The sequence below is a fragment of the Caldalkalibacillus mannanilyticus JCM 10596 genome (assembly GCF_000615945.1).
In the GTDB taxonomy this organism is placed as follows: Bacteria; Bacillota; Bacilli; order Caldalkalibacillales; family JCM-10596; genus Bacillus_AT; species Bacillus_AT mannanilyticus.
Genome location: NZ_BAMO01000026.1, coordinates 1 through 57,671 on the forward strand (window position 1 = coordinate 1; position 57,671 = coordinate 57,671).

General features: G+C 38.8%; 55 protein-coding genes, 6 pseudogenes and 1 other annotated feature (1 of these 62 running past the window's edge). Of the genes and pseudogenes, 20 read left to right on the forward strand and 41 right to left on the reverse strand.

Features of this window, described 5'->3' with window-relative positions:
- A partial coding sequence (locus tag JCM10596_RS29230; protein WP_199900142.1) for a peptidoglycan-binding protein occupies positions 1–611 on the reverse strand: 611 nt, incomplete at its 3' end.
- Between the two features lie 347 nt (positions 612–958).
- Complete coding sequence (prsW, locus tag JCM10596_RS14180) at positions 959–1,630, reverse strand: glutamic-type intramembrane protease PrsW (RefSeq protein WP_025027697.1); 672 nt, start codon at positions 1,628–1,630, stop codon at positions 959–961.
- An 80-nt stretch (positions 1,631–1,710) separates the two neighbouring features.
- Between prsW and JCM10596_RS25655 the strand changes: the two are divergent.
- Positions 1,711–2,684, forward strand: a pseudogene (locus JCM10596_RS25655) (asparaginase).
- Positions 2,685–2,842: 158 nt separating this feature from the next.
- Here JCM10596_RS25655 and JCM10596_RS14190 read toward each other — a convergent pair.
- Both JCM10596_RS14190 and JCM10596_RS14195 read right to left on the reverse strand, forming a co-directional pair.
- Positions 2,843–4,117 (reverse strand): Glu/Leu/Phe/Val family dehydrogenase, encoded by a 1,275-nt coding sequence (locus JCM10596_RS14190; protein WP_025027698.1) that lies wholly within the window; start codon positions 4,115–4,117, stop codon positions 2,843–2,845.
- A gap of 218 nt (positions 4,118–4,335) precedes the next feature.
- Entirely contained in the window at positions 4,336–4,938 is a 603-nt protein-coding gene (locus JCM10596_RS14195; protein WP_025027699.1) for a genetic competence negative regulator, read from the reverse strand.
- 241 nt (positions 4,939–5,179) lie between these two features.
- On the opposite strand from JCM10596_RS14195, the gene JCM10596_RS14200 reads away from it, so the two are divergent.
- Genes JCM10596_RS14200 through JCM10596_RS25660 form a run of 5 tightly spaced genes read left to right on the forward strand, consistent with a single transcriptional unit; the run spans position 5,180 to position 11,098 of the window.
- Complete coding sequence (locus JCM10596_RS14200; protein ID WP_025027700.1) at positions 5,180–5,599, forward strand: efflux RND transporter periplasmic adaptor subunit; 420 nt, start codon at positions 5,180–5,182, stop codon at positions 5,597–5,599.
- 47 nt (positions 5,600–5,646) lie between these two features.
- Positions 5,647–6,366 (forward strand): efflux RND transporter periplasmic adaptor subunit, encoded by a 720-nt coding sequence (locus JCM10596_RS14205; protein WP_025027701.1) that lies wholly within the window; start codon positions 5,647–5,649, stop codon positions 6,364–6,366.
- Positions 6,367–6,377: 11 nt separating this feature from the next.
- Complete coding sequence (locus JCM10596_RS14210) at positions 6,378–9,446, forward strand: efflux RND transporter permease subunit (protein WP_025027702.1); 3,069 nt, start codon at positions 6,378–6,380, stop codon at positions 9,444–9,446.
- Positions 9,421–10,191 (forward strand): GDSL-type esterase/lipase family protein, encoded by a 771-nt coding sequence (locus JCM10596_RS14215; RefSeq protein ID WP_025027703.1) that lies wholly within the window; start codon positions 9,421–9,423, stop codon positions 10,189–10,191. Before JCM10596_RS14210 ends, JCM10596_RS14215 begins: the two co-directional genes overlap by 26 nt.
- A gap of 37 nt (positions 10,192–10,228) precedes the next feature.
- Complete coding sequence (locus JCM10596_RS25660; RefSeq protein WP_025027704.1) at positions 10,229–11,098, forward strand: polysaccharide deacetylase family protein; 870 nt, start codon at positions 10,229–10,231, stop codon at positions 11,096–11,098.
- A 60-nt stretch (positions 11,099–11,158) separates the two neighbouring features.
- On the opposite strand, the gene JCM10596_RS14225 is transcribed toward JCM10596_RS25660, so the two are convergent.
- Positions 11,159–11,971, reverse strand: a complete 813-nt coding sequence (locus tag JCM10596_RS14225) for a metallophosphoesterase (protein WP_034681388.1) — start codon at positions 11,969–11,971, stop codon at positions 11,159–11,161.
- 481 nt (positions 11,972–12,452) lie between these two features.
- Positions 12,453–12,965: an NUDIX domain-containing protein gene (locus tag JCM10596_RS14235; protein ID WP_025027707.1), complete on the reverse strand. Its 513-nt coding sequence runs from the start codon at positions 12,963–12,965 to the stop codon at positions 12,453–12,455.
- 148 nt (positions 12,966–13,113) lie between these two features.
- Here JCM10596_RS14235 and JCM10596_RS14240 point away from each other — a divergent pair, with 148 nt between their 5' ends.
- On the forward strand, positions 13,114–13,581 hold the full coding sequence (locus tag JCM10596_RS14240) for a DUF441 domain-containing protein (protein WP_025027708.1): 468 nt from the start codon (positions 13,114–13,116) through the stop codon (positions 13,579–13,581).
- Positions 13,582–13,688: 107 nt separating this feature from the next.
- On the opposite strand, the gene JCM10596_RS14245 is transcribed toward JCM10596_RS14240, so the two are convergent.
- Positions 13,689–13,970, reverse strand: a complete 282-nt coding sequence (locus tag JCM10596_RS14245) for a DUF2325 domain-containing protein (RefSeq protein ID WP_025027709.1) — start codon at positions 13,968–13,970, stop codon at positions 13,689–13,691.
- 126 nt (positions 13,971–14,096) lie between these two features.
- Positions 14,097–15,020 carry a DMT family transporter gene (locus JCM10596_RS14250; RefSeq protein ID WP_025027710.1) on the reverse strand — a complete coding sequence of 308 codons (924 nt, stop codon included), beginning with the start codon at positions 15,018–15,020 and terminating at the stop codon, positions 14,097–14,099.
- Positions 15,021–15,181: 161 nt separating this feature from the next.
- Here JCM10596_RS14250 and pdxR point away from each other — a divergent pair, with 161 nt between their 5' ends.
- On the forward strand, positions 15,182–16,630 hold the full coding sequence (pdxR, locus tag JCM10596_RS14255; RefSeq protein ID WP_025027711.1) for a MocR-like pyridoxine biosynthesis transcription factor PdxR: 1,449 nt from the start codon (positions 15,182–15,184) through the stop codon (positions 16,628–16,630).
- Here pdxR and JCM10596_RS14260 read toward each other — a convergent pair.
- The 9 genes from JCM10596_RS14260 to JCM10596_RS14300 form a co-directional block, all read right to left on the reverse strand.
- A complete protein-coding gene (locus JCM10596_RS14260; RefSeq protein ID WP_025027712.1) occupies positions 16,627–16,833 on the reverse strand; it encodes a DUF1657 domain-containing protein in 207 nt (68 codons plus the stop codon). The genes pdxR and JCM10596_RS14260 overlap by 4 nt on opposite strands.
- 5 nt (positions 16,834–16,838) lie before the next feature.
- Positions 16,839–17,375, reverse strand: a complete 537-nt coding sequence (locus JCM10596_RS14265; protein WP_025027713.1) for a TVP38/TMEM64 family protein — start codon at positions 17,373–17,375, stop codon at positions 16,839–16,841.
- A complete protein-coding gene (locus JCM10596_RS14270; RefSeq protein ID WP_025027714.1) occupies positions 17,372–18,337 on the reverse strand; it encodes a CBASS cGAMP-activated phospholipase in 966 nt (321 codons plus the stop codon). Before JCM10596_RS14270 ends, JCM10596_RS14265 begins: the two co-directional genes overlap by 4 nt.
- A gap of 15 nt (positions 18,338–18,352) precedes the next feature.
- Positions 18,353–18,901 carry a class I SAM-dependent methyltransferase gene (locus tag JCM10596_RS25665; RefSeq protein WP_034681390.1) on the reverse strand — a complete coding sequence of 183 codons (549 nt, stop codon included), beginning with the start codon at positions 18,899–18,901 and terminating at the stop codon, positions 18,353–18,355.
- Positions 18,902–19,018: 117 nt separating this feature from the next.
- On the reverse strand, positions 19,019–19,906 hold the full coding sequence (locus JCM10596_RS14280; protein ID WP_025027715.1) for an acyl-ACP desaturase: 888 nt from the start codon (positions 19,904–19,906) through the stop codon (positions 19,019–19,021).
- A 98-nt stretch (positions 19,907–20,004) separates the two neighbouring features.
- The gene (locus tag JCM10596_RS28025; protein ID WP_025027716.1) at positions 20,005–20,703 is read right to left on the reverse strand and encodes a LysM peptidoglycan-binding domain-containing protein; all 699 of its coding nucleotides are present in this window, start codon (positions 20,701–20,703) and stop codon (positions 20,005–20,007) included.
- A gap of 24 nt (positions 20,704–20,727) precedes the next feature.
- Positions 20,728–21,300 carry a CPBP family intramembrane glutamic endopeptidase gene (locus tag JCM10596_RS14290; protein ID WP_025027717.1) on the reverse strand — a complete coding sequence of 191 codons (573 nt, stop codon included), beginning with the start codon at positions 21,298–21,300 and terminating at the stop codon, positions 20,728–20,730.
- Positions 21,300–22,916, reverse strand: a complete 1,617-nt coding sequence (locus JCM10596_RS14295; RefSeq protein WP_025027718.1) for a RecQ family ATP-dependent DNA helicase — start codon at positions 22,914–22,916, stop codon at positions 21,300–21,302. Before JCM10596_RS14295 ends, JCM10596_RS14290 begins: the two co-directional genes overlap by 1 nt.
- Positions 22,894–23,970: a YpbB family protein gene (locus JCM10596_RS14300; protein ID WP_025027719.1), complete on the reverse strand. Its 1,077-nt coding sequence runs from the start codon at positions 23,968–23,970 to the stop codon at positions 22,894–22,896. The genes JCM10596_RS14295 and JCM10596_RS14300 overlap by 23 nt, the downstream gene beginning before the upstream one ends.
- A 119-nt stretch (positions 23,971–24,089) precedes the next feature.
- Between JCM10596_RS14300 and JCM10596_RS14305 the strand changes: the two genes are divergently transcribed.
- Both JCM10596_RS14305 and serA read left to right on the forward strand, forming a co-directional pair.
- The gene (locus JCM10596_RS14305; RefSeq protein WP_025027720.1) at positions 24,090–25,004 is read left to right on the forward strand and encodes a hypothetical protein; all 915 of its coding nucleotides are present in this window, start codon (positions 24,090–24,092) and stop codon (positions 25,002–25,004) included.
- A gap of 191 nt (positions 25,005–25,195) precedes the next feature.
- Positions 25,196–25,439: a binding site (T-box leader), on the forward strand.
- 126 nt (positions 25,440–25,565) lie between these two features.
- Positions 25,566–27,155, forward strand: a complete 1,590-nt coding sequence (gene serA / locus JCM10596_RS14310) for a phosphoglycerate dehydrogenase (RefSeq protein ID WP_025027721.1) — start codon at positions 25,566–25,568, stop codon at positions 27,153–27,155.
- 132 nt (positions 27,156–27,287) lie between these two features.
- Here serA and JCM10596_RS14315 read toward each other — a convergent pair whose 3' ends face one another.
- A complete protein-coding gene (locus JCM10596_RS14315; RefSeq protein ID WP_025027722.1) occupies positions 27,288–28,106 on the reverse strand; it encodes a histidinol-phosphatase HisJ family protein in 819 nt (272 codons plus the stop codon).
- A gap of 132 nt (positions 28,107–28,238) precedes the next feature.
- Here JCM10596_RS14315 and JCM10596_RS14320 point away from each other — a divergent pair, with 132 nt between their 5' ends.
- Complete coding sequence (locus JCM10596_RS14320; protein ID WP_025027723.1) at positions 28,239–28,760, forward strand: L,D-transpeptidase; 522 nt, start codon at positions 28,239–28,241, stop codon at positions 28,758–28,760.
- A 56-nt stretch (positions 28,761–28,816) separates the two neighbouring features.
- Here JCM10596_RS14320 and JCM10596_RS14325 read toward each other — a convergent pair whose 3' ends face one another.
- The 6 genes and pseudogenes from JCM10596_RS14325 to JCM10596_RS14350 form a co-directional block, all read right to left on the reverse strand.
- Positions 28,817–29,785, reverse strand: coding sequence for a superoxide dismutase (locus tag JCM10596_RS14325; protein ID WP_025027724.1), 969 nt, complete (start codon positions 29,783–29,785; stop codon positions 28,817–28,819).
- A gap of 74 nt (positions 29,786–29,859) precedes the next feature.
- The gene (locus tag JCM10596_RS14330) at positions 29,860–30,951 is read right to left on the reverse strand and encodes an ABC transporter permease (RefSeq protein WP_025027725.1); all 1,092 of its coding nucleotides are present in this window, start codon (positions 30,949–30,951) and stop codon (positions 29,860–29,862) included.
- Between the two features lie 50 nt (positions 30,952–31,001).
- Positions 31,002–31,679: pseudogene (locus tag JCM10596_RS14335) on the reverse strand (ABC transporter ATP-binding protein); the annotation flags it as partial.
- A gap of 200 nt (positions 31,680–31,879) precedes the next feature.
- Complete coding sequence (locus JCM10596_RS25675) at positions 31,880–32,584, reverse strand: spore coat protein (protein WP_025027727.1); 705 nt, start codon at positions 32,582–32,584, stop codon at positions 31,880–31,882.
- 120 nt (positions 32,585–32,704) lie between these two features.
- Positions 32,705–33,864, reverse strand: a pseudogene (gene sat, locus JCM10596_RS25680) (sulfate adenylyltransferase).
- A gap of 22 nt (positions 33,865–33,886) precedes the next feature.
- Positions 33,887–34,588, reverse strand: coding sequence for a phosphoadenylyl-sulfate reductase (locus JCM10596_RS14350; RefSeq protein WP_025027728.1), 702 nt, complete (start codon positions 34,586–34,588; stop codon positions 33,887–33,889).
- A gap of 244 nt (positions 34,589–34,832) precedes the next feature.
- Here JCM10596_RS14350 and JCM10596_RS31415 point away from each other — a divergent pair.
- Positions 34,833–35,538: pseudogene (locus JCM10596_RS31415) on the forward strand (MFS transporter); the annotation flags it as partial.
- The gene (locus JCM10596_RS31420; RefSeq protein ID WP_369345646.1) at positions 35,533–36,045 is read left to right on the forward strand and encodes an MFS transporter; all 513 of its coding nucleotides are present in this window, start codon (positions 35,533–35,535) and stop codon (positions 36,043–36,045) included. The pseudogene JCM10596_RS31415 and the gene JCM10596_RS31420, both read left to right, overlap by 6 nt.
- Before the next feature lie 101 nt (positions 36,046–36,146).
- Here JCM10596_RS31420 and JCM10596_RS14360 read toward each other — a convergent pair whose 3' ends face one another.
- Entirely contained in the window at positions 36,147–36,446 is a 300-nt protein-coding gene (locus JCM10596_RS14360; protein ID WP_025027729.1) for a hypothetical protein, read from the reverse strand.
- Positions 36,447–36,638: 192 nt separating this feature from the next.
- On the opposite strand from JCM10596_RS14360, the gene comA reads away from it, so the two are divergent.
- From comA to JCM10596_RS28030, 3 genes are all read left to right on the forward strand, one after another.
- Positions 36,639–37,436, forward strand: coding sequence for a phosphosulfolactate synthase (gene comA / locus JCM10596_RS14365; RefSeq protein WP_025027730.1), 798 nt, complete (start codon positions 36,639–36,641; stop codon positions 37,434–37,436).
- Positions 37,437–37,495: 59 nt separating this feature from the next.
- Complete coding sequence (locus JCM10596_RS14370; protein WP_199900144.1) at positions 37,496–37,960, forward strand: DUF441 domain-containing protein; 465 nt, start codon at positions 37,496–37,498, stop codon at positions 37,958–37,960.
- A 79-nt stretch (positions 37,961–38,039) separates the two neighbouring features.
- Positions 38,040–38,507 carry a hypothetical protein gene (locus JCM10596_RS28030; RefSeq protein WP_025027732.1) on the forward strand — a complete coding sequence of 156 codons (468 nt, stop codon included), beginning with the start codon at positions 38,040–38,042 and terminating at the stop codon, positions 38,505–38,507.
- An 8-nt stretch (positions 38,508–38,515) separates the two neighbouring features.
- Here the strand turns inward: JCM10596_RS28030 and JCM10596_RS14380 are convergent, their stop codons facing one another.
- The 5 genes from JCM10596_RS14380 to JCM10596_RS14400 all read right to left on the reverse strand — a co-directional run bounded on the left by JCM10596_RS14380 (position 38,516) and on the right by JCM10596_RS14400 (position 43,229).
- Entirely contained in the window at positions 38,516–40,393 is a 1,878-nt protein-coding gene (locus JCM10596_RS14380) for a flagellar assembly protein A (RefSeq protein WP_025027733.1), read from the reverse strand.
- Positions 40,394–40,537: 144 nt separating this feature from the next.
- Positions 40,538–40,900 (reverse strand): hypothetical protein, encoded by a 363-nt coding sequence (locus tag JCM10596_RS14385; RefSeq protein ID WP_034681413.1) that lies wholly within the window; start codon positions 40,898–40,900, stop codon positions 40,538–40,540.
- A gap of 169 nt (positions 40,901–41,069) precedes the next feature.
- Complete coding sequence (locus JCM10596_RS14390) at positions 41,070–42,059, reverse strand: ketoacyl-ACP synthase III (protein ID WP_025027735.1); 990 nt, start codon at positions 42,057–42,059, stop codon at positions 41,070–41,072.
- Positions 42,060–42,184: 125 nt separating this feature from the next.
- The gene (locus JCM10596_RS14395; protein ID WP_025027736.1) at positions 42,185–42,493 is read right to left on the reverse strand and encodes an AzlD domain-containing protein; all 309 of its coding nucleotides are present in this window, start codon (positions 42,491–42,493) and stop codon (positions 42,185–42,187) included.
- Positions 42,486–43,229: an AzlC family ABC transporter permease gene (locus JCM10596_RS14400; protein WP_051541329.1), complete on the reverse strand. Its 744-nt coding sequence runs from the start codon at positions 43,227–43,229 to the stop codon at positions 42,486–42,488. The genes JCM10596_RS14395 and JCM10596_RS14400 overlap by 8 nt, the downstream gene beginning before the upstream one ends.
- A gap of 123 nt (positions 43,230–43,352) precedes the next feature.
- Between JCM10596_RS14400 and JCM10596_RS14405 the strand changes: the two genes are divergently transcribed.
- On the forward strand, positions 43,353–43,907 hold the full coding sequence (locus JCM10596_RS14405) for a helix-turn-helix domain-containing protein (RefSeq protein ID WP_025027738.1): 555 nt from the start codon (positions 43,353–43,355) through the stop codon (positions 43,905–43,907).
- 38 nt (positions 43,908–43,945) lie between these two features.
- On the opposite strand, the gene JCM10596_RS14410 is transcribed toward JCM10596_RS14405, so the two are convergent.
- The 4 genes and pseudogenes from JCM10596_RS14410 to JCM10596_RS14425 all read right to left on the reverse strand — a co-directional run bounded on the left by JCM10596_RS14410 (position 43,946) and on the right by JCM10596_RS14425 (position 46,828).
- On the reverse strand, positions 43,946–44,665 hold the full coding sequence (locus tag JCM10596_RS14410; protein WP_025027739.1) for a YwiC-like family protein: 720 nt from the start codon (positions 44,663–44,665) through the stop codon (positions 43,946–43,948).
- 37 nt (positions 44,666–44,702) lie between these two features.
- Positions 44,703–45,838 (reverse strand): annotated as a pseudogene (locus JCM10596_RS25695) (TIGR04053 family radical SAM/SPASM domain-containing protein).
- A gap of 80 nt (positions 45,839–45,918) precedes the next feature.
- Positions 45,919–46,242, reverse strand: coding sequence for a prenylated flavin chaperone LpdD (gene lpdD, locus JCM10596_RS14420; RefSeq protein ID WP_025027740.1), 324 nt, complete (start codon positions 46,240–46,242; stop codon positions 45,919–45,921).
- An 88-nt stretch (positions 46,243–46,330) separates the two neighbouring features.
- Positions 46,331–46,828: a CBO0543 family protein gene (locus tag JCM10596_RS14425; protein WP_025027741.1), complete on the reverse strand. Its 498-nt coding sequence runs from the start codon at positions 46,826–46,828 to the stop codon at positions 46,331–46,333.
- A gap of 155 nt (positions 46,829–46,983) precedes the next feature.
- Here JCM10596_RS14425 and JCM10596_RS14430 point away from each other — a divergent pair, with 155 nt between their 5' ends.
- Positions 46,984–47,532 (forward strand): CBO0543 family protein, encoded by a 549-nt coding sequence (locus JCM10596_RS14430; protein WP_025027742.1) that lies wholly within the window; start codon positions 46,984–46,986, stop codon positions 47,530–47,532.
- 315 nt (positions 47,533–47,847) lie between these two features.
- Positions 47,848–48,875: pseudogene (gene rsgA, locus JCM10596_RS25700) on the forward strand (ribosome small subunit-dependent GTPase A).
- Positions 48,876–48,905: 30 nt separating this feature from the next.
- Here rsgA and JCM10596_RS25705 read toward each other — a convergent pair.
- Complete coding sequence (locus tag JCM10596_RS25705) at positions 48,906–49,460, reverse strand: CBO0543 family protein (RefSeq protein ID WP_025027743.1); 555 nt, start codon at positions 49,458–49,460, stop codon at positions 48,906–48,908.
- A 69-nt stretch (positions 49,461–49,529) separates the two neighbouring features.
- Positions 49,530–49,967: a hypothetical protein gene (locus tag JCM10596_RS14445; protein WP_025027744.1), complete on the reverse strand. Its 438-nt coding sequence runs from the start codon at positions 49,965–49,967 to the stop codon at positions 49,530–49,532.
- 174 nt (positions 49,968–50,141) lie between these two features.
- Here JCM10596_RS14445 and JCM10596_RS14450 point away from each other — a divergent pair, with 174 nt between their 5' ends.
- The gene (locus JCM10596_RS14450; RefSeq protein ID WP_369345645.1) at positions 50,142–50,690 is read left to right on the forward strand and encodes a hemerythrin domain-containing protein; all 549 of its coding nucleotides are present in this window, start codon (positions 50,142–50,144) and stop codon (positions 50,688–50,690) included.
- Positions 50,691–50,885: 195 nt separating this feature from the next.
- Here JCM10596_RS14450 and JCM10596_RS14455 read toward each other — a convergent pair whose 3' ends face one another.
- The 5 genes from JCM10596_RS14455 to JCM10596_RS14475 form a co-directional block, all read right to left on the reverse strand.
- Positions 50,886–52,439, reverse strand: a complete 1,554-nt coding sequence (locus tag JCM10596_RS14455) for a right-handed parallel beta-helix repeat-containing protein (protein WP_025027746.1) — start codon at positions 52,437–52,439, stop codon at positions 50,886–50,888.
- A 149-nt stretch (positions 52,440–52,588) separates the two neighbouring features.
- Positions 52,589–54,208 carry a hypothetical protein gene (locus JCM10596_RS14460; protein WP_025027747.1) on the reverse strand — a complete coding sequence of 540 codons (1,620 nt, stop codon included), beginning with the start codon at positions 54,206–54,208 and terminating at the stop codon, positions 52,589–52,591.
- 67 nt (positions 54,209–54,275) lie between these two features.
- Positions 54,276–55,868 (reverse strand): hypothetical protein, encoded by a 1,593-nt coding sequence (locus JCM10596_RS14465; RefSeq protein ID WP_025027748.1) that lies wholly within the window; start codon positions 55,866–55,868, stop codon positions 54,276–54,278.
- Positions 55,869–55,881: 13 nt separating this feature from the next.
- Complete coding sequence (locus tag JCM10596_RS14470; RefSeq protein ID WP_025027749.1) at positions 55,882–56,967, reverse strand: hypothetical protein; 1,086 nt, start codon at positions 56,965–56,967, stop codon at positions 55,882–55,884.
- A gap of 60 nt (positions 56,968–57,027) precedes the next feature.
- A protein-coding gene (locus tag JCM10596_RS14475) for a peptidoglycan recognition protein family protein (RefSeq protein WP_025027750.1) crosses the window boundary here: on the reverse strand, positions 57,028–57,671 show its 3' portion. The gene runs 16 nt beyond the window's last position; the window shows 644 of its 660 coding nt (coding positions 17–660); the start codon falls outside the window, past its right edge; its stop codon occupies positions 57,028–57,030.

Genomic DNA, 57,671 nt, shown 5'->3' on the forward strand with positions numbered 1-57,671 from the left:
CCCGCTCCTTCAGGTGTTCCTGCTGGTGGGCTTCCTGCCCCACCTGGTTCAGGTGTTCCTGGCGGCGGCGTTCCTGCTCCTCCTGCTCCAGGTGTGCCCTGTTGTTTCGCATATCCTTGAAAACCAGTGCCTGGGGCTTGACCTTGAGGCTGCTGATCTTTTTTAGGTGATTGACGATTGCCAGAATCACGTTGACCCGGAGGTGGCCAGTCTGGTTGAGGACCTCTGCCGGTCTTACCATACGTATCAAATTTTTTGCCTTGCTCTATCTTTCCATAAACATAAGCCTTGTCGTATTCGGTTGTTTTTTCTAATTTCCTTTTCATTTCAGTACCAACTAGGCCATCTATACCAAGTCCATAATCATTCTGGTAATTGCGTACTGCCCAGTAAGTACCCCAACCAAAAACTCCATCAATTTTCCCTTTGTAATATCCAACATATTGCAATCTGGATTGGAGCTCTATCACATCGTCTCCTGTAGCCCCTCTCTGTATCACTTGAGGGCTAAAAGCCTCTGTTTGTATAGGAAAAATGGAAAACAATATAGTGATAACTATGAAGGTGATAGTACACTTTTTTAATCTGTCACTCTGTAGGATGTTAAACATGTAGAAATACCTCCTTTTCATTTTCCCTCGTAGTGGTATTTTTCTACCATCATTTATGATTTATACAAAAAAGGGAAAAGAATCTATAAAAGATTCTTTTCCCAGCTATTCGTGAAATTCATATTCACATTAGTTCTTCCGTTCTTACAGAAAAGTTATTTTCATTGTCACACAAACATCTTTTAAATCCAGTGTTAAGCTCCCCTTTGGGATCTTTCTTCCCACGTAAGGTAAACCTTTCTCCACAATCGTTACACACAATAAATACTTTTAAACGCTCTGACTTCATAACGCCTCCCATAATCAATGTTCTTCAATGATCATAGTATTACCACTCCAGCTTATTTTTAGAAGGGCGAATATGTGGATGAGGCATGCTGATCATGAGCCGCTTTTCTTACTTTATTTAATCCATACCACCATAAAGTCAGCATGAAAGGAATCATCAGCCATAACCAACGGCCACTCCCTATCACTAACAGATAGTTATATATGCCATGCAAAAAAATAGGAATGAACAGTGAATAGAGCAACCACTTCTTCTTCATTCTTTGCTCTGCGAACATGGCTTTTCCTATATAATATCCCATAATCACACCAAATAATGCATGACTTGAAACGGGGAGTAAGGCACGCATCAGAGCTTCCTGAACTCCATAAAACCATAGATACATCATGTTTTCAAGTGTGGCAAACCCAAGACTAACAGCTGTACTATAGATGATTCCATCATACCTTTCTTCCATTTCCACGTTAGGAATAGCAATAAAAAACAGGACAAACCATTTTAGAAACTCCTCAAGCATAGCAGCAATAAAAAATGATTGGGCAATGGGAGTTAGTTCTAATCCTTCTTTTAGTGTATATTGTAAAACCATCGTCGGAAACACAAGGAGGACACCGAATAAAAACACCCTTATAACCATCATAATGGGACCGTGATCATATTTCTTTTTTAAATAAAAAAAACTGAGTAAGGCGATACCCGGAGCGATTGCAGCCATAATGATATTAATCATTACCTTCCTCTTTTCTCCTCTTTTAGTTTCATGGTAACATGGTACTACCGTTTTGAAAATTAAAAATTTCGGAGGAACAAATGAAAAAAAAGATACTTGTTATTCATACAGGGGGTACTATTGCGATGAGCGAAGACGAGCAGACTGGCTCTGTCAAGCCTTCATCAACAAATCCTCTAAATGACGTCATACATATTTTAGAACCTCATGCAGATATTACTGTGGACAATTATGCCAATATCCCCTCTCCCCATATGACACCTCATATTATGTTTGAACTTGCCAAAAAAGTAGAAAGTCGATTAGCTGAACCTGCTTTAGATGGAGTTGTGCTGACTCATGGAACAGACACCCTTGAAGAAACTGCCTATGTGCTTGATCTGTTGATTCAGTCTGAAAAACCTATTATTATTACTGGAGCCATGAGAAGCAGTAATGAGATTGGCGCAGATGGCCCGCTAAATCTGCTACAATCCGTTAGAGTGGCTACAACCGAAGAAGCAAAAGGAAAAGGGGTCTTAGTTGTCTTTAACGATGAAATCCACACAGCCAAAAATGTGACAAAAACACATACAAGTAATATTAGCACCTTTCAATCACCACAATACGGCCCAATCGGGATGACAACAAAAAAAAGAGTCAGCTTTCACCACACTCCAATCGTACGAGATCATTATTGTGTAACAAAACTTGAGAAGAAAGTGATGCTGCTTAAAGCTTATGCAGGAATGGATAACGAATGGGTTGAATCTCTCGTCACCTATGGGTAGATGGACTTATTATCGAAGCATTTGGACAGGGAAACCTTCCTCCAAGTATTTTACCTGCTTTGACTAAATTAACTGAAAAAAAGGTTCCCATCGTTCTCGTTTCTCGCTGCTTTAATGGAATTGTAGAGAGTAATTATGATTATGCGGGAGGCGGAAAGCACTTAAAAAATATGGGCGTTCTTTTTTCCAATGGTCTAAACGGTCAAAAAGCACGTTTAAAACTTATGGTAGCCTTAGAAGTGACGTCTGACTTAGAAAAGCTTCAAGAGATTTTTGATCGCTAAAGTCTGACAGCAAAAATAAAGTAGCGTGATAAGAATGATTATCCTAGGAATATCGAACAAATCAGTCTTCATCACGCTTAATGTTTAGGTATATAGAATAGACTTCTAGCAGACGGAGTTCTTACTCCACCTGATGGTTAGAAGGATGTGTTTTTCCTCTAGACCCATCCTCTGAATCTTGATGCTTCGGCAGCTTTTCGTACCCCAACCATGTAGGCTGCTAGACGCATATCAATCTTCCTTGATTTAGCGGTTTGGTATACATTCTCAAACGATTTAACCAAAATATCTTCCAGCTTTCTTTCTACTTCCTCTTCTGACCAGTAGTAGCCCTGATTATTTTGAACCCACTCAAAGTATGAAACGGTGACTCCACCGGCACTTGCTAATACATCTGGAACAATGAGTACTCCTCTTTCTGTCAGAATCTTCGTTGCTTCATTGGTCGTTGGACCATTAGCTGCCTCAACGATGATATCTGCCTTAATTTGGTGAGCATTCTTTGCCGTTATTTGATTTTCTATAGCAGCAGGAACTAAGATATCACATTCAGATTCTAAGAGCTCCGCATTGGTAATTGTGTTTTTGAACAGCTTCGTTACTGTTCCAAAGGAATCACGACGATCTAATAGGTACTCGATATCAAGTCCATTAGGATCATAGAGTGCCGCATAAGCGTCCGAAATCCCGATAACATTGGCGCCAGCATCATGCATGAATTTAGCGAGGAAGCTCCCTGCATTTCCGAAGCCCTGAATAATGACACGCGCCCCTTTTAACTCAATGCCCTTCTTCTTTGCCGCTTCCCGTATGCAAATGGTTACTCCTTTTGCTGTTGCTGTTTCTCTTCCATGTGAGCCACCTAACACCAGAGGTTTTCCTGTAATAAAACCTGGAGAATCAAACTCTTTAATTCGACTATACTCATCCATCATCCAAGCCATGATCTGTGAATTTGTGAATACATCAGGTGCTGGAATATCCTTCGAAGGTCCCACAATTTGACTCACAGCACGAACATATCCCCTACTAAGACGCTCTAATTCACGAAAAGACATTTCACGTGGATCACAAATAATCCCGCCTTTTCCTCCTCCATAAGGCAAGTCAACAATTCCAGATTTTAAGCTCATCCATATTGATAACGCTTTCACTTCGTCCTCAGTTACATCAGGATGAAAACGAATCCCTCCCTTAGTGGGACCTACTGCATCATTATGTTGTGCTCTAAATCCAGTAAATATTTTGACAGACTCATCATCCATTCGTACCGGAATACGTACTGTCAGCATTCTTAGCGGTTCTTTCATTAGTTCATAAACTGACTCTGGATAACCCAGCTTATCTAAAGCCTCCCTGATAACAGCTTGCGTTGATTGGAGGACGTTTAGATTCTCCATTGTCTGATTTGACTCTTCATGTTTTTCTCCCATAACATTAACCACCTTTAATCTGATGTCCTTCATTCAGTGTTAGTATACACCCACCTGAAGGACACATGCAAAGATTTTTGTATTCAAATTACCTACAAGTTTTTGATAAAGTAGACTTTCTTCAGATGGAGTTTTTACTCCACCTGATGGTTTAAGCTTGATAAACAAAAAAAACTCTCTTTAACAAAGAGAGTTACCCTGCATTCCATATCATAATTCTATAATTTGAAGTGTTGACAAAGCACTTGAATCGCGTTATTTTCAATAATTTTATGACCATATTCGTCTAAAATGTACTTACTCAACATAGAAGGCTCAGCAAATTCAGATAATAACGCAATGGTTAATTCGTATTCGCTATCATCTAATATCAGATCCTCGAAAAGCAGAAAATAACGATCATTATATTGATATAGTTTGCCCTCCTCTTGCAGGAAGGAATTTAATTTATGGGCTAATTGAATGACATCTTCAAGTTCCTTAAAACAAAAAAGTACATCATCACTTTCATCAAGTGTCACTTCTAGTTCGTAGAAATCATCATGCTCCTCATGATCATCCTCAGAAGAGTCAAATGAACCTTTCCCTCTAGTGACTATGACGACCATTCCTTGTGCGGGTAAATTAAATACTTCAACGGCTACTGGACCTGACACTTCAAAATCTAATTCTTGGTATGCCTGATCCATCATATCGTTAAATAATTCATGTACTTTGGGAATGTCTTGCCACATATCCTCTTTGCTGATCCCCCGCTCAACCAAATCATCAAATGTAAGAAAGATCCTAATCTTGTCTGGATTAAGGCGTTCAAGTCTCATGAATGACCCTCCCTCGCCACTCAACTGGTACTTTACTATATGTTTGAACCAGTTGTTTGGTTAAAATAATCTATTCTATTATTATTACTTTATCATATTTGAAGTTATATGAAAATAAAAATGCATTTTGGTAATACTATCAATTATTTACATGAGCTTATCTTTGGCTTAATAAATTTTACATGGTACATTTAATATATTGATTTACAACTAAAACTTTTAAATTTTTGGGGTGATCGCCGTGAGAACTTATTCGAAATTCTTCTTCCTTTTCCTTGCTGTTGTTATGATAAGTGGTTGTACAACTAAACCCCTAGAGTCCCAAGATACTGAAGATAGGGTTCCTGTAAGGATCGAAGAAGCTATTCGTGGAACCTTTTCTCAACACGTAGAATTGGCTGGGCGGACGAAAAGCAGAATCGACTTCCCGATCATCGCTCCTTCTCCATTAATGGTAAAAGAAATCTATGTTCAAATTGGAGATGAGGTAAAAGAGGGGGCATCCCTTCTTCTGTTTGATGATGAAGAAGCTCAACAGCAATTAACAGAAGCCAGAAAGCAATTAGCCACTTTAGAAAAGAACGTTAAGGATCTCCAAGCTCTGCAACAACAAGCTTTGGAGCAAACAGAGCCATACAGCAAGAATCGGAGGAATCCGTAAGAAGGGCTCAAGCCTTAATAGAAGGCTCCCAAACTGGAGCTGTTACCATGCTTGATTTGCTGCAAGCAAGCACCCAATTACTTGTGAGGCAGAATCAAATGCAAAACCTGCCAGATATGAGTGCTCTTCAACCTGCTCAATTGGAATTACAGGTAGAACAGGCAAGAACTCAAATTCGTATGGCAGAGGAATCGATTCAAAGGCTAACCATCAAAGCTCCATTTGATGGCGTTATCACTCTCAGGAATATTGAAGCAAAAGGAGTCGCTGTCCCAAATTATCCTATATTGCAAATCTCTAATTTAGATCAAATTGTCATTGAACTACAGGTTGGCAGTACACAAATAGGACAGCTCCAGCAAGGACAAAAAGCTTCTGTTCTCATTGAAGGAGCCAATGAAGCCCTTGAAGCCTCCTTAGATTATTTATCTCCAGGAATTGGACCGCAAAGTCCCCTATATCAAGCACAAATCATCCTTGATAACCAAGAAAGAAGGCTCTTTCCTGGACAGTTAGCTACTGTTCAACTGGAAACCCTTGTTATGGAAGAGGCATTATTAATTCCTGTACAAGCTGTTTTTTTTGAGGATGAAAAATCCTTTGTCTATTTGGTTCAGGAGCAAAAAGCAGTAAAAAAAGAAGTTCAATTAGGGGAAAGAAATCAAAGCCATTATGTCGTATTAAGTGGACTTGATGAGCAGGATCCTGTGATTACCATGGGCCGTGAAAGATTAACTGAAGGACGTCTAGTCTACATTCAAAAGTGAGTTGATGAGTTATGAACCTAGCTAAATTATCCGTTTATCGTCCTGTAGCCATGTCAATGGTCATCTTTTTTATTCTAGTCATTGGTCTGGTTTCTCTTAATGGCCTAACTGTCGATTTATTTCCTGAGCTTGAATTTCCTATTGCGGCGATCACTGCCAGCTATCCAGGGATAGGACCTGAAGAAATTGAAGCTTTGATCGTTGGCCCCTTGGAAAATATCGTGGGAACCATTCCTAATGTTGAAAGTATTAACTCGACCTCGCGGCTTGGGGGAGCTTTGCTCATTGTCCAATTTGACTGGGGAACAGATATGAATTTTGCCACGTTACAAATCAGGGAACGTATCGATATGATTCGTGAAAGCCTCCCTAACGATGTTCCATTACCCATGGTGCTTAAATTTGATCCGCGAATGCTTCCTATCATTCAGTTGGCCATTTCAAGCCCCTCTTACGATATTGTAGAAACAAAAAGATTGGCTGAAAATAGGATCAAGCCTCGATTAGAGCCCTTGAATGGAATCGCAGCAGTCAATGTCGAAGGCGGCAGAGAAACAGAAATTCAACTTACCTTTGATCCTCGTTTGCTAAGAGAACATCAGCTTTCACTTCAAACGATTCAGCAGATCTTAGCGGGTGAAAACATTAATCTTCCTGGTGGACTCATCCATGACAACCAGTTAGACGTTCCCCTGCGAATCATAGGTCAATTTCAAAGCATTCAAGATATTGAGCAGATACAAGTTCCAACGGGCAAGGGAGAAATTATTCCACTATCCACTTTAGCCAAAATTGAAGAAACGTTCAAAGCAACAACCATGGTCAGCTTTTTAAATGGGGAGGATAGTGTTGGAATCACCATCCAGAAACAAACTGATGCCAATACCGTCAATGTCGCAAATCAAGTAAATAAAGTCATTGAAGAATTGAGAGCGGAATTACCTGCCGATGTGTCGATTGAACCCATATTCGATCAATCGTTATATATTAAGCAATCGATTCGGACCGTATCCATCAATATGCTTATTGGTAGCCTTTTAGCCGGAATTATTCTGTTTCTCTTTTTGCAGAATTTCCGTTCAACTCTTATTGTTGCCTTTGCGATCCCCATCTCTATTGTGACAACCTTTATTTTTATGTATTTTACCAATCAAACCCTTAACCTGCTTACGCTTGGGGGATTAGCACTAGGGGTTGGAATGATGGTAGATAATTCAATTGTCATCATTGAGAACATTTATCGCTATCGACAACAAGGAGCTTCGTTAAAAGAAGCGGCAGTCAAAGGAACGAGTGAGGTTGGACCCGCTGTTTTTGCCTCAACGATTACAACCGTCATTGTTTTTCTACCCATTCTCTTCGTCGAAGGATTGGCAGCACAATTATTTACTCCACTTGCTCTAAGTGTGACCTATGCTTTACTTGCTTCTCTATTCACATCATTAATTATCGTTCCCTTGCTCTCTTCAAAATTAATTTACATTGAAGAAGAGGAGAAAAGCTCTACTTTTCAAAAAGCCTATGAAGGAGTTCAAAATAAATATAAACAACTACTCGCTTGGGCTTTAAAAAACCCTAAAAAAGTAATTACAACCGTCGTACTCCTTTTTTTAACGAGCCTATCAGGAATCTTATTTATTGGTCGTGAATTCTTACCTGAACAAGATCAGAGTATTGTTTATCTTGATGTTCGCTTGCCTGTTGGAAGCTCATTGGATCATACGATAGAGCTCTCTCAAGAAGTAGACCAGCGGCTTAATCAAGTGCCTGAAATCAAAAATATCTATGTTAATGTTGGTGGAGCCGGGCAATTTCAGTTATCGGCTGGTTCACTAACCAACAGAGCGAATTATAATTTACAGCTCGTTCCTCTAGGTGAGCGAAATCGGTCAGACAAAGAAGTAGCTGAAGAAATTAGACACTTGCTCAATGACCTGCCAGATGTAAGAGTCAATGTTTCAACTGGTGATTCAGGCTTTGGCGGAAGTGCGATCCACTTGAGCGTACGAGGTCCTGATGTGAAAGTATTAGAATCTCTGGCACATGAAGTCACCTCGATCATTCAAAATGTTGAAGGAGTTCGTGAGCCAACAAGTGACTTCACGACAGGACAACGAGAAATTCAAGCCAAAATCAATCGAATGAAAGCAGCACAATATGGAATTTCTAGTATTCAGGTAGCCAGCATCATTAGAGAATCTCTAGAAGGAATGGTGGCATCCCGCCTGAGTCAAGGAGGAAATGAAATAGATATTAGACTTCTCTATACACCATCCGCTCAGGCACAGATGGATTATCTAAAATCTCTAGAAATCGCCTCTCCTTTAGGCATGAATGTTCCCTTAGAGGTGTTAGTTGATTTCACTGAGGAAATCAGTCCCCATTCGATTAAAAGAGTGAATCGAATAAGAGAAGTAGCTGTCAATGCACAGCTTTTGAATCGTGATCTTGGCTCTACAATCGATGAAATACGTGAAATTCTAGCGGCAGAGCTTCCACTTCCAAGTGGCTACAGTATTCATTTTGGAGGACAAAATGAACAAATGAATGATGCATTGATGAAGCTAACGGGAGCTGTACTACTAGCAATAGTATTGGTTTATATGGTCATGGCTGCTCAATTTGAATCCTATTTCTTTCCTTTTATCATTATGTTCGCTGTCCCTCTCACTGCGATAGGAATTATTAGCGGCTTACTGATTACCTTCCGCCCTGTAGGAGTTGGGTCTATGGTCGGAATCCTTGTCCTAACCGGAATTGTCGTCAATAATGCCATTGTCTTTATTGACTATGTCAATACCTTACGAAAGCAAGGATTGAATCGAGATGAAGCCCTATTAACAGCAGGTCCTATTCGTTTACGCCCAATTTTAATGACAACCTTGACCACTATCTTAGCTCTAGTGCCTTTGATGCTTGGATATGGGGAAGGTTCTGAAATTCAAGCCCCCATGGCTACCGTGATTATTTTTGGGCTTTCTTTTGCCACGTTAATCACCTTAGTCTTTATCCCTGTAGTCTATAAATTGTTAGATGAATGGAGAGAGAGAAGAAATGCGAAGAAAACAGCTATGGAGTAGAATCGGAGGGCTCCTCTTCATCATATGGAGCCTCTCCCTTCTATTTTCTCATCAGGAAATCTGGGTGCAGACCCATGCTACTGAAGAAAAGACTCCTCTTACTTATATTGCACTTGGTGACTCGCTGACAGCCGGGCTAGGCGCTTCCGAAGTCAATTATCTGCGTATGAATGCTTTTGTTCCGCAGTTGACAAAGCAACTGAGATTACATCGAGAAATATATGTCGAGAATCATGGGATTCCTGGGATCACTAGCTCTCAGCTTCAAATTTATTTACAGCAAGGAGCAGGAGTACAAGAAAAATTAAAAGAAGCTGATTTAATTACATTGACGATTGGCGGAAATGATCTCCTTCGACTCGTAAGGAGCAATAACCTACAAGCGGAAATAATCCAGAGTACCATTCAACAATATGGTCAAGAGCTACAGGGAATCTTTCAAACGATCCGTCAACAGAATAAGACTGTACCTATCTATGTCATGGATTTATACTCACCATATGATGCAGGTCACCCCCTGCATGAAATAGGTCAAGCTACAATCAGCATATATAATAAGGAGTTAGCCAAACAAGTATCTGCTTTTTCAAATATTCATATCGTTTCTGTCTATTCAGATTTCCTGGGAAAAGGGAATACTCTTACCCATATCGCTAAAAATGATATTCACCCCAATGACAGTGGATATAAGGTGATCCATCAGGCTTTTGCCAAAGCGCTCCATCTCGATCAAGAACTTAAGTAACGTTAAATGAAATACGCTCAACGAAGGAGATTTCAACATGATGAAAACGATACTGAACTTATGTTTTGTTTTACTTCTTTCGTTTGTTCTTATCTCCTGTACTGGTCAAAATGAAAACTCAACCAATGAAGAGGCTTCTCCTCTGCCTGCTATAAATGAAGAAACGGAGGATAGCACCGAACCTGTTTATGATTCGCTGGATCATGGTTTACCAAGTACAGAGAATCAGATAGAGCCTCCTCCAGCAGTAGAAGATGAGCCAGATCAACGGTTTAGAGTCGATCCAAAAACGTATATGATCCACCCTGTTCATGACACAGAAGACGCAAAAAGCTCAGACAAAAAATATGTTCTCTTAACATTTGATGACACACCTACAGCCAAAGCAACCACTCAAATTCTAGATACTCTTGATCAATACCAAGCAAAAGCACTTTTCTTTGTCAACGGGCATTATGCAGAGCCTCATCTAGATCTCCTAAAAGAGATAAAAGCGAGAGGACATCTGATTGGCAATCACACATGGTGGCATATCTACATTAGAAAAGAAAGTGAGGAGAAAGTACGCGAAGAAATTGTAGGACTTAATGACTTTTTAGAGAAACATTTAGGAGAGAAACCTAAATACTTTAGGCCTCCCTTTGGTCAAAATTCTGAGGTGTCCCTTCGTATCTTAAAAGAAGAAGGCATGCAGAGTATGAACTGGTCGAATGGTTCGCTGGACTGGGAATTAAAAGACCCTAAGGAAATAACGAAGCAAGTCCTCTCTAACATTAAAAACGGTGATAATATTCTCTTTCACGATAAACAAAGCACAGCTGATGCTTTAGGCAACATCTTAAAAGCCCTTCAAGAAGAAGGTTATCACTTCGTCTTACCTACAGAAGTGGTTTTACCAGAAAAATAAAGGAGCCTTCCATCAGATGAAGTTTTTACTCCTCCTGATGGTTCGGCTCCCTTATCAAGTTTACTTCTCCGATTTTGACCTTAAGGTCAGGATATGAAGCTCAGGAGGAGCTAAGAGTCTAAGAGGAAGATGAGAGGTACCTACTCCTTTACTGACAAATAAACTCATTTTCCCCTCATCGAGATGGTACTCACCTGAAACATATTTCGATACAACTGAATTTCTATGTCCTGTAATGGGACCGAAAAATGGGAGGCAGATCTGACCGCCATGAGTATGTCCGCTTAGAACTCCATGGATTTGGTCAGATTCTTTTATTTTCTCTACAATAATGGGGTTATGGGATAGAAGCAGTCGATAGCCCGGTTGTTCTACATCTGCTAAGGCTAAATGGAGCTTATCTCTGTTTTTCGATACATCATCTACTCCTACTAACCATAATCGATCTCCACCTGATTCGAAAGAAACCGCTCTATTATCTAATACCGTTACTTTCTTTTCACGCATAAGTAAATCTAATTCCCGATAATCTACTTGATAATCATGATTCCCCCAAACAAAATAGGTTAGACCAAGAGAAGTTAGGAACGAAATATGGTCCTCCACTTTCTGAAGTGGAACCCCCTTTTCCGTCAAATCTCCTCCAATAATAATCAAATCAACCTTTTCTTGTTTCAGTTCATCCCTAACCCATTGAGGCAGGACACGACTATGAAGATCACTAAGAAATAATACCTTTACTCCATCAAAGCCCTGGGGCCATTCTGGCAAATACAATTCTCGACGATCTATTTTAAGTGTTTTTGCTTCGTACCACATATAGATCAATAATCCAAATAGGAAAATACATACAATTGCAATCATTAATAACATCATATCACTCTTTCACGTAAGTCACTTCTTCCTTTCTCTTAGGTAAATAAGAAAGGAAGTCATAAATAGCCATCACACCCGATAAAATAAGCATCAAGTATGGAAAGTAAAGAAATACTTTGATATATAACAGAACCAATCCCCCGAGTAAGCAAAGGGTTCGTAGGGTATTCGCTTTAACAAAAAAGCTACTTTACATTCATAAATCATTTTTCGTAATAGATACGAAACCAAATAAATAAAAAAAATAAGAAATAAAAGCGATGTAAGATAGTGAAATGGCTTAAAAAGAATCGCGGACATTAAATCCGGCTTCATCCCAAGATCTAATGAATTGATAGTAGGCCAGACCCTCATTGAAAGTGTACCCAAAATCCAAGTAAAAAGTAACACTCCCCATTGCTTCCATAACTTCATATACGCCCCTCCCATGACCCTTTGTCCCTTACAGTCTATGAGAAAGGACAATCATTTAGCACTTTTAATCAAAGGCTACACCTCGTAACGAAGGAAACACTTCTTTTCGAACGAAATGAAAAACCTGATCCTGTACTAAAGGAGAATACCCCTTTTCACTTGGGTCAAAGTCCAGGGGGAGAAATTCGACTCTTTCCACATCATCAGCTAAAGGTACGGGATCGACACCTGATATTTTTGCCACATAGATATTTTTAGTGAAAGTATGGCGTTGACTCTCAAAAACTTTATAATATCCTACAAGCCAAATAGACGAGGCATAGCCACCTGTTTCCTCATATAATTCTCTCAGAGCCGCAGCAAGGGGACGTTCTCCTTGTTCTACCTTCCCACCAGGCCACTCTATTCCTCTTTCTTTATGTACGGTAAAAAGCCATTTGTCACTATACCAAGGCAAGACGACAACATGCCCTATAGTATCAAGCTCCTTTTCCGGATATAGTGTGAGTTCAATTTGATGATCATAGGCGCCTATAAACTGATAAAACTGTTTTTCACCAGTCAATTTTACATTCAATCCTACCCCTCTTTTCTGAATATGATCCATCAAAAAATCTAGTATGCGTATCAGACCGTAGTTTATTCATTTTAACACAATAAGACATAATTCTAAATTCAAAAACATAACCTCTACTAATTTTACTATGGACAAGGGGTCGTACAAAATGAGTGGAGAAATACTATTAGTCTTACTGATCATCATTGGTCTTATGGGGAATTCACCGATTATTTCCACTGCCGCAAGCTTATTGCTTATTTTCAAGTTAACATCCTTAGATCGTTTTTTTCCTACGATTGAACGCAGGGGATTAGAAATTGGATTGCTCTTCTTAACCATTGCTGTGCTTATTCCATTTGCCACTGACCAAATAAAATGGAAAGACATTCAACACTTATTTACATCTTGGTACGGAATTGTTGGACTCACTGGCGGTGCCTTAGCTACTTATCTCAATCAGAAAGGATTGCTTTTATTAAGAGTGGAGCCAGAAATGATTATCGGTTTAGTTATTGGCAGTATAGCTGGCATTATTTTTCTTCATGGTTTACCCGTAGGTCCTTTGATGGCAGCTGGAATCACTGCGATGTTTGTACAATTCTTTGGTCGAAGAAACAATGAGAAAAAAGAATAAAGTAGACTTCCATCTGATGGAGTTTTTACTCCACTTGATGGTTAGAACGTGACAAAAAAAAGAGCTGTGTTATTTCACACCAGCTCTCTCTACTATGTAAAGACTGATTATTTATCTGCGGTTAATACGGAATGGATTGAACACCATGAACGTTTAGAGAAATAAATGGGTAAAGCTTGTTCCTTGGCTTTTTGTTTAATTACCTTTGACAAGTTGTGATTGACATAATCCGTGAGCACAAGAACTGCATCCACATTTTCAGGAATCCCTCTCTTAACAGCTTGACACTTTCGACCACTAACATGCGATATTTTATTTATTCCAATAGTTGTTAGTTGTTCAACTATACTTCCCAAATGATCTGCTCCAACAATAAGTAAAGATTTCATATCCACCCTCCTTGATATCTATTGAAAACTATTCTCAATTAATATAATAAATGAAAATGATTATCAATGTCAATATATTAAGAGGATTTTTTTCATTTTTTTATACCCTTCTGCGATCCTTACAAACTATAATGGCAGCTCCTTCTTCATCAGTTTATTGTCTTGAATAAGCTGGTGTAATGTTTCTCGATTGGCTAGTACAACCCCAATAATAATGAGAAAAGCTCCCACCACTGTGGGAATACGAATGATCTCTTGCAGGAATACATACCCAATCACTAAGGCAATTAACGGAGATATATATAACCATGTCGACGGAAATACTGGATTCGTCTTCGAGATCAACCAATAATACAGACCATGTCCCATGATGGACCCCACTATAATTAAATAGACTATTGAACCTATGGCTCCACTTGATGTAAAGCTTTCAAGTCTAGGCGTTTCTACGATGAAAGATACCAGAAGCAGCATAAGTCCACCTACACACATCTGTACACCATTAATCAGAAAGGGAGATACTTGATTATATTCTTTCACTACCTCTCTTGATTTCACACTCCCTAATCCATAGAAAAATTCTCCAAACAAGATGAGAAGGCAAGAGAAAAACCACAAGTAGGAAGCTCCTCCTTGTAATCCAGGAAGCGAAATCAACAATACGCCCACTAGTCCAATGAGTAAAGCGATTGCTTGCTCCAATTTCACCTTCTGCTGTTCACGTCTGCTTTGAATCAAAAGAATCATCATAGGTCCTGTTGCTGATAGAACCGCTGCCAGACCAGAGGTTATGTACTGCTCCGCCCAATACAGAGTTGAGAACGTCATAAAAGTTAAACAAAACCCTATAAAAAGAACCTGCTTAGAGGCAAAAAGAAACACCCACTTTTTTCTTTGTACAGCAAAGAACAGAATGACCAAGAGACCTGCAATAAAAAAACGCAGACCCGCCGAAAAAAGTGGGGGTGCCCCCGCTTCTATTCCCACCTTAATGGCAAAAAACGTGGTACCAAAGATAAGACAGACCAACAAATAATTTATAATAATCATATTCATCCTCCTTACTAATTTGAAGTTGAAATGATTATATGGAAAACAGCTTATAACAGTATAATGGAGGGTATAACAGTGCATTCATTTTTTTGTTGCCATTTTGTCTAAAATCCGATTAACTAAGAGTGAACCATTCCTTAGATAAGGAGGCTGTGCCTATGAACCTCAACTTAAATCGACACCTACATACACCTCTCTACGAGCAGCTTTATACGCAGATTGTGAATCAGATCCTGACAGGTTTATTACAGGAAGGAGAAACTCTTCCCTCACTAAGAACCCTTTCTGAAGAACTGATGATTAGCTATTTAACTGTAAATAAAGCATATAAACGGTTAGAAGCCCAAGGTTATATAGAAATCAGACAAGGCAAAGGAGCCCAAGTGAGAACCAAGAAAGAAAAACAGAAAGCTCCCGTAAAGAAGTATGAATGGCAAAAAAACATACACTCAAATATCATGAGATCACAGTATTTCACTCATAGAAGAAGCTTTTTTTATGATTTCTCTCAAGCTGTCGTTTTTCCCGGACTTCTTCCTTCCTTCTTTCTTGCCGAAGAAACAAAGAAAATGATTGATAAAAACAAGGCAATTCTAACCACCTATGGTTCTGTACAAGGAGATGAGGAACTAAGGTTAGAAATCACAAAATATCTTAAGCACTTTCAACAAATTCAATTAGATCCGAAGCAATGTATCATCACTAGCGGGGTTCAACAAGGGATTAGTATGATCGCTCATGCTTTTTTAAAAGAAGGAGATGTCGTCGTTGTAGAGAGCCCATGTTATGGGGCAGCTATTGATGTCTTTCTAAATAAAGGACTACATATCATTCCTCTTCCACTAGATGAGAATGGACCACGCATGGATCTCCTTGAAGATATTTGCCAAAAACAAATTCCAAAGCTTGTCTATGTAAATCCTACATTTCAAAACCCAACAGGAATGGTCATGAGTAAAGAAAGGCGGATCGATCTTGTGGAGCTTGCTGAAATGTATCAATTTATTATTGTGGAGGATGACTCTTTTGGTGAAATCTACTTTGATCATCAGCCATTACCTCCTCCTATTAAACATTATGACTCTAATGGACACGTCATTTATCTAAAAGGCTTTAGTAAAACGTTGGCACCTGGGCTTCGCATGGGCTCCTTATTTGCAGATGGACATTTCTTCGATTTACTCTATTCAGCAAAAGCATGTACAGATATTGGAAGTCCACTGATGAATCAGAAAGTGTTACTCCCTTTGCTTCAGACCAAAAGGATGAGAGATCATCTAGAAAAGCTGAAAACAGCGCTTCAGTTGCGGAGAGATCGAATGATCGCTCATCTCATGCAAGATGTTCGTCAATCAATCAAGTTTCAAATCCCTAGAGGCGGATTTAATCTATGGCTCAGATTACCTGACGAAGTCGACACGATGGAACTATTGCATAGAGCCAACCTAGAATCTGTATCCTTTCTTCCAGGAGCTTTCTGCTTCCACAGCGTTCCCAAAGAGCAGCATATTCGACTTAGTTACTCTTTGGTCAGCGAACGAGATATGGAGGTAGGATTGAGCATATTAAGTACACAGATCAATTCAATGATTAGAAAAAGGAATTAGTACCCTTTATATTGCGGTTCTTCAAACTCAATTTGTTGTATTCTCGTTTCAAGCCCTTGAATCATATTCTCTAACCTATTTTCACAGTTCTTAAATTCTGCTTTAATATTCTGATCGGGATGATGCTCTGCATAGGTTTGAAGCGTTGCTTGCGCTCCTTTTAACGCCGCTAGAGTTTGTTTGATTTGTGATGCAACTGTCATTTAATTCAACTCCTTGTAAAATGATTTATTACTTGATCACCAAAATAAGTACAAGCAATAATAATGGGAATCTCTCCTATCCCGGTTGCGAGAACAAAAGAACCTAGGGAAATAATACTCTTCGCTGCGTAAAGGTTAATCATAGGCGGTGGGATCACGAAGGATAGCCTTCCTACAAGAACAAGTAGAAAGGTGCGATTTCCAATTTTGAGCAAGAGTTTATTAAGAGCCGTTTTGCTATTCTTGTTCCATTGCCATTGACTAAAGAAATACCTCGCTCCAATAAACATAAGAATTGAAGCAATGAGAGAACCAGACCAATTAATAAGGCTCCCAAGCATTAATCCATATTTCGCTCCCATCATTCCAGCAAACAGGGTAAAAGGCAGAACTGGGAATAGGGCTAAAAATGTAGCCAAAAGAAACATGATAGGTATAATCGTTGGATCCTCTGTTTCAATCCAAGCTAAGATTCCTTCCCTTCTGTAGTAGGCTGCAAACAATAATACACAATACAAGAACAGAACCAACCATTTCTTCATATCTCCTTGTATCCCTTCGTTTCCCCTCCACCATGATTTTTCTCATCAGGAGTCGATTCAAAAAATGGAAGAATGTCTTTCTGCTGTTTTTGGTATACCTTTTCTGCCATTTGAATGAGTTTTCTTACAGACGTCACGTCATCAAATGGAATTTCTTGATGCAGTTCTTGATTAATTCGCACATACTTTGAACCGCATAGTACCTGACATTGAGCAGAAATCGACTCCGAAGATAGATTGAGGGCTAAATCTAACAATTTGGGCGTTAATTTAAAAGGGTGAAATTGAAGAGGGAGCCAGCTTTGAATCCCCCACCCTTTTGCCTTTCTAGCAGGAAAACAAATCTCCTGTTCTCCTGTGCCAATAGAGAGCATCTGTATATCCGAGATTGTTTGACCGAATTGCACCATTGCCTCGGTTAAACAGAGTAAGGAAGGGTTATTAGCCCATAATCCACCATCTACAGCTAAAAATCTATGATCTGCTCGAATTGGAGGAAAGAAAATAGGAGCCGAACAAGAGGATAAGACCGCCTCCCATAAATAAATAGAGTGATCCTCTGGACTTTCATGAAAATAACCTGAACGAAATACATGGGTTTTTCCTTTTGAAATATTTACTGTTGGTATGACCAGTGGAATAGAAATATCGCCCAAGCGAATCTCTCCAAAAAAATCACGCAAGGCACTTTTGAGCCTTTTGTTCTTGTAAAAAGTTTGAAACAGAGCTAAGAACGATTGTTTATGAAAGATATCCTTTCCATGTATTTCATACATTTTCACTACATTCGACATGCTTTTTTCCAATGTTAAGGAAGCGGCAATTATAGCACCCGTACTTGTCCCAGCTAGGAGGTCAAAATGCTTGTGGATTGGTTCCTTTACTCTTTGCTCGATACATTGAAGGATTGTGGCTGGAAAGACCCCTCTAATTCCCCCTCCATCTATAGAAAGAACCTTCACCTATCTCATTCCTTTTTATTTTTTCTTGCACACATAGACAAAGGTAGGAGGGAGATTTAGCCAAACTAAATGAATTTTCACATCATCAAACATTTCTCGTAAACGGTGCTTTAGCTGTGTAGTATATTGGTACATTACAAAGCAACCATTGTTTTTTAGTCTAGAATAGATTTTTTCAAACAACTCTTCCTTCTTTGCATTAGGAAATAAAGTAAAGGGCAGACCAGAAATGATGCAATCCACTTGATTTGTACCAAGCTGCTCTAAAACATTGTCCAGATCTAGAGCATCCGCATATAGAGAAATGCCTGAAAACTCTCTTGTTAAGTTCCTTCTCATTTGTTCATCCTTTTCAAAAACAATAAGAGTGTCCTTATCTTTGCAATGCTTGACTAACTCTCTGGTTAAAACACCTGTACCTGCACCAAGCTCTACAATGGTTTGCGGCTTTTCTTGAGAAATACAGTTTATGACCTTATTTACCATAAACTTAGAGCTTGGAATCACGCTCCCAACCTCAAGGGGCGATCTTAAAAACCCCTGTAAAAATTCCATTTTATTCATCACATTCCCCACCTATTTCATATTTAGTCCTCATTATCTTCCCGCTGATCTTGAATTTTATGCAAAAAGAAGACAGCCTGGAAATCCAGAACTGTCTTCTCTCTATGGAAATCTACTTTATTTACGACTAAATCTTTCTTTTACTCGAAGTAAACGCCCGTGATATTTTAAGATCTGTTCTTTCGCTTCGATTGCTTCGGGATGTGTAGGCTGCAAATCACGAATTTCCCAATAATCGACGACAACATCAAGGACCTGATCAAAATATTGTAATGGACCATAGTTTGCCTCTTTAGCAATAATGGACATACGATCTTCGAAATCAGGCATAACCGCTCCAGGCATTTGGAAGTTGATCACAACATTCGCCACTTCCGTAATGTAGTTAGGGTCTAGTTCCAAATGTGCTTTAACAACATCACGATAAAATGCGTAATGTAGCGTTTCATCCTTCGCTAGTCGACGTAACAATGTGGCAAGATCCTTATCATAGGGTCCAGCCACTTTCGCTACATTGTTATAAAAGACCATTGTAGCTAGCTCTTGAAGGGTTGTGTATGCCATTGATTCAATTGGTGTACTAAAATCAGGCTCAAACCCACCTTCAACGACCATTTTTCTCAATTGATGCAAACGATTAGGATCTACATTTCGGGTAATTAGCAAGTAAGTTTCTAATAAATTGGAATGCTGATCTTCCTCTGCTGTCCAAGTATGGATAAAATCAATGATCACAGATAATGATCCTTTGAAGGTTGAGTGTAGGTAACTCGTAAACCATGGTAGATTTACTTCCGTTAATAACGCCGTTTCAACTGCTGTTACCAGAGCAGGTGGCAAGGTTACCTGACTTTCATCCCAAGGGACTCTACGAAAGTCCTGAGCCTTGTCCCACGGTAGAAAATCATGATATCCCCAATCAATATTTGACGCTCTTTCTTTGTGCAATCTATATAACTCCGTTAACTTTGGTTCTAGTTTAGGATCTAGATCTCTGAATTCCATAAGTACACTCCTTTATTTCCCTTGTTCTCTTAGGAAAAAGCATTTTTATTACTAGGTCCTATTATAACATAATAATCCGTGATAAAAAAATGAATATTCTATGGTTTTTCCGGAATCTTCAACTTCGTCCCAGCTTGAATTTGGGTCGTGTCAGAAATATTGTTAAATTTGGCTAAATATTCTTGATAAGAGCTTGACCCATAATAATTGACCGTAATTCGGTAAAATGTTTCTCCTGGCTGAACAACATGCTCTTTGATCACCTTAGGAGTTGCAGCCGGCTTTGAGCTAGAGGGAGCTTCATCTTTTTTGACCTCTTCCTCTTTCTTTTGTTCTTCTTTTTCGTTTTCTGCTGCCTGTTCTTCCTTATCCGCTTCCTTATTATTTTCATTTGTTTGTTGATCTATTTGTTCCACATTTTCCTCTTCCGATTCAGTCATATCCTCTCCGTCAACTCCACCGTTATCAGCATCTGAATCCTGTTTATCCTTGGGCTCTCCGGTTTCCATTTGAATTGTTGGTTCTGTTGGTGGCTTGAAAAGCCAGTCAAGATTCCCATCCCTATGCATAGCAAATCCAAATATAGCAAAAATAAACAAAAATAAAGACCAGAAAAGACTCTGAATGATAAATGAAAATGCTTTTGAAGGAGACTTTTTAACTCCTGTTTCTTCCCTATTGCTTTCTTCACCTGCTGATTCCGGCTTTTTCTTGCCATGTTTTATATGTCGAGGAGGTAATGTTCCTCTTTCTAATCTTCTATCTGCTTGTGATTGATCTAACTGATTATTTGACAAAATAACCACCACCTTTACCCTCTTTTAGAGATATTTATACCTTATCATCAGACCTAAACAAAAATCAATGACAAAATGCGCGGAAATCACCGTCCAAAGACTGCCACTCCACTCATAGAGAAAACCGAAACCAAAGCTTAGCAAAATGATGATAGAGGCATACAACCAATGCCTAAAATAGCGGTAATGGATCACCGCAAAAATGACACTGGCACCAACGATCCCGATTAAATTCTGTAGGATTCCCCGAAATAACCACTCCTCTACAAAAGAAACCAATAAAGCAATCAGAGCGATTTGAAAAGGATTTATATCTCGAAATAATCGTTCATTCACTCCTCCATCATCAAAATAATGCTTTGGTAAAAACTTCATACACAAAACATCTACAACGATCACTCCTACGGCAAATAGTATCCCTATTACTACATTTTTCTCTAAGTCCTGTACATGGTAAAGAATCGTAATGGGGAGAGTCTTACGCAAAAATAAAAAGTATAGGATAAATCCTGTAAGAAATAAGACAAGTTGTGTAAGGATTAAATTAAAATATAGAGTTTGATTATCTATTTGATTTAGCTTCTCTCTAAGATCCATCAGTGCACACTCACCTTTATTGGCCACAATCTATCTATCTTCTCTTGTATGCCTAGATTGTTCTGAGAAACCAAAGTATTCTGTTTGATTGTTTGCTGTGTATCTATATCCTGGAAGATCCACTCCTCTGCAATACCACATAAGTCGCAACAAGGCTTCTCCAGATCATGTTCCATCTTATTTGAATCCTGCTCAGAAAAATAATCAAGGATGAAGCTTCTTCTGCAAGAAGTTTCATCAAGAGTAAGCCAATAGTACATTTCTGCAATTTTTTTTCTTCTTCTCCCTCTTTGCTTTTCAATCATGTCATTTAACTCCTCTTTGATCTTTTCAACATTTTGTTTCAGTGGTGAATTTAGAGTTATCTGCTGCAAAGAACGCTGGTAGGTACATACTCCCATTTGCTCCAAGTGGTGAGCTACAAAATGAAGCGCCTGATAAGAACACTCTAGTGAATAGGTAAGCTCTTGGAACATGACAGGATGCTGTTCAGGCAGTGCCAACTGAATAGACTCCATTAATTTTCCAATCTGATCTGCACTCAAAAATTCTTGTTCAATAAAACGATAAGGAATTTGTTCATCTCCAGTCTGATAGAAAACATAGGATAATCCTTCCTTTCCATCTCGACTACATCGACCCATTTCTTGAACATACCCCTCTAAATAGCTAGGAAAATGATAATGGATGACAAATCGAATATTGGGCTTATTAACACCCATGCCAAAGGCGTTGGTTGCACAAATAAGTCGAAGCTCATTGGCTAAAAACTGTTGCTGAATCATCTGACGCTCTTCAGTACTCATCCCACCATGATAATACGCAACATCATGAATCCCCTTCTGATGTAAATAAAATGTGAACTCCTCTGCTTTATGTCTGGAGGAAAAATATATCATTCCCGTATCCTTTCTTTTCTGAATCAATTGAAGGATTCGTTCATCTTTTTCTCTTTCTGTCCCTACTTTTTCAACTTTTATGGCTATTGTTGGACGATCAACAGAATAAATAAACTCTTGAGGCTGATGTAGATTTAGAAATTGAATGATATCTTGTTTTACCTCAGCAGTTGCTGTAGCCGTCACTGCCAAACAAGGCGGATTGTGAAAGAAAGATCGTACCTTTGCCAGCTCAAGATACTCCATTCTAAAGTCATGTCCCCATTGAGAAATGCAATGAGCCTCATCCACTACAAATAAAGAAACTTTTCTTTTTTTTAGGGCTTGAATAAGAGGCTGATTGTTTAGTCCCTCTGGAGAGATATAGAGCAAGCGAATATTGCGTAAATTGGCCAGAATAAGTTCCTTTTCTTTTAATGAATACCCACTATGAAAGGAAATCACATCTCTCCTCCCTCTTTTTCTCGCTTCACTAACTTGATCCTCCATTAAAGAAATAAGGGGTGAGATCACCAAAGTCAGCCCCTCGTAAAACAATGAAGGAAGCTGATAGCACAAAGATTTCCCTGCTCCTGTTGACTTGATCACAAGCGTATCCTTTGCCTCTAAAACGGATTGTATAATCTCCAGCTGCCCTTCCCGAAAGCTAGAATGACCATATACCTTCCCCAGGATAGCTTCGAGCCTTTCCTGTTCAATGATGAGAGCTTCTTTCATATTGTTTCCTCCTAACAAGAGCTAACCTAATTTGAAAATAGCTTACAGAAGGGTCTATATGTTCTTTAATTTGTTTTATCTTTTGAGTCCCCAATTGATCGCTAATGTGACATACTTCCTCGATTACCTCTGGACGAACAAATTGAGAGAGGTCCAGATTTGGCTGATGTATCGCAATTTCAATGATATGATCCTCGATTGTGCTTATCTTCAATTTCCGATAGTTGCTGATCTCTTGTATGGAAAATCCCTTAAGGAGCAGGCTATACGTCGCTGCTGTCGATTGAGTCAATCCCTTATTTTCATGCTCCTCTTCCATAATTATTGGCACAAGAGTGGAAAAATCATCACTTTGTAACGATATATATAATAGACCAATTGCTTGATAAAGGTACAAGTGAGTAATCGCTTCAGGAATTTGATATTGACGAGAGAGCTGATAGATTGTTTGCGCATTAACATGATGACCACTTAATCTGCCTAGCAGTAAATGGGCTAGAAGCGGATCAAGCTCTGTCAGAAAGCGACTCATTGCTTTATGAAATTGAAAAATAAAGGTTTCTTTATCAGAAAGCGAATGCCAGAAACCTTTGACCCATTTCTGAACTGTAACATCGGATATCTGGGGAACATAGTTCTGTTCTTTCGAAAGATAAAAAGAGATCACCTGACTCAATAACTGAAGTCGGTTCCAACAGATCTTAACACGTTGGGGTGACACAGTTTGAGCTCCTGTCGCAAAAGCTCTTTGCTCAAAGTGCAGGGGTTCGAGCTGATATTGAAGCTCCAGCTTCGCTTCTCTAGAAAGAATACACATATTGTCTACAGGGACTAGCTTACCATTCATCATGAGTTCTTGAACCAAGGATTCAAAATGCGATCGATTCCAATCAGGAAACAAACCAAACCAATTTTGATACCCAAATAGGGTTGCATCTTGAATCGCTTGTCCACTTTTCTTGCCAGTTAAGATATGAAAGCACCCTGCAAGGCTACGTTGACGCTCTATTCGATTTGCCATATGAAGCAAAATCAGATCTATTCCTTTTAACAATACTCGACACACACCTTTTTACTTTTACAATTATTTTACCATTTCTCTTATCTATTGGTCTTATTTTATTACCGACGTTTAGAACAACATAAACTATTCTTTTGTCTGGAGGGTGAAGTATGTCCACTCGTTTATCCAAAACTGATTTAATGTTTGTCTATATGATCTTATTAATCGTAGCTTTTTTTATCGGGGGATTTTTTCTTGGTGCCTCTGTAGGAAAGCAAAAAGCCTCAGAAGAGTTTGAAAAATACCTTACATTAGACACTGAAGAAATGGACACAAACGAATCGAGAAGCCAGTATTCTCATACTGAATTCGCCATTTATTATTATAATGTGTACGTTCCATTTCATGAATTTCGTAAGAATTACTTAGACTTTTATAACCGGATGCATCGTCCTGAAGGAAAATCTGATTCAGCTGCTCTCATTAAACATATTCAAGCTCAATCCAAGAAAACCAAGAAGGAGCTAGAGAACGCTCTTACTCCAACTGCTTCTCCCTTATTACAAAAAAGCTATACAGAATATATGAGTGCTCTTTCCTCCATTGAGGCTGGAATCAAAAGCTTGGCACAAAGTCAAACAGATGACCCTGATCAAATAAGTCAATTTTTCAAAACAAATGAACAGTTGAAGAAAGGACAAAACCACTGGTTGCGTGGTCAAATTTACTTCTATGAGGGGATTTCACGCTGGGAGAGCATCTATATTACCCGTGAATCACCCAAAGTTTTCGAACAGACCTCAAGCTTTTCCTTAACCCAGTGGTCTGCTTTGCGCTTTCATCAAAAAAATGAGCTAGTCGCCAAAATCTTAGGAGAGAAGCAAATCCTTTCATTCTTTAACCCAGAAGATGTGACCATGTACTTAGATTCACTCACAGCAACAGGAGAAACCTCGATTCAAAAAGTATCTGAGGCTATTGAGGTATTGATTGCCAGTGGGTCAGTACGACAAGGAGAATATTTGCAACAAAATCACCGTTACCAAGATCAGCCATCACCTATGATTCCGCTTTTCCCCAACTGAACCTCCTATAAAGACGAAGAAGCTTTCCACCTTTTGGTGAATTAAGCTTCTTTTTCTGTATAATGACGAACATTATGTAAAAATCACAATCCTCCGTTCGTAAATATTTCTTCAAAAAGAGCAAAAAAAAGATTGACTCCCTTACATAACCGTGTTAAATTATTAACTAAAATATCAAACAATTTAAAACTGTATCGACAAGGATAAAGAAATGCATAAGGGTTGGTTCCTCAGAGAGCCGGTGGTTGGTGTAAATCGGTGTTCCGCCTTATGTATAGCGCTTTAGAGTCTGTAGACTGAACGATTTCACCAGTAGGTCTATACGGTGTGCACCGTTATATGCTTTTGGTTAATCAACCAATTAAGGCTGTTTCTCGTGAGAGTGCAGTGAACAAGGGTGGTACCGCGAAGATATTTCGATCTTTCGCCCCTTACTTTCAAATAGTAAGGGGTGAAAGATCTTTTTTATTAACGCTTCCATTCTGTTTAACTCACTGTGAATGAGTACATTGTTAGTCATCAACTTATAATAATAGAGGTAAACCATAGGAGGAGAGAAAAATGACGTATAAAATTTTAATTAGCGATCCCTTAAGTGATGATGGAATTCAGGCCCTGATTGATGCTCCAGATGTTGAGGTTGTTCGTCAAACCGGACTATCTGAGGAAGAACTCATTGAGATTATTGGAGAATATGATGCCTTAGTTGTTCGTAGCCAGACCAAAGTAACCCCAGCTATTATTGAACATGCTAAGAAATTGAAAGTCGTTGGACGCGCTGGTGTAGGAGTCGATAATATTGATCTTCCTGCTGCAACTCAACATGGTGTTGTTGTCATTAATGCCCCAGACGGGAATACGATCTCTACAGCTGAGCATACCTTTTCCATGCTGATGTCATTGGCTCGCAGAATTCCTCAAGCCTATCATAAGTTAAAAAACCAAGTATGGGATCGTAAATCATTCGTTGGCGTTGAGTTAAACGGAAAAACCTTAGGAATTGTAGGCTTAGGTCGAATTGGGACTGAAGTTGCCAAAAGAGCAAAAGGATTCAATATGAAAGTTGTAGCCTTCGACCCTTATCTTACTCCAGAAAAAGCTGAAAAGCTTGGTATTCAAGGAGCTAGCTTAGATGAAGTATTAGCTGCTGCTGATTTTATCACTGTTCATACTCCATTAATCAAAGAAACGAAACACATTATTAGTTATGATCAGTTCAACAAAATGAAGGATGGCGTGCATATCTTAAACTGTGCTAGAGGTGGAATCATTAACGAGGATGCTCTATATGAAGCGATTAAAAACAAGAAGGTTGCAGGGGCTGCCTTAGACGTTTTCGAAGAAGAGCCTGCCACAAATCACCCACTCCTAGACCTACCAGAAGTGATTGCCACTCCTCACCTAGGGGCAAGCACTGTAGAAGCTCAAGAGAATGTTGCCATTGATGTAAGTATTGAAATCCTGCATGTTTTAAGAAATGAGCCATTTAAGAATGCAGTGAACCTCCCTTCTATTCCTGCACACGTGCTGAAGAAGGTTGAACCATACTTCCACCTTTCTGAAAGATTAGGCTCTTTTATCGCTCAGCTTTCTGTCGGCGCTCATCAAGAGCTCTTGGTTTCCTATTCTGGGGATCTGAATGATGTCGATGTAGCACCACTGACAAGAAACATTGTGAAGGGAATTCTCTCTTATCACTTAGGAAACGAAGTAAACTATGTCAATGCTCCACATATCGCGAAACAAAGAGAATTAACAATTACAGAACAAAAGACTTCTTCTTCAAAAGGATTTACAAATCTAATTACCGTTACTCTTAAAACAAATCAAGAAACAAGAATCGTATCCGGGACCCTTCTCAATGGTTATGGAGCTAAAATTGTCAAAGTCGATTCTTATGTAGTTGATGTCAGCCCGAATGGACATATCATCTATATTCGCCACAATGACCGCCCAGGAGTAATCGGACGAGTGGGAACACTATTAGGATCTCATGAGGTCAACATCGGAACGATGCAAGTTGGACGAGCTGATGTGGGTGGAGATGCTATTATGATGTTAACGGTAGATAAGCCTGTAGCACCTGATGTATTAGATCACTTAGGTGAATTAAGTGAAGTCATGAATGTGACGGAAATCGATCTGATCTAAGCGTTCGGATATGAAGATCTTATTGAAAATAATGAACCAATAAAGTCTGAAAGCCTATGATCCTTGATATGGATCATAGGCTTTTTTCATTTAATCAGCTATATTCCTCATTCTCGTTCTATCTTCTATTTTCTATCCTAATGGGGAGGCTTCTTTTTTCCTTTGTGTGATCACTTGTACCTCTGTATACCCAACTGATTTCGCTAAAGCAATCGCTTTGTCATAGTCCTCTCCAACATGTAGAGGCTGATGAGCATCAGAAGATAGCACAATGCTTACTCCAGCTTCATAGCATTTTTTTAATAATACAGGATCAGGATAGATTTCTCCCACTGGTTTTCGAATGCCTGCTGTACTAATTTCTATGCTTGTACCTGATTTGGCTAGGGCAGATACTGCACGATCATATTGCTGTTCTAAAAACTGTTGATCTGTAGGCTTATATTTAAAAATTTTAACTAGATCGATATGCCCAATAAAATCAAACAGCTTGGACTCAGCCAAGGTGACGACTTGATCGAAATAGGCTTCATATACTTCATTAATATCCCTTTTATCATATTCACTCCGATGAATCGCAAGATCAATGCCCCAATCTCCTAACCAATGAATAGACCCAATGACATAATCAAATGGATATTGATTAATGAATGCCTCCATCTCTTTTTCTTTCCCTGGAGTATAATCCATTTCAATCGACATTTTTACAGCCAGTCCCTCTTTCTGCGCTGCTTCAAACATTGCCAAATAGTCCTTCATGTGTAATTTGCGTCGATTTTCTACCCATTCATTGTTCGTAATAATATTCTTGGACTCATAAAACATATAGGCATGCTCCGATATTCCTAGCTCATCAATGCCCCGGTTCCTAGCCTGCTCCAGATATTTTTTCAGATAGTCTACTGAAAAATCTCCACTTTCAATCATATGCACATGATAATCTGTTAACACTCTGTCCACTCCTCTATCTATATCTATTTATAACATATATTCTAACATGTTCCCCCAGCCAATCCTATCCAAGAATGAAGGAAAAAAGATCGGGGAAAATAAAGTAGACTTCTATCAGAGGGAGGTTCTAGGATGTCACCTTTCATTCGTCTTTTCGTTCAAGTACTTCTAATCACTAGCTTGACCTTATTCTTGCCTTCCATTCCTGGTAGTGCAACCGCCCATTCGGAGGAACTAGAGAATTTAGATTATGAAGGAGTTTATTTATTAATTAACAAAGCAACCAATGAGCTGAGTGTTTATCTTAATGGATATCGGGTCTATCATTTTCCGATCGCCTCAGGAAAAAACAAAGAATTAACGCCTGAAGGACGATTTACGATTGTAAATAAAGTCACCAACCCTTGGTATATCCCAAAGGATATTCCGGGAGGCGCTGCTGAAAATCCCTTAGGAAGCAGGTGGATGGGATTAGATGTCCCTCATACGAATGGATATAAATATGGAATTCATGGAACAAATGATCCAAGCAGCATTGGGCTCTATGTTAGTCAAGGCTGTATTCGTATGAATAACAAAGATATCGAATGGCTTCACCGTCATATTCCTCTCCATACTCCAGTCTATATTATTAATAATCCTCAGGTAAAATAAAAAAAGTTGTTCTCTTCACTACTTAGAGAACAACTTTTTTTATCCTTGGGTTCCTTTTAATAAGGCTCCCATCTTATCTCTTTTGCTTTCTTAAACCTCTCATTGGTATATTTCCAGTTCACTACGTTCCACCAATTTTGAATATACTTTTCTTTATCTGCTTTATATTGCAAATAATAAGCATGTTCCCAAACATCTAAGACAAGGATGGGGATGACATCCCATTGACTTAAAAATTGATGCTTTTCTGCTTGGAGTATTTCTAAACGATGCGATCTAGGAGCCCAGACTAAGATAGCCCACCCTACTCCCTCCACTTCTTTTGCTGCATGAGTAAAGTGACTCTTAAATAAGTCAAAGCTGCCAAAATCCTTTTCTATTTGCTTAGCTAGCTCTCCGTGAGGGACTCCACCTCCAGCTGGGCTCATATTATTCCAAAAGATGGTATGAAGATAGTGACCTGCTCCGTGGAAAGCCGCTTCTCTTTCCCAATGCCGGATCAGCTCATAGTTCCCTTTTTGTCTAGCTTCAAGCATCTTCTTCTCCGCTTTGTTAAGACCATCAACATAGCTTTGGTGATGTTTGGTATGATGAAGGCGCATGATTTCTTCTGAAATGTAAGGTTCCAGTGCCGTATAATCATAAGGGAGTGGTGGTAATTGATGCCCTCCTATGGGGACTGGAGAATAAGGAACATGTTGAGAGTTTGAAAAAAAAGCTTGCCGTTCCTCAGGCGTTGTTCTTGAATCACTTGCTACTCTTTCCCACCCCTGGTAAAACTGCTCCGCCCTAGATTTTATTTTCGCCACTTCTTCTACTAAAGGGGTTGAGCCCACCCTTTTGCTTTGAAGGGTAAGAATGTCCTCTTTGATCCTTTCTAACTCATTCTCCATTTGCTCCTCTGCTCGAAGCAGCCTTTCTCCCTTGTTACGCTGAATACAGGAGCTTTTCCATTCCTTTTGCGCCGATTCGACCCATTGAAGCAGCTGAAGTAAATATGATTGAATCTGTTGATGATTCTCCATAATAACCTCCTAGGTGTATACTCGAGGTTAATATATGATCTAAACAGAAAAAATGTGTAGAAGACCTGATTGATTTATTCCCATTTAAATATTTTAGCTGCCACCGCAAAACTGCCTATAAACCAGGCTAATAATACAGCTGTCGGAATCCACAGATCTACAATCCCAGAGCCAACATTCATCACTTCTCTTAGCACATCAGCTAAGTGTGCGATTGGAATACTATAGACGACAGGCTGTAGAAATTCAGGCATATTCGAAATCGGAAAGAAAATCCCGCCTAAAAACATCATAGGGAAAGAGAGAAATCCAGCAATAGGTGATGCATGCTCAGGCGATTTAGCCAAGCTTGCAATGATAAAGCCAATGGACATAAACACTAAGACACCTAAAATCAGATAGAATAATAACAACAGCCAGTTCCCATTCATCTGCGCTCCTAAGACGAAGATCCCAATTAGAATCACCAGAAGCGATTGAGATAGATTTAAAACCATTCTAGCGGTAATTTGCGCCGCAATAAACGTGCTTGCTTTCAATCCCGTCGACTGTAATCTGCGTAAAATCCCTCGTTCTCTCCACGATGAAATCTGCGCTGCGACTCCATTCATATTACTAGAAAGAATCATAAGTGCCGCTATTCCGGGAACTAAAAAGTCAAGATAGCTCAAGTCTAAGGACTTAATTCCCTTTCTTTCAAAGAAAACCGTTTCTTCATAATGAACAAGCTCTTTATTGAGAGAATCCACCGCCTGCTCAATAATCGCGAAGCCTAATTGAGCAACAGACTGGTTTATTTCATCATAATAAACATCGAAGGAAGGCAAGGAAGATTGATCCGTCACCTGATCCCCAAACCCCTTAGGAATAATAATAGCAAAAGAAAAATCTCCTTCTTCTACCTGACTTTTTGCCAGTTCAGCCTCGGTTATTTCTTGTAGTTTGATCGCTTCTACAGCAAGAAATGACTCTTTCATTTGCAGGGAATACTCAGATCGGTCTTCATCCACCCAAGCCAAAGAGATCGAGATGCCTCCTCCCCCTCCTAAAAACAATCCCAATACAATCATTAAAAAAAGAGGAAATAAGGTTGTCCAGAATATAACGGTTTTATTTCTGGCAAATAATTTTAATTGAGCGATGGTTAGTTGTACGTATGCTTTCATTCTTCGCGTAAACTCCTTCCAGTTAACTGCAAGAAAACATCCTCCAAAGTAGCACCTTCCATTGAAAGTGATTGGATTAAGGCATCAGGCGTATCTAAGGCGATAATTTGTCCTTGATCCATAATAGCCAATCGATCACACAAAACATGTGCCTCTTCCATATAGTGAGTAGATAAAAGGATCGTTTTCCCCTTCGCTTTCAAATCTTGAATGATATCCCATAATGAACGACGAGCTTGAGGATCTAATCCAGTAGTTGGTTCATCTAGAAACACCACTTTTGGATCATGAATCAGAGCCAAACCAATGGCTAATCTTTGCTTCTGTCCCCCCGATAAACCTTTGACAAAATCTTTTCTCTTCTCTACTAAATTCATTTGCTCTAAGATCTGCTCTACTGGAAGACTAAAGTTATAAAAACTAGCGTATAATTCTAAGGTTTCTTCTACTGTAAGAAGCTCGAAAAGTGAGGTGGATTGCAGCTGCACACCAATGATTTGCTTAATCTTCTGCTTCTCTTTTGATACGGAGTGGTTATTGATCAGAACTTCTCCCTCATCAATCTCCCTGAGTCCCTCCATCATCTCTATACTTGTTGTTTTTCCTGCTCCATTAGGACCAAGCAATCCAAAAATCTCACCCGTATTAACGAAAAAATCAATTCCTCTTACGGCTTTCAATTGTCCATATGTTTTTGTTAATCCTTGTACTTCGATCATTTTTGTCATATTTAGCCACAACCCCAATATGTTCTAGAATCCATCCAAAAAACAATTTTCATCTTTGTTTATACCATAGATTGATTCTTTTCTCCATTCTTTGCTCTACATTCTTTAACGGACTACCCACTTTTACTTGCTATATTCTCTTGTCCTGCGAACAAACAAAGGGCTGCTAACTTCACGTCAGCAGCCCTTCTTCTTCACGATTATTGATATTGTCCTGCAGGATGATGATTCGTCATTGTCATGTCGATTTGCCCTAAATGAGTATTGTTAGCTGTTGAAAAAGTATTGATAAACGTATCGGTCGTGGTTTGTTTCAAAGTAGGAACTTGATAAAATCCCTTTTGGTTCATGTACTGCCATACTTCATAGGCTTGTTCGTTACAATTTACAACCCCTTGAAGAATCATACGACGAAGCTGAGGGTCCGCACATTCTAATGAAGCAATGGCTTTTGCAGCCGCCGAAGCTTTATGAATCCCTAAAATGATGCTGGCAATATCCTGATCTTGTAGTTCCGTTGCAGAAGAAATAGGAGAATTCGTCGCAGGATTATTTAAACCGTATGCAGGAGTATAGTTCGTATGTGAATGATACATGGATATATTTTGATTCATACCCTGCTGGTAATTTCGTTGCTGATTCATCGCTTGTGCACCTGTTTGACCTGTTCTTTGATTTAGAGCTTGAACTAGTGAGTTATACTCCTGAACCATAAACTGAAACTGGTTATTGACTACAGTTCGAAGCTGAGGATCTTTAATTTGATTAGCAATTAACTGAACTGTATTGATCCCGTTGATTGATTTCGTTAAGACTTCATGAACCTCCATTACTTCATGAGCACCTAATTGGGCATATTGATTTTGCTGGTTCTGTTGGTTCTGTTGATTTTGAAAATGTTGCATGAGATCTCCTCCAATCTATAAGTAGACACCTAATAACTTGTGCCATCTTACATTATGTCCTGTGTGATCTCATATTATTACCTATTTTTTGCGCTAAAAAATAGGTAAGCTAACCTAGCTTCATCCGATCCGAACCATCCCTTGGATCAGGATTTCTGCTACTTCAGGTCTAGAAAACTCAGGGGGCAATTCGTTTCCTTTTCGCAGCATTTCTCGCACTTGTGTGCCAGAAAGTTTGCAATGATACGTTTCTTCATGGGGACACGTTTTATTTGAAGCCATTGTCTGACATTTCCTGCAGTAAAATGTATGTTCAAAACAAAGTGGAATAATGCCCAACTCTTCCAAAGAAAAATGATCAAACATCTTTTGAGCATCATAGGTTCCATAGTAGCTTCCTACACCAGCATGATCACGTCCTACAATAAAATGAGTACAACCGTAATTTTTTCGAATAAGGGCATGAAATATAGCTTCCCGAGGGCCTGCATAACGCATCGCTGCTGGAAAAGCCCCTAGTTTCACTCTCTGTTCAGGATAATAATGCTCCAAGAGAGCTTGATAGCTTTTCATCCTAATATCAGCTGGAATATCATCGGACTTTGTTTCTCCAACTAAAGGATGGATAAACAAACCATCCACCATCTCTAAGGCTACTTTCTGTATATATTCATGGGCACGATGGATTGGATTTCTGGTTTGGAAGCCGACAACGGTTGCCCATCCTAGTTTCTGAAACATCTTCCTAGTATCCGCTGGAGTAAAAGCAACTTCTTCAAATGGATGGATGTTCGGTCTTTGAAAGACATCCATTGTTCCACCAATATAGTAATCCGGTCGGGAAAAAAGCTTTTTAACCCCTGGATGGGCAGGATCTGCCGTTTTAAAAACTGCAAGAGCTTCTCTTTCCTTATCAGGGATATACTTATCCTCTATGGTTAGAATGGCATAGGCTTCATATTGATCGTCCACTAAACAGACTTTCTCTCCCAGTGCAACTGTCTGATAGACCTCTTCTTCAACAGGGAGAGGGATAGGAATAGACCACACAAGCCCATTAGCTAGACGCATCTCCTCTACTACTGAATCATAATCATCTTTATTCATAAAACCTTTAATGGGGAAAAAGCACCTATGGCAATACATTCAATATCGCTCTTTGACCAAGAGTCAATCATCACTTTGCGCAAAGACGATGCGGTGTGAAAAGCTTCTTCCTTCTTCTCCCCACTTAATACTCTATTCACTAAACTCCCTCCATGAGGTCGGTTACTTATGATCAAAATCATTCCCTCCTATCATTTACTTGTGTAAACCACATTCCGTTTTCTCCATCCCACCCCATCTTCCAGAACGAGGATCATCTCCTGGTAGTACAGGATTGGTACAAACCCGACAACCAATGCTTGGATAATTTTGATCGTGCAAAGGATTATATGGAATCTGATGCTTTGTAATATAGCTCCACACCTGATCGTTCGACCAGTCTGCTAATGGATTTAACTTTATTAGCTCAAATTTAGAATCCCATTCTATTTTTTTTGCATGGGCTCTTGTTGGAGCTTGGTCCCTTCTGATTCCCGTAATCCATGCCTGATGCTGAGAAAGGATATGAGTCAGTGGTTTTACTTTTCGTAAATAGCAGCAAAGATCTGGATTGGACTTCCATAACTTATCCCCATGCTTCTGACTCTGTTCCTGTAATGTTAGATCACTACACACCCGGATAAATTGAACTTGATACTTCTCCATGAGTCGATCTCTTGTTTCATACGTTTCTTGAAAATGGAGATCCGTATCTAAATAGAATACTCTAGACTTTGGGTCAAGCTTCATCAGCATATCTAAAAGTACCAAGTCTTCTGGTCCAAAGCTGCAAGCAAGTACGATATCTTGCCCAAACTGTTCGATCCCCCACTTAAGGACTTCATTAGCTGAGGATTCTTCATACCTTTTAGCAAGCAAATCAATCGCTTCTATATTGTATACATTCTCAGTACTCATCCATGTTCTCCTTCCTTCTGTTCTCTAATCAACATATGCCTATAGAAAAATGGATGATACCTTTTTCAAGAGATTGGGCTTATTTCATGGATTTCCCTTTATATTTACAAACAGGTCGGGGAAACTATGGCAAGATACTTATTAAATCAGAAGAAGGAAGATGAACGTGACTAAGTCTAAGAAAAAAACATTAGATCTGATCGCTCTAGCCAGCATTCCTTTTATTATGGTTTTAGGAAATTCAATGCTCATTCCTATTCTGCCGCAGATCAAGAAAGAATTAGACATCACTCAATTCCAAGTGAGCTTAGTCATTACAGTCTTTAGCTTCTCTGCAGCTGTGATGATCCCTCTTTACGGATACTTATCGGATCGTTTTGGACGCAAAAAAATTATCATTCCTTTCTCTTTTCCTGTTTGCTGTCGGTGGATTAGTGGCGGGCTTGTCTACCTGGTTGCTTCAGGAGCAGGTAGCGTATTGGACAATGATTGCAGGAAGGGTTATTCAAGGGATTGGTGCAGCAGGCACAGCGCCTATCACGATGGCATTGGTGGGAGATATTTTCAAAGGGGGTTCCCAGAGTAAAGCTTTGGGATTAATTGAAGCGACAAATGGGCTGGGAAAAGTGGTAAGCCCCATATTAGGGACTCTCATTGCTATGATGTTTGTTTGGTTTGCTCCTTTTTTTGCTTTTTCCATACTCTGTGTCTTATCCCTAGTGGCTTTAGCCTTTTTTGTCAAAGAGCCTCCTCTGACCACGACACCTCCAAAGTTTAAGGAATATATACAATCCGTTATTCAAATCTTTAAAAAAGAAGGTCGCTGGTTGATCTCTACTTTCTTCGTTGGCACGATTGGGCTCTTCGTTCTATTCGGCGTCTTATTTTATCTATCGGATATTCTCGAAACGAAATATCAAATTAATGGTTTAACCAAAGGGTACATTCTAGCTGTTCCTCTCTTGGCAATGGCAGCTACTTCTTATATTACAGGAAGACTTATTAAAAAGAACTTTCCGCTAATGAAAATACTTATTGTTTCAGGTTTACTTCTAATGACTGGGGCTTTAATTCCCTTAATGTTTCTGGATCAGTTGATTATTTTAGTTTCTCTCTTAGCCTTAAATGGAGTGGGAACAGGGCTCGCTCTTCCTTGTATAAATAGCTTTATTACAGGTTCCGTTGATAAATCCAAAAGAGGGATGATTACTTCGCTATATGGGAGCGTTCGATTCGGAGGTGTCGCTCTTGGACCGCCTATTTTCGGATGGCTTATGACCATGGAATCCTGGATCTTATTTGGCTCTAATGTTGTGTTAGTCGTCATCGCCATTGTCTGGACTTTATGGGCTATTCAAGTAAAAAACAAAGGTGGAAAAGGTGATGGGAGCCAAATAGAAGAGGAAAACCAAACGAGTTTCACATGGAAAAGACTCGCCCTATCTAAAAATGAGTAAACCAAAAAACCTGTACAAGAAGCGTCTCCTTAACCTAAGACCTCTTTTGTTCAGGTTTTTTACGTTCTTATAACTAACATTACGAAAGCTGGATTGGAGCTTTATTCCTCATTCTCCTGTTCTTTCATCATTTTTTGTAAATCAATTTGTTCTCCCCCACACTGGATCCGAACGAACGGGTCTTCTTTTGTACCACAAGCATCCTTTAATCCAGAAATAAATCGAATAATTAAGTCAATATAATTTTGTTTTTCTCCAACCTCATCAAGATGACCAAGGATATATAAATCCTCTTTGTCTTTAAACAAATAGACCAGATACCCTAATTGCTGACCATTATTTGAAATGACATTGAGGATTTCCCCAGACGTCGTTCGATATTGCGGCTGTAAGTAGATCATGTTCAGAATTCCTCCTTCAATCTCTGTTTCATTGTATGAGTTTATGCCTAATTTCCATTATTATTCTAAATTAGACCAAAAAGAGGATATTTATACTTTCCCTCCCCGTTTTCTCGGGTAGGCACTCTCCTTTTCAAGCACGCATATATTGGGGATGAAATATTCTATCACCTACCATAAGGAGAGTACGCAATGGCTGAACAAATACAACAAGAAACGTGGCCAGGTTCTCTTGAGGATCCTTCTGCCTGTAGAATGAAAAAACCGAGAGAGTCTGGCTTAACCATGGTCCTTGATAAAGGGGTGGGACTCCTACAATTTAGCGATGTAATGGAAACCTCTGCACCCTATATTGACTATGTAAAACTAGGGTTTGGTACAGCTGCATTATATCCTTCGGCTATTTTAGAAAAAAAAATAAAGATTGCTCAAGATCATCAAGTCACTCTCTATCCTGGCGGTACTTTTTTTGAGGTTGCCTTTCTTCAAGGAAAAGTAAGTCAATACTTCGAGCATGTAAAGCGCTGGGGATTTGAAACTGTAGAAATTTCGGATGGAACGATCACGTTATCGCGAGAAGAGCGAAATTACTATATTCAACAAGCCATCAATGAAGGATTTACTGTCATTACTGAGTGTGGAAAAAAGATCGAGGGCTCTACTCTCGATTTATTGGAAATTGGTGACACCCTCTTTCACGATCTTGAAGCAGGAGCAAAGTTTATGATTGTTGAAGGAAGAGAATCTGGAGAGAATGTGGGTCTTTATGATGAAAAGGGAGATGTGGACTCTCTCTTAATGTTGAACATAATGAAATATCTTGATCCCTATCTTTCTTCTTTAATCTGGGAAACTCCAAAAAAGAATCAGCAATCTTCCTTTATTCGAGCCTTGGGACCTAATGTCAATCTAGGAAATATTCCAATTGACGAGATCTACTCCTTAGAAGCTTTACGACGCGGCTTACGCTCTGACACAATCCAAAAATAACACATACTTTGTCCCCTTGAATCATAGCTTTGTAATAGAAAACATAGACAGGGGTCGGTATAATGGATGCTAGTATATTACTAATTATCCTTATTATCATTGGACTTATAGGAAAATCACCCATCATCGCAACAGCCGCAAGCTTTTTACTCATTCTTAAGCTGACCTCATTAGAAAACCTTTTTGCCCCCTTAGAAGCCCGAAGCCTCGATATAGGTCTATTATTTTTAACCATGGCTGTATTGGTTCCTTTTGCCACTGAAAAAATAACATGGCAGGACATAAAACACATTTTCACATCGTGGTATGGAATCCTTGCTCTACTTGGTGGAGCCCTTGCTACTTATACCAATAGCATGGGGCTACACCTGCTACAAGTGGACCCTGAAATGATTATCGGTTTGGTGATTGGAAGCATTTTTGGCATTGTTTTTCTCCGAGGAGTTCCCGTTGGTCCTCTCATGGCTGCCGGAATTACAGCCCTTCTTTTAGCCGTTCTAAAATGGATCAACTTCTTTTTATAGTTATTCGTGAATGTATTCTTATCAAGAGGGTTATAGTAAAGAGGAAAAAGACATCCTTCTTCACAAAGGGGAGCGATCCATGCCCTATATCCAATGTCAATTTGACCATTCACAGCTCTCAAGCCTAGCGCGAGACACTCTCATGGAACTGGGCTATCAGGTTGAACAAGACCTACAGAAAGACTGCACTCTTTTCGTAACAGGGATGCCACAGGACCTTACCGCTATGCTGGAAATCATTCAAGCCTATGGAGGGAATCTTATGGAGCAACATGATCAACCAACACCAGAGCAGCTTTATTCTATATCCTACAATCTATCAGTACCAGATCAATTTTCAGCAAATAACGTCCAGGATTTCGAAGCGAGTGTTGACGAAGAAGAAGAATGGGAGCCTTCATCTCTTACCTACGAACGTATTCAACTGCCCTATCCCATCCTAGCTGAGAATGCCCGTCTTGATCCCTTTGTTGGACCCTCCTACTATGAATTTGCCAATATGGACGATGAAATAGAAGGTCCCGAAGAGATTGATTTGGAGCATTGAGAGGGGAATTATTCCCCTTTTTGGACAATCCCTTCTTCTTCATCATAGACAAAGGTAACCTGACGCATATACTTATCGACCAATTGCGAACGATTATGCATCTTAATCTTGGCGGCATATAGTTCTTTAACACTTATGGATGTTCTAGCAGCTAATTGGGGAGGAACCGCTTTCTCACTCCCTACTTTAGCTGCTTGAATGCGTTCAATCGCTTCAATTTTTCCTCCTTTGATCACCGAATTATGGCTGACAAACAAACAATCCTTTCCTGCAAACAAATGAGAGTTTAACGCCCCTTCCTTAGCGATTATGATATTTCCATTGGTTTTTATCGTTGACATATTTGTAAAATGAACTAAGACTTCGCTTTCAGACTGAATCGCCTCTTCAGAGTCTTTGATGACTTCGTTCAAGGTAAAGATAATACTATTTAACGATTCCTCATTTTGAAGTGAGCGAATCGAAGAAACATCCCGAAAGGAATGTAATAATTTTTGAAGGAGCTTTAAGCGCAAAGGAATGAGCATATCATTTTCTTCATTCGCTTTGAGCAATACACTAAACTGCTTCATCTCATCCATTATTTCCGGCATTTTCATCTCTATTACATTTGCTGCTATGTGACCAAAGGTAAAGGTTTTGTTCGATTGTACCAGCAACTCCTTAATCTGAGTAATAGCTAGCTTAAGCTTGGTAAAATCGATCTCTAAGTTTTGTATGCTTTTATAAATTTGACTAAAAAAAAGTCCATGCTGTCCCGCATAAATCTGACTGCTATTCACATTTCCTTCAATATAGATGCTTTGTGAAGAAATCACTGTGCTTGAGAATACATTTCCATAAATAAATACATTCCCTATAGCCTCTACACGCATGCCTTCTTTTACATCTCCCCGAATCACAACATCCCCATTAAAATACACATTACCGTAGCGAATATCAACATCACCCGTAATAATATGGGACTGGCTGATATCAATATGCTTGACTGACGTTCCGGTGATGGAAGGTCTTCCTCCTTTTAAAGCGATGACTTGCCCTTCCTCAGTAATTTCAACGTTTTTTCGAGCACGAACCTCTATTTTTTTAGGGATTTGGGGCAGAATAGCTTGACCAAATACATCATAGCCCTCTTTCCCCTGTTTTGGTGGATGGATGATAGCGATCACCTCCCCTGCTTGGATCGAAGGGATTCTAAAACGATTTCGATAATCAATTTTCCCGTTAATCTCTTCTAGAACCTCTTCTGCATGAACGGAGAAGAATGTTTCAATGTAGCCATCCTTAGATTCGATTTGAGGTAATCCTTCAGCTACGAGAATCTCCTTATACGTAGGTGACATCAACTCTCTCATAATAGCTGATGTATCAATATCGACCTTGATATGTTTTCTCTGTAAAATACTTAATATCTTAGAAGATGATTGTTGATAGTTATAGGGATATGGCTCTAAATCCACTTGAAACTGAAATTTAGTAGACGGTCCCTTATCTTTAACCACAAAGCGATGATTATATAACTTATTTAGTTTGAGATAGACTTTCATCCGATCTTCACTAATCTTCACGTCAAAAAAGGGATTGGTTTTATTCAGCTCCCAACTAATTTGATCTTTTTCATAAACAACGGTAGGCTCGTTAATTGTTTCTCCATTGACGGTGATACTCAGGTCTTGATGCGGAAGCAAAACAGGCTGTCTTCCCCTTTGAATACTGTTCTTTACCACAAGCTGATGATCTTTTAAGATGATATATCCATCTTCACCTGCTATTTGTTCGTCTACTAGCGACTGCTGATGAATCTCTTCCGTTTTATTTAGTGGCTCATCGGCAGTGAATAAGTCGTCAATAAATTTTTTTAACTCAAACTCATCTTGTCTGCTCATAATCACCCGCTCCTTCCAAGATACATTCGTCGAAATTGATTCTTGCCTTATTAAGAAAAGAATTCGACAAGTTCCGTCAAAAAACCTCTCTTCTCAAGAGAGGTAAGGGGATCTAAATAAGAAAAGACAGTCGCTACACTGTCTTTAGACTTCATCACGCAGATTTTTTCCCGGACAACCTTCGAGAGCATGAACAAGACCTAATTGTTCAACTTGTTGCTTCGTTTCAGGTGTTCCTAGCTGGTAAATCAGTTCATAAATTCTCCCTAAGGCTTGATCGTATATTTTATGCTCATCATCAATCGTATCCCCAAAGGGTAGAAAATGTGAGTCAACATAGGTTTCGATATCAGCATCTCTGGCTCGAACCACTTGCTTCTCAATTTGAGCAATTTCATCTGGGGTCGCCTCTATTTCAAAGTTATAGGAGGCATCACCTTTCTCATCCCTTATTTCAACTGTTCCCATAGATGTATGCATACTAAGATAATATTTTTTCTTATTCACGATCATACCCCCAGTATTTAGAATAAAGAAGTCTTTCTCAGGGTTTCCAAATGTCCTATTTTTATGCACTAAAAAACCCCAATCTACATTGGGGTTAAGATCCTAAAGAATGTTATCCTCCATCATCTACAAAGGAGGAATTTGAAATAAAACATGGTATAAGGACAAACTACGATTCGACTCCCCATTCCAGCAATAAACCAGCTTGAGTTAAGCCTCCTCCAAAACCATAAATCAGAATTTTATCTCCTTTTTTCACCCTGCCATCTTGAACAGCCATATCGAGTGAAAGTGGGATCGAAGCTGAGGATGTATTTCCACAGTATTCTAAACTTATTAACGTTTTTTCTAACGGGAAGCCACTTTTCTCACAGATAGACTCAATCATGCGCTTGTTCGCACTATGAGGAACAAACCAATCCACTTGAGCAAGAGTATACGAGCTTTTTTCTAGAAGCTTCTGCATTCCCTGAGGAACTGTAGTGACTGCCCAACGGTATACCTCTCTGCCATTTTGAACTAGGTGTCCAGTAGGTTTTAGCTCTACTCCATCCATCATTGTCGCTGTTCCTGAGCGGTACAAATGAATCCCGCCCTCGCCCTCTGTCGTTAAATGATAGCTGAGGAAGCTTGGGTTATGTTCATCACGTTCAACAAGAAAAGCTCCTGCTCCATCACCAAAAAGAATACAGGTAGAGCGATCTTCGTAATCCATTGATCTTGACATCGTTTCTGATCCGATTACTAGAATTTTTTGATGAAGCCCTGAGGTGATCAAGCCATTAGCCAGATGCAAGGCATAGCCAAATCCCCCACAAGCGGCATTAACATCAATAGCTCCCGTCTGCTTCATTCCTATTTTTTTCTGCACCTGACTGGCTACACTCGGAAAAATATAATCCGATGTTGTTGTAGCAACAATAATCATGTCCACATCATCCATTGATTTCTGGTATCTTTCAATCAAATTTCGGATGGCAGCCACAGCCAGATCTGAAGTAAATTCATTTTCTGCTGCAATTCTTCTTTCCTTTATTCCAGTTCTCTGGGTAATCCATTCATCTGATGTATCCACCATTTTGGCTAGCTCATGGTTGGTTAATCTATGCTCAGGTACATATGTTCCAATGGCAGTGACACGTGCTTTTGATTGTTCCATAGATTAAATCTACTCCTAACTACTATAAGCTTATACTATCTAATATTAGTACCTTATCATAAAAAAAGCAAATCTTTACTCACATTATACCATATATAAAGTAAACTTCCATCATATGGAGTTTTTCACTTCAGGATAAAAAGATCCGAAAGGTAGACCCCCACAATTCCTCCTAATACAATAAAGACTAAATTCACCCGAAGCACAGCCAATATAATAGAGATCAGCCCTCCCACAATGGCAGATTGAGTATGCTCCACAGAAAATAAAATCCCTGGGAAGATGAGGCTAGCAAGAACAGTATAAGGAACAAACTCCAAAAAGCGTTTCAGGGAAGGAGATAGTGACATTTTTTTCAGAAAAACCATAGGGAGCATACGCGGAATATAAGTAACAACTCCCATCCCAATCACTAATAATAGTAAACTACTCATGATAAGCACCTTCCTCTGGAAACAAAATCACACCCATAGCCGAAGATATAACGGTAGTAATAAGAATACACCAGCCTGTAGATAACTCAATAAAATAAGGAACAATCCAGTGAAGAACGCTGCTAATTAAAATCGCAAGGCAAACAATAGTTGAAATCACCTTCGACTTTCTAAGAGCTGGTAAAAGAAGCCCAATAAACATGGAAAAAAGGGCAATACCCATACTGTTTTGAATAGACTGAGGAAGACCCACCGCTAGAAATACGCCTATCCAAGTTCCTATATTCCAAGAAAAAAAAGCGATCATATTTAAACCAAGAACATAATAAGGATGAAGTTCTCTTTCATTTTGTGTTGAAGCAACACTAAAGGTTTCATCAGTGACGCCAAAAGACAACAATGCCAGATTTTTTTTAGAAGTCGAGCTAGGAATTCGTTGTGACAGCGAAGCAGTCATAAAAAAATGACGAAGATTTAAGATAAAAGTTGTAATCAGAATTTCCCAATAGGCTACACCTGCAATGATTAAATTGACTCCTATAAACTGACTAGCACCAGCAAAGATAATCAAGGACATCAGAAGTGTAACTACATTAGGAATATCTAGAGATTTAGCTAATAAACCAAAGGCGATCGCGATCGGAACATATCCAATGGCAACAGGAATTCCCTGCTTCACCCCTTTTAGAAAAAAAGGCTGCTTAAGCCCATGTTCTTCCCCATATTGGTTGGACATACTTATTCCCCTCATGTATAATTTTGTTTACTATCAAACACAAATATTTGTCATGTAGTATATTATACATTTGTATGTTAAAACGCACAATGATTGTTTTTTTTACTTGGAGGTGTTTTTTCAATGGATACGATTAATGAAAATATAGCTAAAAAGCTGAAGCACATTCGAAAAACACAGGGATTAAGTCTAGATAAAGTGGCAGAATTAACTGGGGTTAGTAAAGCCATGTTAGGACAGATTGAACGGGGAGTATCAAATCCTACTGTCTCAATATTGTGGAAAATAGCGAAGGGTTTGAAGGTATCCTTTTCTTCATTTGTTGAAGAGGAGAAGCCAGATGTGACCATGGTCCACTTCTCTAGCATTTCTCCAATTACAGAATCTAATGGTCATTTCAAAGTGTATCCCATCTTTCCCTTCAAGGAGGATAAGAAATTTGAAATTTACACAATATGTCTTGATACAAATAGTGAGTATGTTTCTGAAGCCCATACCTCAGGGGTAGAAGAATATATTATGGTTACAGAGGGAATCTTGGAGCTTAGAATCGATACGGAAACCTATACCATTTCGGAAGGAGATTCTATTCACTTCCGCGCGGACAAACCACATACCTATAGAAACAAGAGTTCCAAAACGCTCCGTTTTCAGAATCTCATATTCTATCATCCTTAAGTCATACAGTTATCGAAGCGAAACTCTTAGTAAACGATTCATAATAAGAGCGTTGTCAAGACGACAAAAAGAATGGAAAAGAAAATTTCGGCAATCCCAATCGTCATTGCCCTTGGTTTAATGTGCGCTGGTGTTCCAATTACTTTTAATAAGAACGGGAGAAAGATAAGGCTGACCCACCAATACCCTAACAGGAAGGGAATGAGCACTAAGCTTAAATGGTAGAGGTAGCTTGCGCGTCTAAATCTAGTATTTCCTCTCTCACGAATCAATGATTTCACATAAAATACGGTCCCAGTAAAATAAGCAATGCATATCCCCCATATTTTTACCCCAATCCAATCAAAATGACCAAAGCCTAGATGCACAACAAACATACTTATGGAGCTTAATGCTGCTATCGCCATGACGTCATTTAGAAACAGCCTCTCACTTTTCTTTTTGGCAAAATAAATATTGAGCAAAAAGAAAGGAATGACTACCAATCCATAAAGCAGGGTTTCAGGATACATCCATATAGGAACACTTAAAAAAGCAGCACCCGTAAGGAAAAATAGGAGTAAGCTGGGATACGGGGATTCCTTCGGTTTAGCCGTTCGAAAAAGAGCAAGAAGAGAGGCAGATGAACAGTATAGGCTTAGAACACCTATAAATGCCAATACTTTCAAAGAAGTCCATGGACTTAGAAATGCAGCAATAAAGAAGGGCGAGATCCACATTGACCATGCCCCATGCTCTCTAGGAATATATAGCTTCATCAAATCACCTCTTTTCATTAGAAGTCAGTTACACCTACTATTGTTTTCTCCATTGTTTTGGTTGGTACGTGCAGAAGGGTTCACTCTCCAGATAATCCCCTGTGACCGCATAGGCTCTGGCTCTGGAGCCGCCACAAATCTTATTAAATTCGCAGACACCACATTTCCCTTTGTACAGAGCTGGATTACGCAATTGCTGCATAACGGGAGAATAACGATAGATATCGGCTAATGATTGTTCTCTCACATTACCACATTTAATTGGGAGAAAGCCACTAGGATAGACATCTCCAATATGTGAGATAAAGACAAAGCCATTCCCATCGTTCACTCCTTTTGGGGCTCTACCTAGCCCATCATCTATACGGATCTTACCATAGTTTAGTGCATCTTGAAATACGGACGGCTGATCTCCCTTCGATCTTTTTTTATGCTGAATTAAGACACGTCTGTAATGCTGAGCAGCTGTTGTTTTAATATCGAAGGAAACCTTTGAACTTAGAACACTGAGCCATTGGAAGACGTTCTCATGCTCTTCTGGAGTAATCATATCATCTACTTGTCCTCTTCCGGTAGGGACTAAAAAGAAGACGCTCCACAACGCAACCTCAAATTCCTCCATTAATCTTGCCATGTTTTCTAAGTCATCCACATTATAGTGTGAAACTGTCGTATTAATTTGAAGGGGAATGTTCATTTCCTTTATATATTGAATCGCACGAAGAGTTAGTTCATATGAACCGCTTGTCCCTCGAAAAGCATCATGAATAGCGGGAGTAGATCCATCTAAGCTAAATGCCCATCTGGATAACCCTACACTTTTGGCTTTTTCTATTGCCTGCTTTGTCACCAAAGGGGTTGCACTAGGTGTCATAGAGAGGCGGAGACCTTTTTTATGAATAGCATATTCTGCAAGTTCATAGAGATCTGGCCTCATCAACGGATCTCCCCCAGTAAATACTAGTAATGGTGAATCCATTTCTGCAATTTGATCTATGAGTCCCTTCCCTTCTTCATGGGACAACTGTCTTGGATCAGGCTTTTTTTGAGCTTCTGCTCGACAATGAAGACAAGCAAGCTCACAAGCCTGGTAAGCTCCCAAATTACAATAAACGGATTCTTGTTATAATCCCTTGGTTGAAAAGGAGGTTTTCTATCCACAATTGAAGGCATATTATTCTCCTTTCTTGTCCGTGATAAGCCCATTATATTGAAGACCTAAAGTGATAACAGTGATCCTTATCACTTTTTCTCTATGGATCTCCTTTCCATTTAGATAGTTGAATAAACAGCTCCTCTCTTGTCCTCTCCACAATATACTGGATTAATTTCTTAGAAGCACCTGGAAAATGTATGCCCACGGTGACGGTCACTGTTTGCCGGAAAGCCGCACACCAAACAGAAGCTATTTCGATCGCTAATTCCCTTTCTTTATGACCAGGTAATTCATGAGCAGATAGCCTCTCTGTTTGCCCATCCCAATATGCGATCGCCACCGCTCCAATATGAGGCTTTGTTCCTCCGTATACGGAAATCAACCAATCTTCACCTATTTGCTTAATGTGATAGCTAATCATTCCACTGGTACTTCCTCTCACTTCTTGGTTTAAAAACTGATTGAACTGTAGCATATCCAACTATTTTTTAACTATGAAGAAACTCACATCAAAACATTTTAAAAACCGTCATGTAGAACAGCGTTGAAATAACTGTGAGAATGATTCCCCAATAAGGATGGCGATCATGAATTCTGATCAAGACAAACATATTTACTAGAAAGAAAACAGACCAACGGAAGCTCCAACCATGATAATAAGTGATGTTTCCATAGCGGAGTGCAATCCACTCTAAAACAGCGTATATTGCAATCCACCAAGCATAATGAAAGAGTTGTTTTTTTATTCCCTGTGGATAATTGTGAAGAAAAAGAAAGGCGGAGAAAGGATAAAGAAATAAAGCGTGAAACAAAATAAGACCCAAATCATCAAAAATAAAATCAGGTTTAATCTTCCATAAATAAAATCTTTCGTTGGCAATCACTTCATACAAAAACTTACAAACAGCCACATAAACCATTGTAGGGTAAAATAAATGAATATTTCTTATGTTTGACCGGAAATAGAGCGCTATGCCTAAAATGAATCCAAAACCTAAATGAATCATCCTCACCCCCTTCACCTATACTCCATTTTAATATATCCCTTTTTCAAAAAATTAAGAGCCACCTTTTTAATAAATAAAGTAGACTTCAACGATAAAAACAGGATAAATTCACTTGATCTAGGGAATTTTTAGAATAGGGATAGGATGGTGTAAAAATGAAAAATAGTGAAATAGTGAAAATTGAATTATTGTTTAAACAAATTCATGAAATAAATGTGATTCATAACACTCTATGGCTGGAGAATGTATTATTTTCTTGGCAGTGGTGGCTGGGTGTTGTCTTAACTCTTCTTCCTTGGGTTATATGGGGATTCTTTAGAAAAAAGGAAAGTACCATGCGTCTATTAACTGCTGGATTATTCATTATGGTTATTTCATTTTGGTTGGACTCCATTGGTGTTCAATTTGGGTTGTGGTACTATCAATATTCAGTCATTCCTTTTATACCGGCATTTGTCCCTTGGAATACTTCTCTCCTCCCTGTATTTGTTATGCTTCTCCTTCAGACAGAAAAATTGTCTACTCCTTTTTCCAAGGCTCTTCTCTTTTCTGCTTTTACCGCTTTTATTGCAGAACCATTTTTTGTTTGGGTACAATTATACGATCCAGTCAATTGGGAATTTTTTTATTCTTTTCCCATCTATATTGTTTTGTATTTTTTCGCTCACTTCCTCGCTACAAGACATACCTATCACAAGCTATGACCATTCAAAAAACCTAGAAATATAGAATATTTTTCCTTTACAGTGTTGTTTTTTTCTGGTATTCTAAATAAGAATTTATGATTCGAAAGGAGTGAGGGCTATGAAAAATGAAATGATCAACGCTAATGTAGTTACATATTGTCCTCACGGTGCCATCCTCTAATCTATTAGAAGTTAAGCCCTGAGGACATCCAATTCTCAGGGCTTTTTATTATGTCATTTTATTGTGATTTCATTTTAATTGCAATTTCATTCCATTCTAAGCCACTGATGTTTTTTCAGTGGTTTTTTTTAATGAAAACGGAGGAAAGATACATGAATATATTAGATTTAGGTTGGAATTCAGATTTACAAAATCACTTCACTCCTTATGAATCTCAAGGGTTTACTGTTGGACGTGTTGTAAAAGAACATAAACGAATCTATAGAGTGATGACAAACCAAGGTGAGATATTAGCAGAACTATCAGGAAAAATACGCTTTGAGAGTTCACGACGTGTGGAGCTCCCTGCCGTTGGGGATTGGGTCGTATTAAAAGCAAGTGGCGGACATGCATTAGTCCACGCGATTCTCCCCCGAAAAAGCAAATTTTCAAGAAAGGTGGCAGGAACAGTAACAGAAGAGCAACTTATTGCAACAAATATAGATACCGTTTTTTTAGTCAATGCCTTGAACCAAGATTTTAATCTACGAAGAATGGAACGCTACCTGCTCCTTACATGGGAAAGTGGGGCAACTCCGGTGATTGTGTTAAGTAAAGCGGACCTCTGTGAGAATATAGAGCAGAAGCTAAGCGAGATTCGCTCTATTGCCTATGAAGTCCCTATCTGCACCATTAGTGCGACAACGAATCAAGGGTTAGATTCACTTGCCTCTTACCTGACAAAGGGGCAAACCATTGCTCTCATTGGCTCATCTGGTGTAGGGAAATCTACTCTTGTTAATACCCTAGCGGGGCAAGAAATTCAACAGGTGAATGAAATACGTACTGAAGATGGTCGAGGTAAGCATACCACCACCTATAGAGAGCTCATTTTGCTCCCAAATGGGGCTGTTCTTATGGACACTCCTGGATGAGAGAGCTACAACTGCCGGCTACAGATGAAGGGCTACAGTCTACCTTTCATGATATTGAATTATTAGCTAGTCAGTGTTTCTTTCAGGATTGCAAACATCAAGGAGAACCTCGCTGCGCTGTAAAAATAGCGCTGGAGGAAGGAACACTCGACCCAAATCGTTTTCACAGCTTTCAAAAATTAGAAAAAGAGTTAGCCTATATTGAACAAAAAGAGAAGGAAAAGAACAGAAAAACCACGAAGAAACAAAAAAGACCTAAAATGTGAAGCCTCCAAAACGTTAGACAGGATCACATATCACAGCCAATCCTTTTCAAAGTAGTCTCTTCTACTCAACCAATAGCTAAAAAGAAAGATAAGAAAGTATATTGGAAAGGAGTAAAAAGGACTCCAGTGAATATCTCTGTATAATCCTATATATTGAAACAGAGGCTCACCAACAAATGCCGTGAAGGCTCCAAAAATGATGCCTTTGAGATAGGGTGAGGCATTCGGCTTATACTCAATCAACATCATAATAACGACAGGCAAAAGACTCCAATCATACGGCTCATAAGCTGGTACCCAGGGAATCAACTCATAGTAGTAGACCCATAATCCGAGTTGAACTCCACAAAAATCTAAAAAAGAGGATACCAGCATGACAGACAAACCAACAAACATCATTCTGTTCCTACTCCTCTTGTTATGAAAAAAAAACCATACAATCCAAGGAATAATGCTCAAAGCCACACTTAACCACCATAACGGGGTAAAGACTACACTATCTAGCCATAGTTGGATTAGTTCAGACTGTGTTTGATCTACTATTTTATATAGTTCATTGGTACGCTCTATGTACTTTTGATCCATCTTTCGTTCTCCTTCTAGATGTTCTTCTGTGAAAAGAGCTTGTATCATACAATAGCCAGTACTACAGAATCAATGCTTAGTATATAAATAATGCCAACGGATAACTGGAAAAATGAAAAAATAGAATATAGCTGAATACCATAATTTCCAACCTGTATACGTCAAATAACCAAAGTATACTGTTGTCCACTCAAAAAAGGTGGAAAATATTGCCCAGATAAACCAATAGGGGATAAACCTCGCATATGATTTAGGCATATAATTTAAAAAAAGAATAGCAAATAACGGGGCGGATAAAAGCTTAATAGTCAAGGCTCCTGGATGAATTTCGTTTGATCCACCAAAGTAATATAAACCTAAAACTTTATCAAGATAAAGGTCAACCACGATTTCTAGATAGGACATGCTAATCCATATCGTATAGATATCCTTTCTAAGCAGCCTTTTTGGGATAAACCAAACAATGATCAAAAGAAAAATGATAACCATTGTCATATAGAGCATCATACAGCAACTCCTTTCATTGGAGTCTATTCTTATAAATAGGTTTACCTAAAACACAAACCCTATGTACCATTTTTTAGTTTTATCCCGTTTAGTGATTAAAAGCACATCTTCCATCATAAATCCTTGATAGTATGTAGGTATGATTTCAACATACATTGTCTGGAGGAAAACAATATGGAACAAATGCATTGCGGCTTAATGGGAGATCCATCATTGAAGTTGTGCTTACCACTTCAGCAGTTGAAAGACGAACATATTCCTTTGAGAAAACAAATGGATGACTTGAAGATATTAGCAGATACTATCGGGGAAAATCCAGATACGGACGATTGGAGCGAAACCATTCTTTTTTTAGCGGAAAAGGTAAATCAGTTTACTAGCGAGCTTGAACCTCATTCAGATCGTGAAGAAGGCATTCTTTTTCCTATGATGTATAAATACATTGGTAGGGAATCCGGTCCTATTGCTGTTATGGAATACGAACATGATACAGCAAAAAACTATTTAAAAACGTTCAAAGACCAAGTATCTATTATTTCGGGAGCTGTGGAAAAAAATAAGGCGACAGAGCTTGCCAAGTTGGTTATCGAGGCTTACCATGTCCTGACAGATCATTTCATGAAGGAAGAAAACGTGTTATTTCCTATGGCGGAAAAATTCTTTTCTGATGCTGAGAAAGAAGAATTAGCACGTAAATTACAAACAAGCTGTAAAACGAAGTAAAAATATGTTAACAAACCAAAGATCATTAATCGTTTAGGAAATATTCTGGTCAGTTGAATAAAAACAATCAGCAAAAAACAGGTGGAGGGAAATCGGAACCCTCCACCTGTTTTACTAATAAAGTCCTCTTTTTTCCACGCTTCACTTCATTTCGCATTGTATTAAATGATTAACTACTTTTTCAAAATTGTTTTTTTATACCTCTATTCCTAAAGCATCTACCCATTCGATTCCTGTCCACCAAATTGGTTTATTAATAGTGGTATCAAAATATCTTTCACCGATATAATGAGGAGTAGGTCGATTAGCTGTCGTACCATGCCGATCTTTAAGACTGCTTTCAAATACATTATTTTTCATTGTATCTGTGTCATTCACTATGCTAGAGTATCTATTCGAACATTGAATGAAAGTGTTATCCTTGATAAAGCAACTGCTTAAGGTTCGAGAGCCAGGTCTCTTGATTCCCTCAAATGCGTTAATAATGCTGTTGTTCATGATATAATTCCCAATTCCATCCGATAATTCAATACCTATTGTACTAGTAGTTGTTCCGAATCGGATGACGTTTCCTATTATATTGGCGTTAGTACATCTATAAATCCCTACACTTCTCTCCTCGTCTAAAAATATTTCGTTATCTTTTACATCAAAGTCGTGACATGATACAATGCCATACTCTTTAACCATAATTCTATTTTCTTTTATTTTTCCTCTATATTTTGCCTCTCCTTTCCTCAGGGTAATTCCTCTACCAAACCCCTCAATCTTATTATTTTCTATTAAGGCAGAGTCATTACTATCAGAAAGAAATCTAATAGCGGCTTCCTTATTATCTGCTACCATTACATTTCCCGCTACCGTAACTTTTGTTGTCTTACTGTTAGCAGCAAGGTAGATGGCACTTGTCATCTCTGTTGACAATTCTTTGTTAAAGTTAAATAGATTTCTCTCTACTCTAAAACCATGAAGTTCACATTGCTGATCTCCATCCTTGGTAGAAATAAATATAGCCGATCCTCTCCTAGCTGCTCCAGTTTTGTTATCTCTAAAGATTACGTTTTCAATACGATCACCCGCGTTTGAAAACCGTAATTTAAAAATATTTGCTCCGTGATGTCTACCTTCAATATCGGCAGGAGTTCCAAGATAACAATTTTCAATTAGAATATCTCTTACATATCCTAATTCAGTCGTAGAAAAGTAGATTGGGTGATGACCAGTGTCGTAAATCTCGCAATTCCTAATTTTAATATTAAAGGCTCCTGCCCTACTAATCCCAGGCCCAACTGTGTTATGAATTCGGACATTCTCAATGATTACATTATTACGTGCTCCAATCCCACCGTACGTCTGATCATCTTTAAGCCCTCGTTCTTTACGCTTCTGATTCAAGGAAAGGTTTCTAATACTACTAGTTGATTCAGACGTGTTTTGTTCAAAACGAAGCATTGTACTATTCGAGTGTAATTCAACATCCTCTACATCCCATTCAATCATCGTTACATTTTTTCCTGATCCTACTAAGTGTCTATTAGGCTTTACGTTGATACTACTAGAAATCTTATAGTGACCTGCAGGAAAGAAAATAATCCCGCCAGTTTCCAAACTATCTATGGCTAGTTGAATGGCTCTTGTGTCATCTTTTTCTCCATCTCCATAAGCTCCATAATCTTTCACATTCAGTTGAACCTCATGCATTGATCTTTTATTCAGTGCTTCAGCATTATAAGAATCGTTGTTTGTCATGTTTTTCGTCCTTTCCATTATATATTTCAATTTTTTTTAAAAAAATCCACTATAAATAGAAAACCCCTACTGAACGTAGGGGCTAGTGTCTTAAATGTGGTACATATTCTTAAGCAATTATCTTTCTAATATTTATTGTAATAGTAGAATTAAGAGTAAATAGGAATATACTTCTTAACTCCATTTACCATTACCTCCATCCATTCTGATGGTGTACTTGATGTAGGATTAGAAGAAGGGGTTCCGACTACACTGGTGACCTCCATAGGGCTGTAAATCTTTGGTTGGAACGGACTTACAGATAAAGGAGCATATTCATAGTTGTATTTGTCTGCTCCGTTTTCAAAAATGTTAGAAGGTATTTCTCCGTAAATAACCAAGTCTCTAATATCAACATCGCCTTTCTTTGTCCCTACTTGATTTCCATTTATTCTTAGAACATTAGATTGATTTAATACTTGGGTATTAACATCTAACTGAACAGTTCTAGAAGACATAGATTTATCACCATATTTATTACCACCTTTCAAAGATTCTGAATAAAACTCTAGTCCAAAAAACAATTTTCCTTTATCTAGAAAGAAGTAAACGATATATTCTTTATTTTCCTCTATTTTATCTAATTTTAATGAGAGCTTTTCACTAACATTAACTCCCCTAAAATAACCAGACCAGCTTTGTGTACTTGCAAGATACTCTATCCATAGACCTCCCTTACTAATCGAAAAATCTTTGTTAATATCATTGAGTTTAACCCGAAATTTAATGAAAAAAGAATTAGTAAAATGTAGCCTTGGATCATTTTTTATTTCTACACATTCTCCATTACTACTAGAGAAACGCATCCACTTAAGATTTCTTTCATCAGTCACAACCGTAGGAGTTCCGATGATCTTTCCATCTAATTGAAAACCAGATAGATCAGGAGTAATCCCATTAATGATTCTATCTAAAGGCAGGATTAAACGATTATCCTCTCTTGGATCTATTTTAGCAATATCAGACCCTACTGTTGTTCTCCTATTATCATTTTCAACGATCGTTGTTTCCATAGGAAAACCTCTGTATCTAACTAACGTCTGGGTATAATCGGCTCTATTATGTGTTAAGACTACATGTCCTCCTTGAGAACTAATCAGCCATTTGCACGTTCCACTAATATCATAAATATAGGCAGTACTTTTTCTTTTTACTTCGAAACCATATATTGTATTAGAAACATCAATCCCTGTTAATTTTGCCGATGCACTATACAATCCTATTCCTGTGGTTACACCTTCTAAAAACCGGACATGCTCGACGGCAGCTTCTGAGCTACCCATAATTCCGATCCCGTACCCTTCATCCATATGCGGTGTGTTGCGGCAAATCGTAAAGCCTTCCATAAAAGGATCAGCTACTCCATGAGTAGGACAGACGTGAATACTTCCAATGAGTACATTTCCCGGATTCGTTTTGTTACCTATTAATTTCAAGTGTAAAGAACTTCCCTGAATACTTGTTGGATTAGTCGCTACATAAGAAGGAATCACTAAATCTTCATCAGAATAATCACCATCAGGAATTTCAATCCTATAATTATGTTTAAGAAAAAGAGGAATGGTGTCTAGAGCATCTTGAATCTTCGGAAAATCAACTCCTATTCTAATGGTTTTTGGTTCTTTAGAGATAAGTGGTCTCTTTTCATCATCCTGCGACATTGCCTGAACCCATTCTTCACTTACGTTATTCTTCTTGCTCAACTCGTTTATTTTATTTACACAATCCATAGCTTTTTTCTCTCCTTTTTATATTTTAAAATTGGAAAAACTCCAGCCATAAAGAAGGAGTTTTAGTCTATACATATTTGAGTTTTTTGATGCCCTTTGTTGTGGTAATTTTTAAACCCTCTGCACCATCATTTTCTGCCAGCTCAATTCCTTGAACCCCTTCACTCGTCATCACTTTTAATGGACTCTGTTCTCTAGCTACCAAGGATACCATCCTCGTTTCTTGTTCACGAATCCTTAAAGCGCTATTTCCTGTCCGATAAACTCCCTTTTTTCGGGTGTCGGTTGGATCAACATATTCAGGTTCTAGAATTCTTTTTTGGTAGACGGTTCGAGCTATCGCTTTTAAATAATCCTGATTATACACGTAGGCTCTTTCTTCGATCCAAAACAATGGCTTCGTAAACATTCTTCGATCAAAAATACTAAACATATTCACATATCCAGGCTGATACTTTCTAGACTCTGTTCCAGTACCAGCTACCGTATTGGCATATCCATCAAAGGGCAAGAATATGTTCTCTGTGTATGTTCTTGTAAAACGTTGCATATCTTCAAGGGTAAATATTTCTCCTAATTGGTATACGGAAAAAATACCCTCTAAATCCAGCTTTGCATAATGAGAAGTAACTAAATTTGGATATCCCTCCCACGCCCAATACTTCCATAGATATAAGTTTTTAGTAGAATCTAATTCAATCCTATCCTTAAAATATTTTGCATATTTTCGGATGATAGATAAATAGCGTTTGTCTTCTGTAATCTGGTATAAAAGAACAAGCACACCTACAAACTCCCAGCATTTGTTATACGGAATTGGAGCATTGCTTGGGGAAGAAAAGCGTTCTGCACTCCCCACAAATATCCCTGTTTCTCCAAAATCTCTCCAAAAAACCTTGATATAATGATCTACCGCCTCTCTTACGATTTTCACGTAGTCACTAGATTTATGAGCATAATAAGAAGACAGTTGCTGATCCTTAGTTATTTTCACAACCTCCAACATACTTTTACACAGTAGCCCTACCGTTTCGAAAAGATAATCAAGTGAATTAGCAATCAGCCTTCTACCTCTAGGAGGGGGGTTATCATTTGGAGAAAGAGCTCCTGGTTTTAATACTGTAATTCGAATGTTTCCATCGTCGCTAATAACGCCCTCTCTATTAAGTGAGAGATGATCATATTCTCTGTAAAAATGACTACGTTGCTGGTTTTCCACAATAATTTTAAAGGTACCTGGAGTGCTACCCTCCGCAATTTCTAAGTAAGTACTATCGTTTCTCATTCGAAGTGGAGGCTGGGCTCCACCCGTCCAGTCTCCATAGGCTAATACTGATAATACATCTTCTCCAGCTACATTCTGAAGCTTTTCTTCAGCAAATCCATATCTGTTCCCTCCAGCCCAGATTGGAGGGGATTCACCATTATGCAGCTTTCTTCCTAATTTGTCTTCACGTAAACGTATGACTTTATCAATTTGATCTATGGCTCTGTTAAGGTACAACGGGTCATCTGTCGCTTTGTACATTAGAATTTCGGCATCTAATACTGGACCGACCGCCCAGGCAATTGTGCTACGATGAGGTAATTTGTCTAGAGCGGAATACCAATTTTTCTTATGATAATAGTAATCAAAAAACGCTCGTTCAAAAGCTCTCATAAACCAGCCCTCCTTAGATCACAGTGTCAACAATTTCTGGCTTGTACTTCAAATAAGCAATATCCAATACAAAATCGGAAAAATGACTATTGGATAATTTGCCTATACTTAAACGATTGCTAGTAAATGACGTTGAATAAAGCTTAGCCGTTAAAACAGGAATGGGATTATGGTTCATATATACTTTTAGGTTTCTATTGGCATCCGTAATAAATCTAAATGTATGCCACTCTCCACAACTCTCTAATGAAATGGTATTCTTTTGATGATCTTCAATGAGAATAGGAGATTTAATCATGTTTTCATTATTGTCCCCGACATGAATTCTCAGATCGTTGGTCGATGATGGTGACCGAAATGAAAACATCCCACCTTGATCCCCAGTCTTTAGATATCCTTGTAAAAGGGCAACAACTCCAGAGGTACAAGATTGTACTCTTACTTTGATCTCGATAGTTGCTCCGCCGGAATCTAGATTATACTCATTACCTTGATTCTTACTAATGGTACAATCTGCTGGGGTTCCTAAATGTCTATCGTTTTGCTCAAAACGTAAATATTTCATCCCATCTCCATCATCTAAATTGTGGGTTAAACTACCGCTATTTCTTAAGTTCTGTGAAAAATAAGTAGTTGGCTGGCTACCATCGTAATCATCAATACCTGTAAAGGATTCCAGAACTCCAGCCCCAACTCGGTAGAAAATCTTATTTTCACTAATTTCCTGTTGATGATTTTTGGCAACAATTCTAATATCGTAGCCTGCTCCTAAAGTAAGTTCATGAACAACAGTTAATGTTAAAGGCTCACGTAAGCTATCTGTTGCTCGCAGAGTCCATTCATGCATATCCATAGGCGATGTATAAACATCATACTCATCAACTTCATCAGGATGTGTAGCAGCCTGTATCCTGATTCCTCCAACAACGGATTCTACCTTACCTTCAAATAATGGAAGTGTAACAGTTATCGGATCATCTGGAGGATGATCTAGATCTTCCTCCTCATTCCTTACTAACCAAATACGTCCCAATTCTGGATTGGTAGGATCAGCATCTAAAACTTCTATTTTACTCAAAATCGAACTCATTTTCTCCACATTGATCTTCCCCTTCCCAAGAATCCTCTTTGTTCTAAACTTTTATTTTGAACTCAGCAATTAGTTAGACCCATACTTCTTATGATATCTATAAAGAATGGTCATTAATTGCTCACGACTCAATGGGTCCCTTGGGGTGTTTCCATCTGTCAGCTTCTCTCTAATAGCCCATTGCCACGCTTCTACCGCCCAGGATGAAACCGCTTGTTCTTGTGCAGCTTGTCCTATTTGTTCATTTAACCTATTTCTTACTTGAACCTTGAAGCTTTCCCATGCGTTCCATGTTCCTTCTCCATACATCAGGCGAGGACAAACTTTTTTTGACCAATCCCAATGCCGTCGAAGACGCTCTATTCCCCAGCCTCTTTCTTTCAGCATCTTGGCTACTAATTGAACCGCATGTTCAATGTTTTTGGTATAGTCACCACTCTCGCAAATTTCAATGCTAATCGATTTCATGTTTCCATCCCCTCTTCCATCACCAGCATGCCATGCCACTTCATGAAGAGGAATACATTCGATTGCCTCCTGCGCATCTACTACAATATGAAAAGAGGCTTGACGCTGATTTGTTGGATTCGTCAGCCAGCCTCTCTCATTTCTAGCTGTAGAACGAGGATTTCCTGTGTTATGAATGGTAATCGTCGTGGGATTCATCCCGATTCCAGATCTTCTCTTATTGGGAGTGTTTAGAGGGATATGAT

Bases quoted from the DNA above. Each gene is read 5' to 3' on its own strand.
- prsW (WP_025027697.1), bottom strand. From the start codon at position 1,630: ATGATTAATATCATTATGGCTGCAATCGCTCCGGGTATCGCCTTACTC.
- JCM10596_RS14190 (WP_025027698.1), bottom strand. From the start codon at position 4,117: ATGGGAGAAAAACATGAAGAGTCAAATCAGACAATGGAGAATCTAAAC.
- JCM10596_RS14195 (WP_025027699.1), bottom strand. From the start codon at position 4,938: ATGAGACTTGAACGCCTTAATCCAGACAAGATTAGGATCTTTCTTACA.
- JCM10596_RS14205 (WP_025027701.1), top strand. From the start codon at position 5,647: ATGCTTGATTTGCTGCAAGCAAGCACCCAATTACTTGTGAGGCAGAAT.
- JCM10596_RS14210 (WP_025027702.1), top strand. From the start codon at position 6,378: ATGAACCTAGCTAAATTATCCGTTTATCGTCCTGTAGCCATGTCAATG.
- JCM10596_RS14215 (WP_025027703.1), top strand. From the start codon at position 9,421: ATGCGAAGAAAACAGCTATGGAGTAGAATCGGAGGGCTCCTCTTCATC.
- JCM10596_RS25660 (WP_025027704.1), top strand. From the start codon at position 10,229: ATGATGAAAACGATACTGAACTTATGTTTTGTTTTACTTCTTTCGTTT.
- JCM10596_RS14225 (WP_034681388.1), bottom strand. From the start codon at position 11,971: ATGTTATTAATGATTGCAATTGTATGTATTTTCCTATTTGGATTATTG.
- JCM10596_RS14240 (WP_025027708.1), top strand. From the start codon at position 13,114: ATGAGTGGAGAAATACTATTAGTCTTACTGATCATCATTGGTCTTATG.
- JCM10596_RS14245 (WP_025027709.1), bottom strand. From the start codon at position 13,970: ATGAAATCTTTACTTATTGTTGGAGCAGATCATTTGGGAAGTATAGTT.
- JCM10596_RS14250 (WP_025027710.1), bottom strand. From the start codon at position 15,020: ATGATTATTATAAATTATTTGTTGGTCTGTCTTATCTTTGGTACCACG.
- pdxR (WP_025027711.1), top strand. From the start codon at position 15,182: ATGAACCTCAACTTAAATCGACACCTACATACACCTCTCTACGAGCAG.
- JCM10596_RS14260 (WP_025027712.1), bottom strand. From the start codon at position 16,833: ATGACAGTTGCATCACAAATCAAACAAACTCTAGCGGCGTTAAAAGGA.
- JCM10596_RS14265 (WP_025027713.1), bottom strand. From the start codon at position 17,375: ATGAAGAAATGGTTGGTTCTGTTCTTGTATTGTGTATTATTGTTTGCA.
- JCM10596_RS25665 (WP_034681390.1), bottom strand. From the start codon at position 18,901: ATGAATAAAATGGAATTTTTACAGGGGTTTTTAAGATCGCCCCTTGAG.
- JCM10596_RS14280 (WP_025027715.1), bottom strand. From the start codon at position 19,906: ATGGAATTCAGAGATCTAGATCCTAAACTAGAACCAAAGTTAACGGAG.
- JCM10596_RS14290 (WP_025027717.1), bottom strand. From the start codon at position 21,300: ATGGATCTTAGAGAGAAGCTAAATCAAATAGATAATCAAACTCTATAT.
- JCM10596_RS14295 (WP_025027718.1), bottom strand. From the start codon at position 22,916: ATGAAAGAAGCTCTCATCATTGAACAGGAAAGGCTCGAAGCTATCCTG.
- JCM10596_RS14305 (WP_025027720.1), top strand. From the start codon at position 24,090: ATGTCCACTCGTTTATCCAAAACTGATTTAATGTTTGTCTATATGATC.
- serA (WP_025027721.1), top strand. From the start codon at position 25,566: ATGACGTATAAAATTTTAATTAGCGATCCCTTAAGTGATGATGGAATT.
- JCM10596_RS14320 (WP_025027723.1), top strand. From the start codon at position 28,239: ATGTCACCTTTCATTCGTCTTTTCGTTCAAGTACTTCTAATCACTAGC.
- JCM10596_RS14325 (WP_025027724.1), bottom strand. From the start codon at position 29,785: ATGGAGAATCATCAACAGATTCAATCATATTTACTTCAGCTGCTTCAA.
- JCM10596_RS14330 (WP_025027725.1), bottom strand. From the start codon at position 30,951: ATGAAAGCATACGTACAACTAACCATCGCTCAATTAAAATTATTTGCC.
- JCM10596_RS25675 (WP_025027727.1), bottom strand. From the start codon at position 32,584: ATGCAACATTTTCAAAATCAACAGAACCAACAGAACCAGCAAAATCAA.
- JCM10596_RS14350 (WP_025027728.1), bottom strand. From the start codon at position 34,588: ATGAGTACTGAGAATGTATACAATATAGAAGCGATTGATTTGCTTGCT.
- JCM10596_RS14360 (WP_025027729.1), bottom strand. From the start codon at position 36,446: ATGATCTACTTACAGCCGCAATATCGAACGACGTCTGGGGAAATCCTC.
- comA (WP_025027730.1), top strand. From the start codon at position 36,639: ATGGCTGAACAAATACAACAAGAAACGTGGCCAGGTTCTCTTGAGGAT.
- JCM10596_RS28030 (WP_025027732.1), top strand. From the start codon at position 38,040: ATGCCCTATATCCAATGTCAATTTGACCATTCACAGCTCTCAAGCCTA.
- JCM10596_RS14380 (WP_025027733.1), bottom strand. From the start codon at position 40,393: ATGAGCAGACAAGATGAGTTTGAGTTAAAAAAATTTATTGACGACTTA.
- JCM10596_RS14390 (WP_025027735.1), bottom strand. From the start codon at position 42,059: ATGGAACAATCAAAAGCACGTGTCACTGCCATTGGAACATATGTACCT.
- JCM10596_RS14395 (WP_025027736.1), bottom strand. From the start codon at position 42,493: ATGAGTAGTTTACTATTATTAGTGATTGGGATGGGAGTTGTTACTTAT.
- JCM10596_RS14400 (WP_051541329.1), bottom strand. From the start codon at position 43,229: ATGTCCAACCAATATGGGGAAGAACATGGGCTTAAGCAGCCTTTTTTT.
- JCM10596_RS14405 (WP_025027738.1), top strand. From the start codon at position 43,353: ATGGATACGATTAATGAAAATATAGCTAAAAAGCTGAAGCACATTCGA.
- JCM10596_RS14410 (WP_025027739.1), bottom strand. From the start codon at position 44,665: ATGAAGCTATATATTCCTAGAGAGCATGGGGCATGGTCAATGTGGATC.
- lpdD (WP_025027740.1), bottom strand. From the start codon at position 46,242: ATGATTAGCTATCACATTAAGCAAATAGGTGAAGATTGGTTGATTTCC.
- JCM10596_RS14425 (WP_025027741.1), bottom strand. From the start codon at position 46,828: ATGATTCATTTAGGTTTTGGATTCATTTTAGGCATAGCGCTCTATTTC.
- JCM10596_RS14430 (WP_025027742.1), top strand. From the start codon at position 46,984: ATGAAAAATAGTGAAATAGTGAAAATTGAATTATTGTTTAAACAAATT.
- JCM10596_RS25705 (WP_025027743.1), bottom strand. From the start codon at position 49,460: ATGGATCAAAAGTACATAGAGCGTACCAATGAACTATATAAAATAGTA.
- JCM10596_RS14445 (WP_025027744.1), bottom strand. From the start codon at position 49,967: ATGATGCTCTATATGACAATGGTTATCATTTTTCTTTTGATCATTGTT.
- JCM10596_RS14450 (WP_369345645.1), top strand. From the start codon at position 50,142: ATGGAACAAATGCATTGCGGCTTAATGGGAGATCCATCATTGAAGTTG.
- JCM10596_RS14455 (WP_025027746.1), bottom strand. From the start codon at position 52,439: ATGACAAACAACGATTCTTATAATGCTGAAGCACTGAATAAAAGATCA.
- JCM10596_RS14460 (WP_025027747.1), bottom strand. From the start codon at position 54,208: ATGGATTGTGTAAATAAAATAAACGAGTTGAGCAAGAAGAATAACGTA.
- JCM10596_RS14465 (WP_025027748.1), bottom strand. From the start codon at position 55,868: ATGAGAGCTTTTGAACGAGCGTTTTTTGATTACTATTATCATAAGAAA.